We start from the raw sequence: 42,352 nt of genomic DNA on the forward strand, positions 1-42,352 counted from the left end.
AGGGCATTGGTGAGGTCTTCGGCTTGCTCGGTCAGTCCTTCCGAAAGGAGTTTGACCCGCACGCGTTCCTGTAATTCAGCGGCTGCTTTTTTGGTAAAGGTAGTGGCGATGATGCCTCCTGCGCGCACGCCTTCGCGCATCAGGCGAACCATTTCCTGGGTAAGGCGGTAGGTTTTGCCGGAACCGGCACCGGCAGAGATGATTTTGATGTTCATGGAGTTGGAAAAGTGGCTAGCCCTGTGCAAATTCGGCAATCATTTCCCGACGATGGGGCGCATGAAAAGCCAAAACGATGTCTGATTTATCGATGCCTTTTTCAATGAGCATCAAAGCGATTTTTTGATCGGTACCATCGTGTTGTATCCATACCTTTCCATCAGGTTTTACATCCAAATGGATAAAAGTGTTGAGTTCTCGGTAGGTATCATTTAGCCATCCCACTGCGGCGAGGATATAGTGTCCTCTGGTGTCATCTTCGATGAGTTGGGTTTCGATTTGTTCGTCAGCAGGTATCATGGCATAGATTTCCTCGACAACTTGTTTGACGATCGATTTATGTTGATTTATCTTTTCCATTCGTTGATGGTTTGAGATTTTTCATCAAAAATAAGCATTTTTAGGTCGTAGAGTTGAGCGATGAGTAATTTTCCAACCTTCTTCCTCTAAAATTTTTCTGACGATTGCATGGTATTTATCTCTTGCCATGGTCAACTATTCTTTCCTTCAAAGTTAGCCTTTTTTGGCACAAAAATACAATCTCTATTCAATCCACAAACAAATACTTTTTTCAGCAATCAGCGATCAGCCTTCAGCTAACCACTGATTTGCTGAAGGCTGACTGCTGATTGCTGACCGCTGATACCCGACTACTTCATCAAACTTACCGTTTCCATCAAGCGAATCATTTCGGCGCGGTAGCCTTCGTTGTCTTTGCCACGGGCTTCGGCGGCCAGTTTTTTGCACAGCTCGTAGGTAGCTTCGCCTTTGAATTCGGAGTTGCGCAGCAGCATGCCAAAGGAAGCGACTGCAGCAGACCAACGGAAATTGTCGCTGGATTTGGCAATGCTTACATTTTTATCCATCACCACCTCTTCCATGAGCTGGCTATTGTCTGCGTCGGGCGCTTTGTAGCGGAATTTAACGGTCAGCAATTCATTGGAGCGGGTGGCATTGGGTTTGAGATCCCGTTCCTGGTACTTCAGTTCCTTGTCGGCCACCAGGAATTTGCTGTCTATTCCAACCGGGATGATTTCGTACAATGCGGTGACCGTATGGCCTGCGCCCAATTCGCCGGCATCTTTTTTATCGTCGTCGAAGTCTTCGTTGTTCAATACCCGGTTTTCGTAACCGATCAGGCGATAGCCTTGTACTACGGCGGGATTGAATTCCAGTTGCAGCTTTACATCTTTGGCAATGGTGTACATGGTGCCCCCAAATTCGCTCACCAGTACCCGACGCGCTTCGTCCAGGTTATCGATGTAGGCATGGTTACCGTTGCCGGAATCGGCCATTTTCTGCATCTTGTTGTCTTTGTAGTTGCCCATGCCGTAGCCCAATACGGTGAGGTATACCCCACTTTTGCGTTCTTCCTCCACAATCTGTACCATCTCGGCATCGCTGCTGACGCCGACGTTAAAGTCGCCATCGGTAGCCAGAATGACCCGGTTGTTGCCTCCTTTGATGAAGTGTTCTTTGGCGGTTTTGTAGGCCAGGCGAATGCCTTCACCTCCGGCGGTTGAGCCGCCAGCTTCCAGTTTGTCAATGGCTTCCTTGATCTTGGTTTTGTTGTTGCCGGTGGTTGGCTCCAGCACCAATCCGGCGGCTCCGGCGTAAACTACAATGGCTACCCGATCTTGTGGGCGCAGTTGATCAGCCAATAGTTTGAAGGAAGACTGTACCAATGGCAATTTGTTGGCCACATTCATGCTCCCAGATACGTCAACCAAAAAGACAAGGTTTGCCGCAGGCAGGTTTTCAGTGGGTGTATGCTTGCCTTGCAGGCCAATGTGTACCAGGCGGTGCTTGGATTCCCAGGGACAATCGCTGACCTCGGTAGTGATCGAGAAAGGATGTTTTCCTGTTGGTTCGGGATAATCGTAATCAAAGTAATTAATCATTTCTTCGATGCGCACTGCATCTTCTGGCGGGCGTTGACCATTGTTGATGTGACGGCGCAAATTGGTGTAACTGGCGGCATCTACATCGATTGAAAAAGTAGATTGTGGTTCTTGAGTAGCCCGGTGAAAGCGGTTTTCCTGAATGCGGTCGTAGTCTTCGGTGTTGAAGTCGGGTTGGGGAGACATTATTTTGGCATTGCCCATATAACTCGGCGTAGCATTAATCATTTCATCATGCTTTGCCCGTGAATTTATACCACGAATTTTTATAGGAGAATTTTTTCTCCCAGAACTTGTGACTACTAATTCTGATAAAGCATGACTAGCCCCTAAAGTAACCTGAATTTCATTTCCAGCACAAGCAGGCTTCTCCGTAGTAGTGAAGCCTGTGTAGGATACAACCAGCACAACACAGGAATCCGATACCATTAAGTTGAATTTGCCGTCTACGTCACTTATCGATCCGTTGGGAGTGCCTTTGACCAAAATACTGGCTCCAATCAATGGAGAACCTGAATCATCGACAACTTTTCCTTTGATTTCGAATGGTTTGCCAGTTTCAGAGGCTGTTCCAAACGCAAAAAGAAAACTTGATAAAGCTAGGATAAAGATTTTGTTGATCATGTTGGATAGGTTTTTCACTATAGATGCAATTGAAGCGATGAAATGCATAAAAACTTTGAAAAAAATTTTCTTTGCCTAATTTTAACTTTTATCTCATTTAACCACACTTAGCAAGTCATGAAACCAAATTTTTTCACCCGATTTTCAATTTTTATGCTGTTGTTCAGCTTCTGCAGTGCACTAACCCTGCAAGCTCAAGATCCAGCACCCAAAAAAGACTCCATCAAAGTGGCGGTCAAAAAAGACTCCAAAAAGCCCTTGCCACTCGAACCTGGCCGCAAAGTCAAACTCCAGGTAAATGAAGGCACCTGGATGTCATTGGACGTCAGCCCGGATGGGCAAACCATTGCCTTCGACCTGATGGGCGACATTTACAGCATCCCGGTTGCAGGGGGCAAAGCCAAACAACTGACCAACGGGATGGCTTACGATACCCACCCCAAATGGAGCCCAGATGGCAAAAAACTTGCCTTCACCTCCGACAAAAGTGGCTCAGAAAACGTCTGGTACATTGATTTTGAAAAGCAAGACACCGTGCAAATCACCAAAGACAATGACCAGCACGTACAATCTGCCGAGTGGACACCCGATGGCAATTACCTGATCGTATCCAAAGGCGGGCGCAACCTCAAGCTGTTTATGTTTCACAAAGACGGCGGTGGCGGTTCCCAATTGATCAAAGCACCCGACAACCTCAAATGTGTAGAGCCAGCCTTCGGCAAAGACAGCCGCTACATCTGGTTTGCCCGTCGCAATGGTGCCTGGAACTACAACGCCATTTTGCCCCAGTATCAACTGGCCACTTACGATCGGGAAACCGGTCAGTTGGAAACCCGCAGCGATCGGGTGGGTTCTGCCTTTTCCCCTACCCTTTCTGCCGATGGCAAATGGCTGGTGTTTGGCTCCCGGTACAATGAACAAACCGGCCTGGTCAAGCGCAATTTGCAAACGGGAGAGGAAGCCTGGTTGGCTTATCCCGTACAACGCGATGAACAAGAGTCGATTGCGCCACTTGGCGTATATCCGGCCATGTCTTTTACGCCGGATAGTAAATTCTTGATCGCCTCTTATGGCGGTAAAATCTGGAAACTCCCCATCGATGGCGGAGCAGCTACCAATGTTCCTTTTGACGTTGATGTTGAATTGGAAATGGGGCCAGCGGTCAAGTTCGACTTCCCTATTTCGGATGAAAAAACCATGATTGCCAATCAAATCCGCGATCCAAAAATTTCTCCTGATGGCAGCAAATTGACCTTTACCGTACTCAACCGTTTGTACGTCATGGATTATCCGAATGGTACGGCCAATCGATTGACCAAAACCAATTATACCGAGGCCATGCCGGTATGGTCACCCGACGGCAAGAGCATTGCTTACGTAAGTTGGGAAGGCAAAGAGGGCAACATTTACAAAGTTAACCTGGGGACTGGAGCAACAACCAAACTGACCAAAACCGGGGCAACCTATTACGATCTGGGTTGGGATGCCAAAACCAATCGGATTGTGTTCAATTACAGTCCAGCTCAAGTGTTTGAAGATTCCTACAGCCCTGCTTTTTTCAGCAACAATGAAAGCCTGGCCTGGATCAGTGCAGATGGCGGCGATATCACCCGCATCGAGAAATCCAATGGCCGGGGCAATCCGCATTTTGTCAAAAGCGATGAGCGCATTTACCTTTTTAGCGGCGACAAAGGTTTGGTTTCAATCCGTTGGGACGGTACCGATGAAAAAATCCACCTCAAAGTAAGCGGCATTACCACGTTTCCTGCCGAATTGGGAGGAGACAATTGTATGCTGGTCAATAGCGAAACCGAGCCTACTCCTCAACCTTCCAAAGCAGAATTGATTACGATGGCTCCGGAAGGAGATCAGGCATTGGTGCAAATCAACAACGAGATTTATGTGGTAACCGTACCCAAAACGGGTGGCGAAGTGCCCAATATTTCGGTAGCCAAAGCGGAAAATGCACAGTTCCCTGCCCGCAAACTGACCACCATCGGCGGCCAATTTCCACATTGGACTACAGACGCCAAGCGAGTCAATTGGTCGATCGGCAACGCTTATTTCTCTTACGACATTGAGCAGGCTAAAGTGGTAGAAGAGCAACTGAAAGCCGAGAAAAAAGCCAAAGACAAAGAGAAAGCCAAAGCAGAGGCGGAAGGCAAAAAGCCTGAGGAGAAAAAAGACGAAAAGAAACCTGAAGAGAAGAAGGAAGAAGACAAAAATTACAAGGCTGGCGAGATCAGGGTCAAAGTAACCGTACCCCGCGACGTACCTACCGGAGTGGTCCTGTTGCGCAACGCCCGCATCATTACGATGAAAGGCGATGAAGTATTCGAAAAAGGTGACCTCCTCATCGAAAACAACCGCATCAAATCCGTAGGCAAAGCCGGATCAATCAAGGTTCCTACTGGCGCGAAAGTGATGGACATGACGGGCAAAACCATCGTGCCCGGTTTTGTGGATACCCACGCCCACATGTGGCCCTACTGGGGCTTGCACAAAAGCCAGGCCTGGATGTACAATGCCAACCTCGCTTACGGCGTAACCACCACCCGCGACCCTCAAACCGCAACCACAGATGTACTGACCTATGGCGACATGGTGGAAAGTGGCCAAATCCTCGGACCACGCATTTATTCGACTGGACCTGGGGTAGGTTTTTGGGCTTACCGCCTCGAAAGCCTGGAGCAAACCCGCAATGTGCTGAAGCAATACTCCGAGTACTACAACACCAAGACCATCAAAATGTACCTGACGGGCAACCGTCAGCACCGCCAATGGATCATCCAGGCGGCCAAGGAGCAAGGACTGATGCCGACTACTGAGGGTGGACTGGATTTCAAACTCAACATGACTCAGCTTTTAGATGGGTATTCCGGGCACGAACATGCATTCCCGATTTATCCGATTTACAAAGATGTGATCAAAGTAGTGGCCGAGTCAAAAATGTCGTATACCCCAACTTTGTTGGTGGCTTATGGCGGTCCCTGGGCTGAAAACTTTTACTACGCTACTGAAAATGTGGTGGGTGACGCCAAGCTGAACCACTTCACACCCAAGACGGAGTTGGACGAAAAAGCCCGCCGCAGACCAGGATGGTTTTTGCCAGAAGAGCACATCTTCCGCCGCCATGCCGAGTTTGCCAAAGCCTTGGTAGAAGCAGGAGGCATTGCAGGCGTTGGTTCTCATGGTCAATTGCAAGGGTTGGGATACCACTGGGAGTTGTGGGCAGTACAATCGGGTGGCATGAAAAACCACGATGCACTGAAGGTTGCTACCACATTAGGTGCACAAGCCATTGGCCTTAGCAAAGACCTAGGCTCTCTGGAGCCAGGCAAACTCGCCGATTTGCTGATTATGGATAAAAACCCGCTGGAAAACATCCGCAACACCAATTCCATCAAGTATGTGATGAAAAATGGCCGCATGTACGAAGGCGATTCGCTGAATGAAGTATATCCTCGGGTGCAAGCTGCTCCTGGCCCTGAATGGAAGGTAGATCGGCCTACCGGCGTTCCAGGGATGAAATAAGGGGTTTGGGGGTTTTGGGTTACCCACATTTTTGTTCCAAACATAAGTCAGGGTCAAAAAATGCGTGTGTAACCCAAAACCCTAATACTTTCTTTTCCCCAATCCCTCCAAGGTCATTTCCCACAAATCCTCAAAAGGAATGATTTCAATTTCATGGCCTTGAGGACTGATTTGCAAGGGGTTTTGGTGCAATAAATTCAGATACCGATCTGCCCGTTCAAGCACCGTTTTGGGGTGAAAATGGGCTTTGGGAATCTGTAGCAGCAAGCGGATGAACACATTGCTGCGGTAATTTTCATCGTGTTTCAGGTACCTGCTGCAATATCGATCAATGGCTTCCATGCGGCTGATCACCAAATCGTAGCGTTTTTGGGCGATGATGAACAAGATCTGAATGATCAAAATGGGGATATTCATTCCTCGCTTGTCTTTTGAGAAAGTGGGTACTTCGTTTAGGAATTTATTGATGCGGAATTTGCTGCTGCTGCCTTCTTGAGGAGGTGAAAGCTTTCCAATAAAAATCAGGAAGTGCAGCCAGGCTTCGTAAATTTTCCATTGCTCGTCTGGACGTTGACCCAATTGCTTGAAGGAAGGATGTTGACTGGCTTGCTGCCAAATACTAAAAGCTTCCTGATAATTGCGCGTATGCAGCGCCAACAATAGGCAGAGCTCCCGGTTTTTGTACCAGTTGTATGACCCCTCGCGTTCCAGCTCCAGTGCCCGCTCTACGACACAACGCCCGGCGGGGTAATCCTTTAGTTGAATGTGACAAACCAGTTTTTGGTATAAAAAAGTCAACAAAGCCTGCGGGGCCAAAAACTCCATCTCCCCCAATGCGGTAATTGCTTCTTCACAAGCTATCGCTGTTTCGATAAAATTGCCTTCGCTCATTAATGCAGCGATTTTGAGCAAATACACATGCCGTAAAAAATGGTAAGACCGTTGTTCGGCCATGAGTGGCTGTAACTGCTCGTAATATGCCTTGGCCATAGAAGGGCCTGGAGTAGCTTGATTTTTGTCAAATAAATGACTGTAAACCAATTTGATGTATAAATCTTCCGCCAGGTTTTCACTCTGCCAAAGTTTTACATAGGTCGCATGTAATTCGTCGTAGTATTTAAGTTTGCGGGCATCCGGTTGTCTAGTAGAATAATAAAGCCGGAGCATTTTGCTGATGTTGACCAGCAGCTCAGAAAACTGAAAGTGCTGGGCATGCTTGAAAATTTTGAGTGCCAGATCAATGGCAATTTTGCTCGCACCCCGATTGAGTAATATCTTTACCGCAGCCCACTCTTTGCAGCAGGTGATGTAGGCTCGATCCCAATCTGTGTACCCCGCCTGCTTGGTATCGATAAAAAATACTGCATTGATCAAACGGTTTTTGAGTCGGTTCTTGAGCTTACGGTAACCGTTGTCGGCGGGTGAAGCACCAAAATAATACTGCGCAGCCTCCTCATCAGACAAAAATTCCCCCGATGCAATTTTGAAATAGAGGCTATTGACCATCGAAATGCGTCCCTTTTCTGCTTGCCCTAATAGTTCAACAGATTTAAGTTTGTTGCGGCTGACCAGATCAACCAAATCGCGAATAATCTCCATACTTCCTTGGTATTGAATAAAATAAAGCCATGTCTACAGCAGGTAGATCACCAATGGAAATCATCTAAATGGTAAGCAAAAAGGTTGGAATGGTTTGCAATCAGGATTCAAAAATGCACATTTTTTTTTAAAAAAGAAATCATAGCAGTGGGGCAAAAATAAATGTTCATTTTTTTTGAGCCAAAGGATTAGATGAGTTACTTAAAATGAATCGTTTACTCATCTAATCCTTTGGCAAAATGAATATTTATTTTTATATCACCCCATAAAAAAGGCCCATCAAAGACGGGCCGGTACATTTACCTTACAAACTATAATTACACAACCTTTCTTGAATCAATAGATTTTCCGACAATTGGACCAAAAGTTGAAAGCAGGGGAGAGTGCAGCTCATTTGCTCCCCTCTCCCAGTCTTGCTAATCACCCTTTGTAAACAATGATCCTCTTTTATCAAAAATCATGATTCAAAAGTAGGGCTGCATGATGGGTGAGACACTACCATTAAAATTCGTTAAATTCCTCCTCAGTTTTTTCAATAAAATAAAAAAAACAGTCATAATTACCTGACATTGAATATTTTAATGTAACTCTATTTAGGAGCAGAGTACCATAAACACTCACTTTATGAAATACAAAAAGGGCTTCTGACCAATGATCGGAAGCCCTTTTTGTACCATATATTTAGAAGGTTACTCTGTGACGCGAGCGTAATTGTCGGCCAAAGTTGTAGAAGCATTACAGAACAACGAAAGTACTATCCAATACTGTTCGCGGGTTCCTTTGGAACGCAGTGCCAAATTGTCTTTGTCTTTCAGTTCCAGCAGCATCAAAGTGCGGTCTGCATCGGCCATGTCTTCCTTTTTTTCAACTGGAATTTCAATTCGACCGTTCTTGAAAGTACCAATATCCCGCATGGCACAGGATGGTTTGCCATTTTCAAGTGTGTTTCCGGTAATCTCCACTTTGACTTTGTCGCCAGCAATGTAGGAGATGGTTACTTTTTTCCAAATTCCCTTATCGGGATAATTGGAAGAGGCAAAAGTACCAAGCAATTCCTGGACTTGGGATGCTTTTTGATAAGCTTCCTCTTTGGGTACAACCGGCTGAACTGTTGTCTCAGCAGGCAGATCTTGTTGAGCAGCGTCTGTTGCCGTTTTGTCGTTTTTACAAGCCGTCAGAGCAGCCAATAGCAGCAGGCTAAATGCAAACTTTTTGATCATAGGATTATCAGTTTATTCGCCGGCAAAGGTAACAGAAATCCCTAAAAAAAGAAAAGCCACAATCCGAAGATTGCAGCTTCCGTAACCTACATCAGATCGCAAGCTCTTTTATATAGATTCTGGGGAAAAATGTACTGATCTGATGCCCCAAAGATAAAATCTATATGTGTACGCAATATTAATTATTTGCGAATTGTTTTGCTGTAAACCTTTTCTCCTACGGTCAGAGTCACAGTGTATTGACCAGCAGGCAATTTGCTCAGGTTGTAGCGTTTTTCAACTTTAACTACATTTTGAACTTCGTCATCGAATACCAGATTTCCATCTAGGTCTTCGATTTTAAGTGTCATTGAAGTTAAGTGGTTGTTTAGCAAGCTGACATCAACCAATTGTCCAGAAGCTTTGATCACTGGTGCAAAAAATTCTTTGCGGTCATTGATGTTCAAGCTCAGGCCTGTTCTGGTGATGGACAGAGGCTGTTCTGTTTCTCGAATTCCAGTAGTTACCACCAATTTGTAATTGCCAGCGGACAGTTCGTTCAAGTTAAATACCTTGGCATATTCTTCATTGGTGATTTCTTCCTCCAACAAAACTCCTTCCAGCGCGCTTTCCAAGCGAATTAAGGTAGGTGTCTTGAGGTTTTTCAGAACCAGACTCACTTTTTTCTCGGTACCAACTGAGTTGATAGAGATGAAAGGGATGTCGTCCATGGCTTGCGTAGCTTTAGGAAATACAAACAAAACCAAAAGCAGGGCAAGACGGGTGATTGTTTTCAAAAAATCCTTCATAACAACAGTTTTTGTGTTTACTAAATGTTTGGGTTAAATCAAGAATCTGTGTGTGGGTGCTTACATAGGCAAAATTACGCCACTTGAGGTCGCCGTGCTACGTCAAAATTGATCTATTCCGATGCTATATTACCCCGAATTATACCCCACTTGTATTTTATGGTTAATATTGGCGGAGTTTTGGAATTTAATTCTCCATTTTGCCCAATTTGGCTTCTATTATTCATTGAAAAGGGATAGAAGCAACAAAAATTTTCTTTGGCTTAGTTTAAAATTTAAAAGAAGGTAGAAAAATGCCTGTTTTGGCAATAAATCGCAGAGCTATATCCGTTCTAAAACTGCATAACTAATAATTTAGGACAAAAAAGGTGAAAGCAGGCCATTGCCATACTTTCACCTTTTTCTTTTTTAGCTTCACTGCAGCAAAGCACACCTTAAGTGCTGGATCCAATTACTCCGATTTCAACGATTCAACTGGCTCCATTCGTGCACTTTTGACGCTTTGGAAAACAACGGTCAATAAGGCAACCAAAATAGCCAATAGCCCTGCACTCAAAAATCCCCACCAGGGAACCGGAATGCGGTAGGCAAAATTGTGCAACCACTGGTTTGCGCCCCACCACGCCAATGGTGTCGCAATGGCAAAAGCAAGGATGACCAGGCGAAGAATTTCTTTGGACAGCATTGCAATGATGCTTTGAGTGGTAGCGCCCAATATCTTGCGGATTCCGATTTCTTTGGTGCGGCGCTCGGCGGTAAATGCAGCAAGCCCAAGCAACCCAAGACAAGCAACCATTAAACTCAAGATGGTGAAAATCGAAAAAATACTGCCAATCCGAATCTCGGCCCGGTACATTTCATCAAAGCCATCATCCATGAATTTCCAGGAAAAAGGCGTGGCCGGAGCCATTTTTTTCCATTCCTGCTCGATGCGTTGCAAGGCAGCAGGCAAATCTGTGCTGGATAATTTGATTGAGAGATTGCCCGCATTGCGTTTCAAAATCAAACAAAGTCCATCAATGTTTTGTCTCAGCGATTCGAAGTGAAAATCTTTTACTACGCCTATTACGGTCAGCCTTTTGTGATTGAGTTTCCCTTCCGCGTTCATGTCTGTTTGCACGTAGATTGACTTGCCCAAAGGATCTTCTTGGCCAAAGAAACCTTTGGCTGCTTTTTCATTGAGCACAACATTGCTTGAATCTCCCGGCATATCTTTTGAAAAGTTTCGGCCAGCGGTGATCTCCATGCCCAGGGTAGGAACATAATCTTCGTCAACATTCCATTGCTGGATAATTTGACAACTTTCTTCTCTGATGTTGGGTGTAGAGCAAACCGAGCCATCAGAGCGGTTGGAGGCAATAGGAAGGTATCCACTGATGGTCGCATTTTCAACGAAAGGCAGGTTTTTGAGGTTTTTTTTAAAAGCACCCAAATTTTGCTCCAGGCCATAGGCATCGTTGATGATCAAAACCTGGCCGCGGTCAAAACCGAGTTTTTTGTGCTGGATAAAATTCAATTGCCCCCGTATAACCATCGATGCAGAGATCAAAAAGATAGCGATCAAAAACTGGAAAACAATCAACCCTGAGCGCAATCCGCGCCCTTTGACGGAATCGAGAAATTTGCCTTTCAATACACTGAGCGGTTGAAATCCAGACAGGAAAAAAGCGGGATAAGAACCGGCCAACAGCCCCACAAAAAAACCACCTGCTAAAATTGAGCTCCAAAATACGCCACTGTCCCAGGGGAAAAGCAATTTTTTTCCCGCAACCTGACTAAAATAGGGCAAAGCCACCCAGCTAAACAACAAGGCTAAAAACAGCGCAAAAGCCGTCAATACCATCGATTCACTCAAAAACTGCCCTATCAAGGCTGAACGTTGCGAGCCCATTACCTTGCGAACCCCAACCTCACGCGCCCGCAAGGCCGAACGGGCAGTAGACAAATTCATAAAATTGACCACCGCAATCAACAGCACGAACAAAGCGGCCAAACCAAAGATCCACACGTACTGGATGCTGCCATTGGGCGCCAATTCCACATCCAAATCTGATTTGAGGTGAATGTCTCGCAATGGTTGGATGTGGTACTTCAGCAAGGTGCCACTCTTCTCCAATTCGGCGTAGCTTTTCCCCATCATTTGTAACAGTTGAGGGTCGAGGTACTTTTTGAGCAAATGTGGAAACAGTTTTGCCTCAAATGCCGCTGGATTCGCATCCTTGCGCAACACATAATAGGTATGAAAATTAAAACTGAGCCAAATCTGTTGCCGGGATTCTTCCAGGGTACTCATCGAACAAAAGAAGTCAAAATTAAAATGGGAATTGTGGGGCATGTCTGCAATGACCCCGGTTACATTGTACCGCTTATCGTTGTCAAAGGTGAGCACTTTCCCCAGGGGATTTCCGTTGGGAAAGTATTTTTTAGCCATGGATTGGCTGATCACAATCGTTTGAGGTGCACGCAAGGCTTCGGAGGGATTGCCTTGAATCATTTTCAAGCTAAAGACCTTGAAAAGAGTAGAATCTGCAAAAACGACCCGATTTTCCTTGAAATTTTGAACGCCACTTTTGATCAGAAAAGTACCCTGATCCCGGAAACGAACCGCAGTTTCAATTTCTGGAAAATCATTGATCAAAGCAGAAGCAAGCGGAGATGGTGCCACCGCAAAAGTATTGTGGATTCCACCAAACTTTACTTCTCCAGCAACGCGGTAGGTGCGGTCAAAATTTTCATTCCAGCGGTCATAGCTCAATTCATCTACCACCCACAGTAAAATCAGCAAGCAGGTTGAAATGCCAATGGCAAGCCCCATGATGTTGATGAAACTGAAAGTTTTGTGTTTGCGCAAGTTGCGTAGGGCAATCGTCAGGTAGTTTTGAAGCATGGCAATGGGTTTGAAGGCGAAAAGATAATGCATTGTAGATGAAGTAAGACGAGTCTTGCCCCTATCGGGGTTACAAAATAGTGTAGAGAATAGTTTGTGATTTTAAAATGAATTGTTTATTTTTGTTTGCACTTTTAAATTATTATCGGTATGCGCTGGATTTTATTGGGATTGCTATGTTGCTCTCTTTTCCCTCAAATAAATGGTCAGAATATTTCCAGGCAAAAATTGGGACATAGACTCGATTCCACGCTACAGGCCCGCATCAAACCCAATGAACCCGGAGGAAGTTTTTTCATCCAGCAAGGTAAAAAGGTGCTTTATGCAAAATCGTTTGGCCTGGCCAATCTTAAAACCGGAGAAAAATTTGGCCCTGAAACCCTGGCCAATCTTGGCTCTATTTCCAAAACTTTCGTCGCATACGGCATTTTAATGCTTGAAAAAGAAGGCAAGCTTTCACTTGATGATCCCTTGCTCCAATATTTTCCCGATTTTGAGTATCCTGAAGTAGTCAAAAACATCACTATCCGCCATCTGCTGACTCATTCATCCGGGCTTCCGGATATTCGGAATGTAGATCAAGACAGTGTTTTCTACCTCACCGCAAAAGATGCAGAAAATTTCGCTCCTTTAAAAAAAGCGCAATCGCTCCGCTTCGAACCGGGCAGCAAGTTTGAATACTCCAATCCTGCATTCAACGGGCTTGCCTTGATTATCGAGCAAGTGAGTGGCCAAAAATGGCAGCAATTCATCACCACCCGCATCTTCAAACCTGCTGGAATGCAGCACAGCGTTATTACGGATGGCGCTTTTCCAGAAAACGGGGTGTCGCATGGCTACCGTTTTTACCAGGGAAAATTTGAAGAATACGATTATGGGGAGTATCCCACTTTTTGTGCAGCAGGAAATGGTGGGGTTTGGTCATCGGTCAATGAGTTGAGAAAATACCTGAACGCGCTTCAACACTGCTTGTTTGCAGATTGTGCGCTCATCCAAAAATCCCAAACCGTTTGGAAGCCCGGCAACTGGAGCAATACAAACTCTCCTTTCCTGGGGTATTCCTGGTTCATTGAAACTAAACCCAATGAGCCTACCAATAAAAGCATTGGACATACGGGCAGCCAGGGCGGTTTCATGGCGCACCTGATCTGGTTTCCGGAGCGAGACTTGAGCATCATCTGGATCGCCAATGATGATGAGTTTTACAGCACGGATATTCTGAATGCTTTGGGGTTAATCAAAGGGGTACATCGTCCCTGAAAACCTAAAACGGAAAACCTAAAACGGAAACATATGTCATTTCTAGGATTGCGCACCTGCATTTACAAAGTAACAAATCTTGAACAGGGCAAGGCCTGGTACACCGAAGTACTGGGTTATGGGCCTTACTTTGACCAGCCTTTTTATGTTGGATTCAATGTTCAGGGCTATGAGTTGGGTCTAATACCTGAGGAAGGAGAGGCCACTATTTCTGGAGAAGGGGTACAAACGTACTGGGGCGTCGACGATGTCCATGCGATGTATTCGCGCTTACTCGAACTCGGCGCAATTGACTATGAGGCACCAAATGATGTGGGTGATGGCATCATTGTTGCCACCGTAAAAGACCCTTGGGGTAATTTGCTGTGCGTGATTTGCAATCCACATTTTAAATTGCCCTGATTGCCTGGCTAATTTGAACAAATAGCTCCAAGGCACTACAAAGGGCAGTAAGAATATCCAGGCAAAAAAATGGGGTAAACAATTTATGCTTACCCCATTTTTTTACTTGCTCATGCCGAAAGCATCCATCCATTGCAACATGCCCCCTTCCAGATTGCGAACGTTGTTGAAGCCCGCTTCTTTCAGTTGGTGTTGAACACTTGCACTCCGACGCCCTGAGCGGCAATAGACCACAACCTCGTCGTCTTTGTGACTAACCAAAGTAGGGATCACCATAGGGAAGTTTCCCATGGGAATGAGGTTTCCTCCTACATTAAATTCTTCGTGTTCGTATGGCTCACGCACGTCGATGAGTACAAAATCATCCTGTCGTGCTAGCTTCTCTTTCAACTCCTGTACGCTGATGTCCATGATTATTCTAGTTTTTGTGATTCTTTCCCGTTTGGCAAACAAACTTAACATGGCACAGAATTAATGGTGAAATATTGTTCCAAAAATTGCGCCGCAAATGTATTCATTTTTAAAGATTTAAAATAAAATCTTCGATTATTGGTTCTCAAATTCACTTTCTGGTACCGGATTCTCCGTTGGGCAGTCCGCAGGCCTTTTGCGGGTAAGGTACAATTTGAGTTCACCGCCCGATTTCATCGTCGAATCGGGATAAAAAACAGGCTCCTGTTTCCAGACGAAATATCCAACAGGTCGACTCGCGGGATTGTTGTCGTCGGTCTCTAAGATCAGCTTAACCCCACTATTACCCACTATGAATTCAGCCTGGTCAAAAGATTTGCAAAGTACATCCGGGATGGGTACGTCACCGGTATTGCGCACGGATACGACCAAGGTAATTTTTGAGGCTTTGGGCACTTTAACGCCGCGCTTCAATTCGGCATCAGAAATTGTACGGCCATTGTATTTCAAAAACATCACCGTATTTTCTTCCAATATCCGGTCAAACTGATACTCTATTTTGGCTACTTTCAAACCTTTGCGATTGAGTGCCTTGATGTATACAGACACCTCATCTCTGCCCACCAAATCAGGCAGATCTACCGGAGGGGCAGTTCCACTGGTAATTTCCACGTAGATATTGCGGCTGTTTTTTACGCGGGCAGGTGGCTTGGGGTCTTGATCCAGAATAATGCCCGGTGCTTTGTCGGGATCAAACTGAGTAGAATTGACCACAATGCGAAAACTGGCTGCCCGGGCTTTGGCTTTGGCCTCCTCGAGGCTCATGCCTCTAAAGTCGCGCAATTCGAGCGATTCCCCGTGATGGGTGTACAATTTCATACCCGTAGTGATGGCAAAAAAGGTCAAAAAGAGGAATGCCCCTATTGCCAACAGGTTTTTGATAAATAGTTGGGACACAAAAAATCCGATTGTATCGTTGAGAAATTCTTTAAATCGTGCTTCTACACCATAGCTTGGTATCTCTGGAAGCACCGATTTTCCAGTTTCTGGAATGACCACCGTTGGCGCAACCACCACCGGGGCATCCACGGGGTCAGTCGGTATACTCGCAATAGGTATGGTAACCTTTGGCGCCGTAACCACTTCGGCCAGTAATTTAGGCATCAATTCGGCATATAGCCTGCTTTCGGACAGCAATTGATCAAGTTGTGCATAAGGAGTAATGCCCATAAAGCCACTTTGCTGCATCACTCCACGGCCATAGTGCAAGGGAGGAAGCGTATTGGCCTCCAAAAGGATAATTTCAGGATTGGCATTTTCATAAATGCGCACAAAACCATCTATCGTGGCCAATCCCATAATGTCTAGTATCCGTATGGCTTTTTCAAAATCGGCTTTGACCTGGGAGGTGAGAAAAGTCTGCTCTTGCGGATTTCTGGAAAATTGGGCAGGGATGGCAGACAGTGGTTTACCAGGTAAAACTTCAGCCAGGTCAAAAATTTGATACTTCATGCTGCCTTCCATCGTAGGCGATGCCAAAACGGTGGCCGTTATTTCCATGAAATGTCGCGCTCCTTCAGGCCCAATTAAAGATTCCAGCAAAGCCTCTTCGGCAAAAGGGAATTCAGCTTTGGGTTTTAGCTTGAGTATTTTCCGATATTCTGCCCCATCTGCACCTACTGGTCGAAACATCATGCGCAGATAGGCATCCAAATCCGTGCGGTTGCGGATTACTTTTACGGCTATACCGCCGTTTTGGTCAATGGGTTTGGCAACAAAGGGGTAACTCAGTCGGCTTTCGATTTTTTGATACGCTTCTTCTGCACTCAAATCGTAAGCCCTTTTGCTCACCACCAATTGGTTAGGGCCCAAGAAACCATTGCGCCGCCAAACGTCCAGGGTCTGGACTTTGTTGACAGCAATGTGGGAAGTTTTGGGACCAGACCCATTGTAGGGAATTTTGTGGATGTCTAACTCGTGCTGGAGTTGCCCATCCTCGCCAGGTCGACCTTGCAAAGCAATAAATGCCTGATCCATCATTCTGGTCAAATCATCCAGGCTGCGCTTTTGAGCAATTGCATTTGCGTTTCCGCTGGCGTATTTGACCAAAATATCCGCGCTGCGATTGCGCAGTGTTTCCACCTCTTCCATGGCTGCTGGAGCTTTCTGCAATGCCTTCACGATGCTATCCACATCGGGCAAGAAAAGCATCGCTCCGGGAGTTTGGTAGTATTCCCACTGTTGGGCAGTGCCAGTCAGCAACACCGGAATAGGGTCATATTCTTCAGAACCAGAAAGCACCTCATAAACGTGGCGCGCGGTTTGGAGGGTCAAATTGCGCTCAATGCCATAACCGCCATAAAACAGGCCAACCTTGACTTTTTTCTCTTCCACAGGCCTCCAATTGCGCACCAAATTATCAAGGTAACTCAGAAGGCTGCGGTAGCTCGCATCTTCGGGATGTTCGTTTGCCCGGGCTTGCAGAGAAGACCGAACCATATAAGTCAACAATTGCGACGGGCTCAATCCGATTGCAGCTCCGGCATGCAAGATTTGTGTGGGCAAATAAGGCTCAGGGTTGGGCAAAACCTGATCGATGTACACCGTAGCCTGCTCATCAATGTATCCCCGAATGCCTGCATATGCTTGAAGCCCCAGCGAGGAAAACAATTGCTCACAAACCTTACGGATAGAAGCCGATTGCACCTGGGTAAACGGCTGCGGAGCCACATTCTGCTCGTCGTCAGGTTCTGGCAACAATGTTACCGGGCTGCCATCTTCTTTGGCCAATACCAGACAAGAAAATTTAGGCCAGGTCGGGTTTTCCAGTATGCTGATGTTGGGGGTACTTTGACCTCCTTCCAAAACCATGAAGGCATTTTCTTCCAAAATTTCGGAAGCCAATCGATTCATGCTTTTGAGCAACTCATCGGGATGAAAAATAGAATATTGTTGCCCATTGGCGGCCACCTTGATTGGGAAGCCCAGCCCGTCGTTGGCATTGATCAATAGGCGAATGTGGTCAACACGATCGTATTCGCTGTGCGACAACCAATCGCCTACCCGAATGATTTCGCGACCAAAAATGCCATCTACCGCCTCGCGAAAAGAATCTGCATTATCGTTTGCGCGAACTTCGATTTGATGCTCAATTGCACTCTGCGCGGTAGAACGGATATTTACAGGGAAACCAACCTGGTTGTGGACCCTGGTTAAGAATTCATTGGCGTCTCCTCCCAGCCAATCTTGTCTGCTCAGGGTCAGTTGACGGAGGGTGTTGAAGCCCTTTTCTTTCAACAGCGCAACCACCTGGGTTTGGTCGGTAAGTTTTCCGCACAAGGTGCTGTTGCTTCCGGTATAGGGAATCCGCAATTCTTCCAGGCGCATTTGCAATGCCCCAAATTCGCCAGGCATCACCACAAATGCAAAATTGATCAACTCTGGAAGTTCGGAGGCTTTGATGGCTTTCCCCATTTTTTGAAAATGGCGATTAAGTTCCTCCGGCGGGAGATTGCCCAGACTTTCAATGTAAACCCGAAATTGGTGGATTGAAGGGGGGCAAAGTTCTGGAGCTGGGCAAAAATCCCGGATATTGGGCTGATAAACGCTCTGCCAATTCAGGAGAATAATGTTCTCCAGGCTGTCCACAAAGATGGGAACAGGCTCAAAACAACTGCGGTTCAGGTAATTGTAAGCAGTTCGTCCTACATCGAAGGAGCGTTCCTTCACTCTGGATGTACCGCCAAAAAAAATGCCGACTCTTATTTTCATAGGTATGTTGCACAGATTTCGGCGATAAAATACGAATAAAAGTTGAAGAGTTTAAACGTTGAAGGGTTTATAGATTGATCGCCGGACAAAACCGGAGCATCCATCTATAAACCCCTCCGTTTTTCAATACTATTTCACCACTTCAAATTGTCTTCTTAAACTGCCTTTGTTTGAATGCAGGTGCAACAAGTAGGTTCCTGTTGGCCACTTTTGGGCATCAATTATTTGATTCTTAGTCCCTTGGGCAAGTGACCGTTGATACAGCAATTGTCCCTGGAAATTAAAGATTCGCAAAATCCCGTCTGCGGGAAGGCTTTGTTCAAGATCCATTTGAATCCAATCTCTGGTAGGGTTGGGAAACAATTTCACTGCAAAAGGCAAAGGCACTTCGCCCAAACCCGTAGACTGGTCTATTTCAATATTGAATCGAGTAATGGGCAAAAACCCACCTTTGCCATCCTGCACAACGAAGGAGAAAAAATCTGTAGCAGCGGTACCGCCATTGTGGGTGTATTTCAGGCGCAACGCATCGATATCTGCCTGGGTAAATTGATCCCCAATTTCCAGGATTTTATCGGTCAGGCGTAAATTGCCGTTTAAAGACACACGGGTAAGCGTATAGAGCAACTGAGCCGGGGTAGCGTCCACATCCTGTGCTTTTAGATCACTATTGGCAATGCCCTTGTTGCCATTGCGGGTTACCTTGATGCTGCGATTGGTAAGCAGCGTAGGATTGCTGGCATTTAGTACGGAGCAGAATTCAATAATCCATGAATTGAGTGCACCAACGGTACCTGCTTCTGATCTGATGACCTGTACCCGCAAGATCCAGGTGCCCTGAATGCTTTCTCCCTGCAAAATCTTAAGCGCCTCTTTCGGTTTGAATACAATCCCGTCATCAGGTGGGCAGGTACCCGTACCCGCAATGATGACCCCAGGTGCCTCATCGTCAAAACCCACTTTCATGATGCCTGTGCGCCCGGTACAAGCCTGATCATACAATACCACTACAGTACCTTTGGGACTCACCAAACTTACCTTGATCAAATTGACCGTTTGGTAATCGATGTCGATATTGGGAATATTGATGTCTACAATGTTGCCACTATCCGTGATGTTGATGCGCGATTCAATAGTTGGGTTATTGCGGGATGGAATATTCACTGCTGCCGTGGAAGACTGTCGTTTGCATTCGGTTACACTGGTGTGAAACACAAAGGGTTCGGTGTATTCTCCCGGGCCACATTCATTCTCAGGACGTACCCGCCAAAAATGCAGGGTATTGTCTTTCAGTATTTTATTTGGATTAAACGTATCCACGGCTACTCCTGTAGCCGAAGCAAGATTGGTGGTTCCAAACTTTGGACTTTCTGATAATTCTACTGAATAAGTCCTGGCTGCATCGCTTTTTTTCCATCGTAAGATCGTGGACAATTGGATACCAGTTTGACCATTGGTGGGGTTTTTCAGTGCCAAAGCTGTAAAATCGTTGGAAATGGTAATCAGAGACAAGGTTCTCAAAACCGTATCTGCCCCTTGGGCAATCGCCCGCAATTTAAACGCTATGGTGTCCCTGAGTACATTTTGAAGATTCAAGCGAAGCGTACTGGTTTCATTGCCTTTCAGGTTGTTGGCGCTGAAAGTGGCAGTTACTCCAGCAGGCAAAGTGCCAGGTACGATGTCCAGTTTAACTGGATTGTTGAATCCACCCAATGTTAAATTGCTGATTTTGTATTCAATTGCCGCAGGCTGACAATTGAGAGGCAAACTATATGGGCTAACGGCCAAAGCAAATGTAGATGTAGGATTGGTCATTATTTTGAAGCTCTGATTTGACATGTCAAAAAAGACATTGTCAACTGCTTCAATCTTGATGCGGGCTTCATTGGAAGACATATTGGGCAAAGTAACCTGCTCAGATCCATCATTCACGGCATTTTCAGCCAGTAAAAAGGGAAAAGAAAAGCCCCCATCTACGGAAAGCCGAATGTTGACAAAACGACAATTGACTGGAGCAAGGTGGGTATTGGCAACATCCCAGGTGATGGGTACATCATCGCCAGCTTTCCATACCTCTTGTCCGGTGTTGGGGCTTTTCACCAAAAATGGACCTGCTTTGTCGGTAACTTGCATCTTCAGGGTTTCCCATGCTACTGCTCCGCCTGCAGGGTTGTTGTCGCGTACGGTACAACGAAACGTCAGTTGGCGGGCGTAAGTAGGCAGTACTTCTGTATTGCGGCTCATGTTGTTGATAACATCTGAAAGTTGGGGCAGGGTACGGCTACCAGATGCCACTGGTGGGAAAGATCGAAAAATGGGGCTATTGCCTTTGGGCTGACCTAGTGTAGTATCCGCTCCCAGATCAAACTGCTCCCAGCAATACGTAATGGCGTCGCCATCAGGGTCTTTACCTATGGCGTTCAGTTGCATAGGTGTTTTCATCGGAACCACAATATTGGAACGGTAATTCAGCTTGACACTTGGTGCATTGTTAGGAGTTGGTACTTGGGTAGCACAACCGTTGCCTTCTCTTTCCCGACTAAAAGAAATGAATTCCTCCAATGAACGGGTTGCGTAATAATCATCTGACTTGTCGGTGACATCGTTGCTGGAGCAAGACCCCGCATAGGAAAGTATCGTACTTCCGCTACCAGGTTCATAAGCACTTTCAGCGGTTCGTTGATCCTGAAAATCTGGGCAATTGTTCCAACTGTGCTTGCAAGAGAACTGGTGCCCAATCTCATGCGCCATTACAGAAACTGCAATGTAGTTGATGTCAGTTCGATAAAAACAGGTTACACCTCGCCCCTTGGTATCCAGACAAACAGTAGCTGGTGCGGCAATGCCCCCAATGTTGTTGGTACAACCCCTGGTAAAAACATGACCAATATCGTAGCCTTTCAGACCAATACGGGCATTAAGGACGCCTGGATTTACACCCAGCAAGGTTGGGGCGCTCGCTGGTTCACTATAAGGATCAGTGGCAGCGTCTAAAAAAATCAAAGTATCGTTTTTATCAATAAGCATCAACTTTACAGCTGTTTCCCGAATAAAGATCTGATTTACCCGATTCAAGGCCGTATTCATGGATGCCAAAACTTTCACTACCGTTCCGCCATTGGCCTGGGCATATTCGCCAGTACAAGCCAATGCCAATCGATAAGTTCGCAAAGGCTGAGTTGCCGCACCCCGCAGTTGCAAGGCAGGAGTGAGGTTTTTTGACTCCCGGCTAGGTGGTTCCATTGCCAACTCGGTTGTATTGATCCCGCAGCTTAAAGAAGCCACTTCTGTTTGACGCAGATCCAGGTCTTTGGTGAAATAGGAAAAATAATGGCCTGTTGCCACGTTGGAATAAGGATCGATGTAAACCGTACCTTCAAACGTATGGATCGCAGCATGCAGTACTCCCGCACCCAGGTCAAACCGAACGCTCAGGGCCTGATTGTCCAAGCTTTTGCCACAATAGCTTTTTATCCCAGGATATTTGGCAGCCAATCCAGGCATCATCACTGGAGATTCTTCTACAGAAAACTTGGCATATTTGCCATCGGGCAAAGGGAGCGCAATCAAAACGGATGCTCCTTTAACACCTTCCAGTGGCGCATTGCGCAATAGTTGCTGCAAGGCAGCCAAATCCAGGCTGAGGGTACGGTATTTGTTGGTAGCCAAGCCTACTTGAGCCGTTGAAGGCAATTGGATAGAGGCCGCATCTATATCACGCCAGTATTGCGGAACAGATTGAGCCATCAACAAACCACACCACAAAAACAGGCTCAATAGAAGGGAAAAATATTTCATACTCAATTCGGTTTAAGTAACGCAGAAAAATTAACTTCCCGATTTTGGGTTTTGAATAGGAAGTCGAACGGTTCATTTTAAGTGAGCTTCCTATTCAAAAGACTCTCAAAAAATCGGGAAGTAATTTTTTACGTCAAACTAAGACGTATTTCACGATTTAGCGTAAAAATACATGCTTACCCGAATTGTAGCATGATGGGATGCGATTTTCGTCGTGAAAAGTACCGTTATTCTTCTTCGCTGCCCATTTGATTTTCGGCGCGCAGGCGGCCAAACAGTTGATCGATGCGGAACATTTCGTCCAGGGTATCGTCCAGATAGAAATCGATGTCGGGTATGCGGCGCACCAATTTGCGCAAGCGGTATCCCAAGGCCTGTTTGAGGCGATTTTTTTCTTCTTCCATTTCCAACAATACCTCTTGCTTGTTTTCGGTATTGTATACGCTGAGGTAAATTTTGGCCTGCCCGAGATCGGGCGTAACTTTTACATTGGTCACTGTCACCAAGGGTTTTGCCCCGTAGATATTGGTTCCTTCGTCTTGTAGCACTACACTAAAATTCCGCTTCACCAATTCTGATATCTGTTTTTGCTTTATGGTATCCATTTCGCTGTACTTTTTTTAGGAGTTTATGTTTTATTTCAAGAAACAAAACAAAATTTAGCACAAAAATCAACAAAAAAGAATGCAAATTTCGCAATTCGTGTTTAATTTGCAAATTACTTTTATAATCAGCAACACATATGCTGGATATTCTTGATAGTCCAATCGAATACCTCAAGGGCGTTGGCCCCAAAAAAGGTGAATTATTGCGCAAAGAGCTGGGTATTGCTACTTTCGCAGATTTGCTATTTGCGTACCCGAGCCGCTACATCGACAAAACCCAATTTCACCGCATTGCAGACCTTACCGAAGAAAGTGGCGCCGTTCAGCTCAAAGGCATCCTGCGTCGCTTTAGTACAGAAGGGGAAGGGCGCAAGACCCGTTTAAGTGGTCAATTTCGCGATGAAAGTGGAGCCATCTCCCTGGTGTGGTTTACAGGTGTATCCTGGTTGCAAAAACAATTGGTCATCGGTCAAGAATACGTCATTTATGGCAGAGTCAATGCATTTAAAGACGGGTTTTCGATTGCCCACCCCGAAATGGAGGTGGTTTCTGCCGAAAACACCCAAACAGCCAGTTCTTTTGCGCCTGTATATCCCAGCACCGAAAAACTGAATGTACAAGGGCTGGACGCCAAAAGTCGCCGCCGTTTGGTCAAAATTTTATTGGAAAAGATTGAACCCGCACATTTGCCAGAGACATTACCTTCATATGTTGTCCAAAAGTTCCATTTCCCCAGTAAATATGAATCCATTCTATTGATTCATTTTCCACGCAGCGAAGAAGAACTCAAAGCCACCACCAATCGACTGAAGTTTGAAGAGCTTTTTTACATGCAATTGCGCTTGCTGCAAATCAAACGCCGCCGTAAAGACGAAATCAAAGGCTATGTTTTTGAAAAAATCGGGGAGTTTTTTAACAATTTTTACCAAAACAAGTTGCCATTTGAGCTTACCAATGCTCAAAAGCGGGTACTCAAAGAAATTCGCCGCGATTTGGCCGAAGGCGTACAAATGAACCGGCTGGTACAGGGTGATGTGGGCAGTGGCAAAACGATGGTAGCCCTGTTGTCTATGCTGATGGCTCTCGACAATGGTTTTCAAACCTGTATGATGGCGCCTACGGAGATCTTGGCACAGCAGCATTTTATCTCCATCAGCAATTATTTGCAGGATTCGCCAGTAGAGGTCGCTTTTTTGTCGGGCAGCATCAAAGGCAAGGCCCGCAACAAAATCCTGGAGCGCCTGGCGGCTGGAGAAATCCACATCCTGATTGGTACCCACGCCCTGATCGAAGATTGGGTAGTATTCAAAAACCTGGGACTGGCCATTACCGATGAGCAGCACCGCTTTGGGGTTGCCCAGCGCGCCGCATTGTGGAAAAAGAACAAACCTCTACCGCCCCACGTGCTGGTGATGACGGCCACGCCGATCCCCCGCACCCTGGCCATGACCCTTTACGGGGATCTGGACATTTCTGTAATCGATGAATTGCCGCCTGGCCGCAAAGACATCGTGACCTTACACCGCACCGAAAACCACCGCTTGCGGGTATTCGGATTCATCCGGGAACAAATCGAACTGGGCCGACAAGTGTACATCGTATACCCGATGATCGAAGAATCGGAAAAACTGGATTTGCAAAACCTGATGGCGGGTTACGAAGCCATTTCAAGAGAATTTCCTCCACCAGAATTTCAAATCAGTATCCTGCACGGCAAAATGAAAGCGGCTGAAAAGGATTTTGAAATGCAGCGGTTCGTAAAGGGCGAAACCCAAATCATGGTGGCAACTACCGTAATTGAAGTGGGTGTCAATGTCCCCAATTCGAGTGTAATGTTGATTGAAAATACCGAACGTTTTGGCCTTTCCCAATTGCACCAATTGCGGGGCCGGGTGGGCCGAGGGGCTGAACAGTCTTATTGCTTGCTGATGTCGAGCTTCAAATTGAGCAAAGACAGCAAAGAACGCATCCAAACCATGGTGCGCACCAACAACGGTTTTGAAATTGCCGAAGCAGACTTAAAATTGCGCGGCCCTGGAGATATAGAGGGCACCCAACAAAGTGGCATTGTAAACCTCCGCCTGGCTGATTTGTCCAAGGATGGCAAAATATTGCAGGCCGCTCGCGAGGTAGCCGCCCGGATTCTGGACGATGATCCTTACCTCAAGCGCCCCGAACATGAGGTCTTGGCTTTGCAATTGGCCAAGGAAGGAAAGGCCAGAAAAGCTTGGAGTCGGATCAGTTGAATCAATTGACTGGGGTTTAGTAACGCAGAAAAATCAACTTCCCGATTTTGGGTTATTGACCAGGCCAATGCTATTCATCGGGATTCTCAATTATTTTGTATTTTCCCGCCTACAAACCTTGTTCAGATGCAAACTGCAAACCGCCTATTGTCCCTCGATGTCATGCGTGGACTTACCATTGCTGGCATGATTTTGGTCAACAACCCCGGAGATTGGGGCAACCTTTACGCCCCACTCGAACACGCCGAGTGGCATGGCTGTACGCCTACCGACTGGGTGTTTCCTTTTTTCCTGTTTATGGTTGGGGTGGCCATTCCATTGGCATTGGGCAAACGCAAAGAACGAGGCGATGATCAAGGGCAGATTTCGCGCAAAATAGTGAGCAGGTCATTGATCATCATTGGCTTGGGTTTGTTTCTTGCGGCACATCCGATGTTTTATTTCAGGGATAAAACCAGTCCCTGGTTTCTGGTGCATTTGGTCATAATGTCCATCGCTATGCTGGCGATATTCACCCGCGAAGTGTTGAATCAAAGTCAATTCCAGACTGTAGTTTGGCAGCAGCGGCGCAAATGGGTGTCTTATCTGGCCTGGGCGATGATTGCAGGGATGGTGGTACTAGGCTTTTTCTACTACGATTTCAGCCACATGCGTTTCCCTGGCGTATTGCAGCGCATTGGCCTGGTGTATTTGGCCTGTGGTTTCTTGTTTCTCAAAACCACGCCAAAGGTGCAGTTGATTACGGGCATAGGGCTGCTGTTGTTGTACTGGGCGTTGATGACTTTGGTGCCCGTACCCGATGGATATGCACCCAACCTGGACATGGAAACCAACCTTGCGGCCTGGTTTGATCGCACTATTTTGACCACCAATCATCTTTGGGCTGCCGCCAAAACCTGGGATCCTGAAGGCTTGTTGAGTACGCTCCCGGCCATTGCAACAGGCATTGCGGGCATGCTTACTGGAGAATGGCTGCGCAGCAACAGAACCGATTATGAAAAAGTAAGCGGAATATTGGCGGTTGGGGCGCTGTTGTTTGCGTTGGGGTTGATTTGGAATGAAGTTTTCCCGCTCAACAAAAAAATCTGGACCAGTTCATATGTCGTGTACATGGCCGGAATCTCCCTGCTGTTTTTGGGTACCATCTATTGGTTGGTAGACATTAAAGGCTGGAAAGGCTGGATCAAACCCTTTCAGGTATATGGCGTCAACGCCCTGTTTGCCTTTTTGCTCTCTGGAATTGTTGGCCGCTTGCTGGGGGTCATCAAGGTAGCCGGGGCAGATGGTGAGCCAATTGGAATTGGATCGTGGATGTATCAGCACAGTTTTGTGGGCATCCTCTCTCCCATCAATGCGTCATTGGCCTGGGCCATTTGTATGGTGGTCTTTATTTGGGGTGCTTGCTGGATTTTGTACCGCAACCGCATTTACATCAAAGTTTAAATCAATCTTATCCCTGTTTAGGAACTTCTTTTTTTGACCATCAATCCCAGCCAAACTGAGCGAGAAATGCGGAAAAGATAAACATAGAACAAGGCAGAAATGAGAATCAGGATCAGAAATGAAAAATTGATGCTCAGTTTGAAAACCCAATGCAAAAGCATGATAAATCCAATCGAGAAAAACCCTGAAACGATGTAGGAAATGAACATAGCACCATAATAGAAACCCGGTTCAGGGAAAAACGATTGTCCGCAGATGGGGCAATGTTCCGGCATTTCCAATGGCCTTTTGAAGGAAAAAGTGGGGGTGTAAAACATATCCCCTTCTCCGCAATTGGGACACTTCATCCCCAGAATTTTGCTCAATCGTGAGCTGTTGTTAGCCGTACTCATAAAACTTTAGACACTAGATGTATGTGGATCAGATGTTGCACTGGCAATTGTCGAGGCATTCCAAAATCAAAGAGACATCTCGTTCTTTGAGGGAATACAGCATGCTTCTGCCTTCACGTTTTACCGAGATCAGTCCACGGAGGCGCATGTTTTGTAGGTGGTGAGAAGTTAGGGATTGCTCGCTGCCCAACATGTCGCAAATTTCGGTTACCGAGAGTTTGGGGTGTTGTTCCAGCAAGTGAATGATGCCCAAGCGCATCGGGTGGGCAACCGTTTTGAGGATTGCTGCAATGCGTTCCAGTTTTTCCGCTTCCTTGTTTTCTGCGTTGGAACCATCTTTGTTGTACAAGATACCACTTTGTGTTTCCATAAAGGATTTGCGCTTTAGGGGTCAATCGGCCCTTGGTGAACTTTTCTTTAACTGTAATGATAAGGAATATTCAGGATATACGTTTGAATCGGCCATTAAGTTTTATGGAAGTACGATTTGGAAGGAAAAAAGTAGGAAAGGCCCTAAAACAAAAAAACTACAGAAAGCAACAGGGCTTCTGTAGTTTTTGCCTAATAAAGCGGTGCCCAGAACAGGACTCGAACCTGCACACCTTGCGGAACTACCACCTCAAAGTAGCGTGTCTACCAATTTCACCATCTGGGCAAGGTATAAATGACCACTTTGGTCAACTATTTTGAATAAAGAGCTGCAAAACTATAGTCCTTCTGGAACATATGCAAGAGCCCTTGTTAATTTTTTGAAACAATTTACCCTTCTTGCGAGCGTTCCAGCGCCGTTGAACGCAAGCGTTGTAAAAACGGAGAGGCAAAAATGAATTGCTGTAAGGTCTGATTGGTACTTTCCAGTACCTCGCTGTTGTCGCCGCGCCATGCCAATAGGCCATCGTGGATCAGGACAATGTTGTCGCCAATTTCCATCACCGAGTTCATATCATGGGTATTGATCACGGTGGTGATGTTTTTGTCGATGGTGATGCTGCGGATCAGTTCATCGATTACTATTGATGTTTTGGGGTCAAGCCCAGAGTTGGGTTCATCACAGAAGAGGTATTCTGGATCGAGCACGATGGCCCGGGCAATACCCACCCGCTTTTGCATCCCTCCACTTATTTCTGAAGGGTATTTTTTGTGTACTTTACCAAGGTTCACGCGCTCCAGGCAACTGTCAACTTGCAGGGCTTTTTCTTTCCAGGTCATGCTGGTAAACATGTCCAAAGGAAAGCGAATGTTTTCCTCCACCGTCATGGAATCAAAAAGCGCCGACCCCTGGAAAAGCATGCCCACTTTCATGCGAATGGCGCGCATCTCCTTTTTGTTCAACTGGCTAAAATTCACGTCTCCGTAAAAGATATCGCCGCTGGTGGGCGCAACCAGGCCTACCAGGATTTTAAGTAAAACCGTTTTGCCAGCACCACTTCGACCAATGATTAAGTTGGTTTTTCCGGGAAAAAACTCGGTTGTGATTCCCTTGAGAACCTCTTGATCGTTGAAGGATTTATGGATATCGATGATGCGAATCATACAGGATTAGGTTAAAATAGATGCAATCAAGTAGTCGGACAAAAGAATCAGGATGTCACTGAAAACCACCGCATTGGTACTTGCTTTACCCAGCTCGATGCTGCCACCCTTGACATAATACCCTTGGTAACAGGAAACAGAAGTCAGGATAAAAGCAAAAACGATGGCTTTGACAAACATCATGGTAACGTTGCCATCTTTGAAGAAGGAGCGCACCCCCATGATGTAATCGTTGTTGGACATACTGCCAGTGAACACCATCGCCATGTAGCCTCCAACCACGCTGACAAAGGCTGCAATGGCCACCAACATCGGAATCACCACCAACGCAGCAATGATTTTGGGCAACACCAAATAACCAGCCGTATTGACTCCCATGATTTCCATGGCATCAATGTGCTCTTTTTGGCGCATGCCACCAATTTCAGATGACATATTGGAACCAACCTTGCCCGCTAAAACCAGGCAGGTAATGGTGGGTGCCAACTCAATAATCGTACTGTCGCGCACAATGTAACCAATGTAATACAGCGGAACCAGGGTGCCATCCAACTGATAAGAAAATTGAACAGCGGTAACCGCACCAATAAACAGTGCAATCAGGATTACAATGACCAGAGATCCAACGCCGATGTCGTTCATCTGGCGAGTGGTCTCTCGGTAGTACATGTAAGTCCGCTCGGGACGAGCCAGCGCCGTACCCATCATCATAAGATAGCGGCCAAAATGGTATAACTGTCTGGAAATCATCACTTCAGATAACAGGATTCAAAACAAAGGCACAAAATACAGGTTTTGAACCGATTTGTAGGGAATAATTTGAGGATTTGATAGATTTGTGCAGTCCGTTTTTCAACCGAAGACACAATACCACCTAACGACATGGAGAACAATATTGAAATCAAAGCAGTTCAATCCAACGAACTGCCTATTTTGATCCAAATGGCGCGCGATACTTTTATCCACAATTACGCGCACCTCAATGATCCCGTTTACTTTCAACAATACCTCGACCGGTCATTTGAACTGCCACAGTTTCAAGCTGAATGGGCAGATCCGCAAAACTTGTTCTATTGGGCAATGGTGGACGGCTTACATGCGGGTTATTGCAAACTCAGCATCGAAGCCGCAGTCGAAGGCTTGGAAGAAGCAGGCACACAGTTGCTGGAAATAAAAAGAATCTACGTGCTGGATGCCCACCAAAAACTGGGTCTGGGCAAGCGCATGCTCGAAAAAGCGATTGAAATTGCCCATAAGAAAGGCTACTCCTGGATTTGGTTGGGGGTATGGAAAGACAACCCCAAGGCAATCGCCTGGTACCAATCTCAGGGTTTTGAGGCTTTTGGTGAACATATTTTTTGGATGGGGGAGGACCCGCAAACGGATTGGTTGATGCGGAAAAAGGTCTAAGCGACTGAGCAGAACTCAATCGCCTAAACCAATCAATTTGACCCAAAATGAACAAAAACACTCGCTCTTAATTTGTTGTTGTAAAACTCACCTCTAGGATCGTAAAAGGTCTCCCAGCCTTGGGTCGTGGTATAATGTAAGCCCATTCCCCAACGCATTCCGGCAATTTTGGTGGGGAAAAAGCCACGCAATCCAAATTCAAGGGTGCTGCCAAAACCAGCATCGCGGCCGTCCATCAATTCGTTTTCCCATTCGCTTACTCGCCGCCCGTCCGGGGTTTCGCGGTCTTCACCAAAGAGGTAAAACCCACCGCCAACGGTACCAAACATAATGGGAATGTCAAAGCTGACATTTTTGATGTTGAAGGAAGGTGCCAATAGTAAGCCAAAAGCACCATGATCAGCACGCAGCGTGAGTTGGTTTTTTCCCTTGTAAACCATATCGTTGAAAGCAGGAGTGGTAAAAGTTGCCCCATTGATCGGGCCACTGCGGCCATAACTCAGGATACCTACTTTGAGGTGATTTTTAAACAGTTGGACGCCAAAAGAAGCACCAACCGTTTTGCCTACATGCCCGTCCAGAAACATGGCACCTACTTCGGGGGTAATGAACCAACCAATTTTGGGTTGGGGATTGTCTTGGGCTTTGGCTAAAAATTGGGTTAAGATCAACAGCGTGATCAGCAAAATATTTTTCATGGTCATTGAATTTAAAGGTTGAGTAATTGGGTAGATTAATAAGAAGGTTCCATCAACAGCGGGTTGCCCTTGCTGGAGCTGCCAAACTTAAGCCGCAGACCCATCTGGGCCGACCAGACAAACTTTTGTGAGTCGCCACTGGCACCTACTGCTGGACCGATCAGTGTTTTGGCAAATAGTACCGATCGTTTCGATACCTCGTAGGCTAGGTTGGCGTGAATCGTGGTGCTGTTGTTTTCAAAAATGGCGGATGGGCGCACCTGAAAAAACGTGGGAAAACTAACTCCACTTTGGAAATGTAGCCGCTCACTTGCTTTTACATTGACAATTAGACCTGGATCCAGCATGATTGCGGTACTGCTGAGGATTTCATCGCGCACATCGTTGTTGTCGGGATCGATGATACCCTGAAAGCGCACTCCGGGGCGAAAAAAGAAATGCAAGTCAATCTTTTCATTTTGGTGAAGTTGCCAGGTAATGGGTAGGCTGAAAGTGCTGGCATAACCTTCGCGGATGGGTTTGGCGTCGATAAAGCGATACTGCGGGGCCGCCAGTTGTAGCTCTGCACCTATACGAAGCCGAGGATTCATTTGTAAGCGGTAGGCCAGGTTGGTAAACACCTGGTCCTGAATCGAAGTGCCGACTGACAAGTCGAGCAAGCCCTGAGCGAAGAGCGTGTTGAACCCCAACAGCAGCGTAAGTAGGGCCAAAAGCCCCGCATTTTTTCTTTGTTTCATCTTGATCAAATTGTGGTGTTGAATGATGAAACAAAGATGCAGGTGGAGCCCCCTTTAAGTCATTGATCTGTGTTTAGAAAGTAAATTAAGTCATTGATGTAGATCAATAGACTTTAATGACAGAATTTATCCGGCAATTTCTTTGCGGATTCTACTGAGTGCTTCAGGCGTGATGCCCAGATAGGAAGCAATCATGTACTGTGGTACCCTTTGAAAAACGTGAGGCTTTTCTTTTAACAATTTAAGGTACCGGGCTTTGCCATCCATGCTGGTCAATTCGTTGTTGCGTTCTACCACAGTGGCCAAAGCGTATTCTGCAAATCGGCGACCAAGTGTAGCCAGCTGGACAGAACGGGAAAACAAAACTTCGGCATCGTTGCGATGCATGATGAATGCTTTGGTCGCTTCGATGGCATCGATGTTGAAGAGGGAAGGTTTTTTTAAATAATAACTGCCACTTTCGTTAAACATGCTGTTTTCCAGGAAAATATTGCGGATGGATTCTTTGTTGCCATTGAAGTTGTAGATGCGGAGTGCACCTGCGATTACAAAAATACTATGGTGGTGTACTTCACCTTCCCGCAAGATGAGTTCTCCTTTTTTGTATTCTACGTATTTGAACAAAGGCAGACCAAATGCCCAATCGGCATCACTGAGTGGAGCAATCCGGTTGAAGGTCTGTTTGAGTGCATCATACATGCAGGATGATTTTCTGATTGTGCATTTGCTCCAATGGGCGACAAAAAAATAAGTGTTCATTTTGTCACAGAACCACATAGATAAACGATTCATTTTAAACGCCCTATCTAATCCTCTGGTTCAGTGAAAATGAACACTTATTTTTGCCCCACTGCTAATGTAACTTTATTTCGTTTTCTGTTCCTACCGCATTGGTGGACGCTTGCGCTTGCCGCCAGCACCGCCTCGAGACATCATTTGCCCACGCATGGCTCCCATGCGATTGGCCGCATTGAGTTGGCCTTTATTTTGTTTCAGGGCTTTGTCAAATTCCTCGATTTGGTTTTTGATCATGCTTTCGGTCACTTTCAGTTGCTTCAGGTTGCGCAGGTGTGCTTCGGCCTCTTTGATTTTGCCTTTATTCGCTTTGATGCTGGCCAATTGTAGTTCTATCATGGCCTTTTCGTTGTCGGTTGGCAGCTTCAAAGCTTGGGCTTTGTTGAGGTAAATTTCTCCTTCATCCGTTCTTTTATCAGACATTGCCATTGTACCCTTCAACATAAAGTAATATGCCCGGTTGGTCACGTAAAGCCATTCAGGTTTCAGGGTCAGGTTGAGGCGTTTGGTTGCCGCCGCCATATCTCCAGTCTGCATGATCTCCGCAGCGGACTGTACGGTACCCAATAAAACATACCCTACAGTGAGTGCTACTCCAAACAGGATGAAGGGAAAACCGTACCAAAATCCAAAAGCCGCAGAAAGTGCAATGCCCCCCAAAGTCAGAATCCCCATCAACGCAAAACGCAAATGAATATTGATTGTAAACATGTTTGCTGTTATTTTAAACCCAAAGGTAGCCAGTACCCACCATACTTCAAAAAGGTACTTGTTATTTATCTATTCAGTTCCTTCAATCAAGAGGGCTAAGCCCAACACAACTTATGTGTTAAAAACCTGTCTATCAAATTTTTAAAACAATAAACTCTTGACAATGCCAAAATCTAGGTGGGTAACTGTAGTCAAAATCTGGTAGTACTTCATCCTGCGCTGGTGCTTATTTTTGCATCATTACGTCTGTACAGGGTATTGCATTAGGATGATCGGGTTTAGAAACGCCACCATGAAAACCCTCATAATCATGGAGCAAATTTACCCTTTACACCAACACCGCTTCTTCGGCGCTGATCTTAAAAAATACAGCGTCCAGGCGGCCTTCTTCATCGTAATAACCGATGACACTCATTTGGGCCGATAAAAGGAAGCATGACCGGGCAAATTTGTCCGGTCTTTTTTTATTTTTTTTGCATCTTTGCCTTAGAAACATACCACCCATGTCTATCAAATCCTTATCCCTGTTTTTTTCCATTTTTGTATTGGTTTGGGGCAACACCTTGCACAGCCAAAAAAGTGACACCGCCAAAACCATTTTTGAATTCATGGCTTTTGGCGATGTACTCGAAATGGAACTCAGTACTGATCTTAGCTTGCTAAAAGATCAAAAAAAAACCAATGAGTACCAGCCTGCTACCATTTCCTTTGCTGATGCAGGTGGAGCAATTCAAAAATGGGAAATCAAACTGCGCTCCAGGGGTAAATTTCGCCGACGGATTTGTGTACTTCCACCACTCAAGTTAAATTTCAACAAAGGCGATCTCCAAAAAGCAGGTCTGGCCAAAGATGACGAATTAAAGCTAGTTACCCATTGCATCGAGGGGTTTGATGGCAAAGAGTTTCTCTTGAAAGAGTACCTTGCTTACAAACTGTACCAGTTGATCAGCCCATATGCGCTGAAAGTACACCTGGTAGAAGTCAAATACCGCGATACCCAAACCAAGGCTAAATCCAGCGGCTGGGGTATTTTAATGGAAGATGAAGGCAGTATGGCCAAGCGGCACGGAGGCAAACTTTGTGATGATTGCTATTCTACGCCCAAAGACAGCCTGGATATGGAGCAGGTCAATGCCTCCTGCTTGTTTGAGTACATGATCGGGAATACCGACTGGTCGATCCCTATGGTGCGCAACGTAAAAATGATCAAGTTCAAAGATGGCCGCAAAGCGGCAATCGTTCCTTACGATTTCGATTTTTCTGGCCTCGTAAATGCGAGCTATGCATTGGCAAATCAAGACTATAAATTGAAAAGCTTGCGCGAAAGGGTTTTTCTGAGTATGACTCAAAGTGACGACGAAATAGCCCGCACCAAAGCCCTTTTTGAATCCAAACGCAAGGAAATGACCGCCCTTGTCAAAGGGTTTAAGCACCTCAGTTCTGCCGGACGGATAGATGCACTTAATTACCTGGATGAGTTTTTTGAATCGTTGAAAAAGCCCTTGAAGCGTCCTTAATTCAACTTTGACTTATCGTTGACCAAAACCCAATTGGATTCCACTTCGATGTAGGTGGCATTGGGAAATACCTTTCTGAATACTTGTGAATAAAATTGATCCGCTTTGCGTCGATCCGCACTGCGTAGCGAGAGTACATTGTACAACAACAATCCTCCGAGCTCCAGACGATCCTGCAATTGTTCCAAAAATTCGATTTGTTGGAAGGGCCCGGGGATTTGATCATCCAGAAAAACATCCATACAAATCAGGTCAAAATGCTGGTAAGTACTGGCCACAAAGATCTCGGCATCGGTGCAAATCAGGTCGATGGGGGATTTTAGGTCTGCCAAGGTATAGCGGTAGGCTAAATCAATGATCACTTCATCAATTTCCACTGCGGTGATGTGAAAATTGAGTTTCATTTTTTTTTCCAATAAAAAGGGAATGCTGCCCAAACCCAACCCGAGCACCAATGCTTCATTGTTGGGCAATTCGGAAAGCTTACATTGCTCGAAGGCACGGGCAAAATTGATGTAATAATCCTCAAAAGAATAGACCGCATGAGCGGTACTCAATTGGAAACGCCCCATGCGCATGCTTACGTAAAGATGTGGATTGTACTCACTCGATGCACTTTCGAGGTGGATTTCAACTAGGTAACTCAGGAAACGTTTCCAGGCAGGAATGTGCATACTGCTTATTTACTTTTCCCAGTTTCGGTACCTGGAAGTGTCTTCAAAAGCCCGCAACAAAATCAAACGCTCAGAAATATCAAAAGCTTTACCCCGGCGCCCCATCATCGCTTCGGCGGTTTCAAAGGCTTTATCCAACTGGAAGGTAGTGAATCCGGCAGCACCACCCCATGCAAAAGATGGGATGAAAGCCCTGGGAAATCCAGCACCAAAAACGTTGGCGCCCACCCCAATTACCGTTCCAGTGTTGAGCATGGTATTGATGCCAACCTTGACGTGATCACCCATGATGACGCCACAAAATTGAACTCCCGATGGCAAAAACTGCCCTGCCGGGTAATTCCATATTTTTACTTGTTCGTAAGTATTTTTTAGGTTGGAGGTATTGGTATCCGCTCCGATGTTGCACCATTCACCAATCACGGAATTTCCCAAAAAGCCCTCGTGGGCTTTATTGGAATAACCTTGCATTACGGCATTGCTCACCTCGCCACCGATGCGGCACCACGGGCCAAAAGAATTGCTGCCATAGAGTCGGGCGCCCATTTTTACCTGAGCCGATTCACCAAGCGCCAATCCACCCCGGATTAGGCTGCCTTCCATGATTTCGGCATTTTTTCCAACGTAGATGGGGCCGTCCACTACATTCAGGCTGGCGCCTTCTACTTTGGCCCCTTCCTCCAAAAAAATACGTCCGGAATCCCCAATGACCCGGTTACTGTCTGACAGAGGCTGAGATTCGCGGCCTTGGGTCAGCAATTGAAAATCTTCTTCCAAAGCAGGAGCGTTGAGCATAAAAATATCCCAGGGATTGTCAATCTTCAAAAAAGGGGTGTCTTCGATATCGTAAACATGGAGTTGCTCGATGTCTTCGTCGTGGATGAGGTTTTCCAACTGCTCCCGATCCAGTTTGGCCACAATGAGCTCTTCTCCTTTCAGGTAAGCTTCATTGAATTCCATTTGTCGAATCAGTCTGATCAAGCGGTCGGAGGGCATTACCGAGCCATTGATAACGATGTTTTCATCGCCGTATTCAATCGGGAACTTGCTTGCGAGGTAGTCTTGGGTAATGAAAGAGACTTTCGCGTTAAGCCACTTTTCCCATTTTTCCCGAATAGTGAGTGCACCTACTCGTAGGTCACCTACTGGTCGGGTAAAAGTAAGAGGAAGCAGTTGCTCGCGAACTTCGCTGTCAAATAAAATCACGTGCCACATAGGACGTATAGAAGTTTGCCCGAAAATTAAAAAAAAAGTCCCAACCAAACCTGATTGGGACTTTTTTTACCGTAATCACTTTGCAGCGTGATTTACGACTTCTGAGCGAATTTGGCAAATTTCTTATTGAACTTGTCAATACGGCCCGCTGTATCCACAAACTTCATTCTTCCAGTAAAGAAAGGATGAGATGCGCTGGAAATTTCCAGTTTGATCAACGGATATTCATTGCCATCTTCCCAAACGATGCTATCGCGGCTAGGGGCACAAGAACGCCCCATCCAAGCTTCGTCGCAAGAGAAGTCCTTGAATACCACTGTGCGGTAAGTTTTCGGATGGATTTCTTTCTTCATGGCAAATTCTTTTTTCTTTTTGTAAATTCAGGGTACAAAGATAAAATGCTTTGTGCAATAAATCAAAGGTGTTGTGCAAAAAAAACTGGATTTTTTCTAGAAGTTATTTCTTGCGTATCTTTAGCAGAATCTAAAAATAAAATGTCTATGTCTTTTCCACTTGGTCTTAAGCGTTCTTGTTCTATGGTCATTTTGCGCCACCAGCAGCATTTTCTGTTGCTGAAGCGCATCAAGCCTCCTTATGTAGGCAGTTATTTGCCAGTAGGAGGCAAACTTGAGCCTTTCGAAGATCCGCGTACTGCCGCGATCCGGGAGACGAAGGAAGAAACGGGTTTGGACATCACGGCCCTGAAGTTTGGAGGCACCTTGATGGAAAGTTCGCCGATTGACTACAACTGGCAATGCAACATCTACATTGCGGATATTGATTTCATCACTCCCCCACCCTGCCCGGAAGGTGATCTGGAGTGGATTGCATTTGCAGATGTGCCCAATGTACCTACTCCACCCACGGATTTCACAGTTTACCAATATTTGATGCAGGAAAAGCCCTTCGCTTTCAATGCGGCATACGACGGGGAGATGAATTTGATTTTTATGGACGAGGAGATTGAGGGGGTCAGGATTTTGGAGAAGCCATTTTTGCTTTGAGTAGAATCCAATCAATAAAATCGTTATTTTTCTCTAATAAAAGCTACCCTATATGAATTTAAGGCCAGCTAAAATTGAAAATTATAGCGGATACTATTTCAACTGGCATGGTAAGCTACCTCCATTGCGTAAAAACAATTACATTATCATTGAGGATAAATCAGTGGGTGGTGATGCACCAAAGGACTTTATTAAAGTGTATGAGTATGGCTCCGGTCTAAGGAGCCGCCCAAACACCTGGCCTGCTTACATTGCTAAAGTTGGCCATAAATGGTATCCGATGGAAAGTATCACCGAATACTTGTTGAATCGCATCGGAGAAGTACTGGGGCTAGAAATGGCCTTTTCCCGTCTGATGGTTGCGGGGGAACAAATCCGTTTTCTTAGTCGTTATTTTTTGACTGAGCATGAACAGCTGGTACATGGTGCTCAGGTTTTCTCTGGTTACTTGGAAGATGAAGAAATGGTAGAACAGATTGAGCGCGAGCAAATGTCAAGAGATTTGTTTACTTTTCAGTTTGTTGAAGCATCATTTAGACATCAATTTCCTGAATATGCATCATCGTTACTTAATAGTTTTGTCAAACTTTTGGTTTTTGATGCAATCATCGGCAACAATGATCGACATTTTTACAATTGGGGAATAATTACAGACATTACTGGTAAAATTCCCCCTCGGTTCTCCCCAATCTATGATACTGCAAGAGGCCTTTTTTGGAATGTTGCTGAACATCAGATCAATGAACGCCTCAAAAAACCAAAAGAAATGAATGATTTTTTAAAGAAATATTTAAACAGATCCTTACCAAAGACTGGGTGGGAGGAGGCAAAAAACATTAACCACTTCGACTTAATTGAATTGCTTTTCAAAAAGGATCGGAGATATTGTGACGTTTGTTCTGAATTACTGAACTTTGAAAAACTGAATGCTGTTATTGATCTGCTCAATAAGGAATTTTCAACTTTGATGAGCATTGAAAGACGTCAAATAATTGAACAGTGTTTGACGTTGAGGTATGAGCAATTAAATGCGGTTTGTAATGCATGAGATGAGTGAGACAATAATTGGTGTTGTAAAAAAATGGCTCTGGAAGACCGAAGACCAACAGGAAATTGTTGTCCCCATAGACATAGAGTTTAATTTCACTCTAAGCTTTCGTTCGCTTGAGATAGGTACGTTACGTTTAAGTAACGGGAAATGGACATTTGTATATTCTGATTCTTTCAAAGCACAAGAGGAAATCAAACCACTTCCCGATTTCCCCAAATTGGATAAAGTCTACACGTCTGAAGAACTCTATCCTTTTTTTGTACAACGTATTCCTGGTTTAGGGCAACCTAAAGTAAAAGAAATTCTTGAAAAAGAACACATTGATGAGCACAATGAAGCACAGTTGCTCATCCGCTTCGGGCGATTTACCATTTCAAATCCTTTCGAATTAAAAGTGGTTTGATGCGCTTTAATCTTTATTCGCCGTTCTAACCGTCCTGCAATCTTAAAATCAGCCAGCTTATTTCACCACACTTCCATTGCTCACTCCTGGATTTGGACTCACCAAACGCAATTTCCCATCCAGGTCTTCCGCACTCAGAATCATGCCGTTGGATTCAATGCCGCGCAGTTTGCGCGGAGCCAGGTTGGCCACTACGACGACCTGTTTGCCAGGAAGTTCTTCGGGACTGAAATGCTCGGCGATACCAGATACGATGGTGCGTTCTTCAAAGCCGAGGTCGATTTGCAATTTGAGCAATTTATCTGCTTTGGGTACGCGATCTGCCGACAAAATGGTGCCGACCCGCAGGTCGATTTTGGCAAAATCTTCGTATTGTATTTCTTCCTTCACCGCAGGAATTTCATTGCTGGTTAAAGTAGGTGTTGACGCGGTCATTTCAGGAGCATGTTTAAGTTTCTCTGCCTCGATGGCCAAAATAGCGGCCAATTTTTCTTTTTGCCGATTGACGATGTCCAGTCTGCTGGGATCACGGCGATCGTTGATTTTTGGGAACAGCACTTCGGGTTCACCAATGGGGTGGCCACTGGGCAACAAAGCTTCGCCATTTTCGAGTTTTTGCAGCAGCTCCGTCCAATCACCGTTTTGCACCGGAGGCAATCCGATCAGTTTGCGCAAACGAGGCGAAATAAAGGGGATAAACGGATGTGCCATCAGGCTCAACAAAGCTACAATTTGCAGGCAAATGTACATGCACTCCCGAATAACCGGGCTATCCGGGTTTTCCTTGTAGATGTTCCAGGGAGAAACATCCTGCAAATAGGTGTTGCCATAGGAAGATATTTCCATGAAAGTTTGGCTCGCCGCTTTAAAGCTATAGCTGTCCATTTCTTCACAAAAGCGCTGGGTCAGCGCAGTGACATCGGCCAGTTTTTCAGCAAGATCAAAGTCAACTTGGGGAACATTTCCATTGAAGTACTTTTGACTTAACGAAATGACCCGGTTGATAAAATTGCCAAGGTTGTCTGCCAGTTCTTTATCGTGGTAATCGATAAAATCGTCCCACTTGAAATCGGCATCCCGGTTTTCGGGCAAATTGCGCAGCAACGCGTAGCGGAGAGCGTCTTCTTTATTCGGGAAATCGGCAAATTCTTCAAGGTAACTGTGCTGCTCGATGCCCCAACCACGCGATTTTGAAAACTTTTGGCCTTCAAAATTCAGGAATTGGTTGGCAGGTACATTTTTGGGCAGAGCAAATTCGCCATGCGCCTTGAGCATGGCCGGAAAAATGATGCAGTGAAAAACGATGTTGTCTTTGCCAATGAAATGAACCAGCTCTACATCGTCGCCTTTCCAATAGTCTTCCCAGTTTTTGCCATGATCCAGTGCCCATTGCTTGGTGGCAGAAATGTAGCCAATTGGCGCGTCGAACCAGACGTACAAGACCTTGCCCTTGCCTTCAGGAAGCGGAACGGGGATGCCCCAATCGAGGTCACGCGTGATGGATCGGGGGTGCAAACCGCCTTCCAACCAAGACAAGCACTGACCCAAGACGTGGTTTTTCCAGGTTTTGGGATCGTGGTGCTGTTTTCCATCTAGCACACCGGTTTCAACCCAGTTCTTGAGCCATTCGGTATGTTTGTCCAGTTTGAAGTACCAGTGTTTGGTTTTTTTCAGAATGGGAGCTTTGCCACTCAAGGTCGAACGCGGATTGATCAATTCGAGTGGAGAGAGGTCTGAGCCGCAGTTTTCACACTGATCTCCGTACGCTTCTGGGTTGCCGCATTTTGGGCAAGTTCCAATGATGTAGCGATCCGCTAAAAATTGATTGTAATCTTCGTCATAATATTGCTCTATGAAATTTTCTTCAAACTCCCCTCCTTTTTCGTAAAGGTTCAAGAAAAAATCCTGAGAGGTTTTATGGTGGATGGCAGCACTGGTGCGGTGGTAAATGTCGAAAGAAATGCCCAACTGCTCAAACGTGGACTTGTTAAGAGTATGGTACTTGTCGATGATTTCCTGAGGCGTGATGCCATCTTTTTTAGCGCGAATGGTAATGGCTGCACCGTGTTCGTCCGAACCACAAACCCAAACCACATCTTTGCCTGACATTCGCAGGTAACGCACATAAATATCGGCAGGCAGGTAAGCTCCGGCCAAATGGCCTAAATGCAAGGCGCCGTTGGCATAGGGCAGCGCAGAAGTGATCAGGTATTTTTTAGACATGGTACAGCAATTGATAGGGGCTGAAAGTTTTCAAAAAAGAATTTGGCGCGAATATAAGCTTTTGTCAAACGCTGAAAGCGTTTAAATGGTTCCTAAATGAAGAAAACCCGTTTGAAATAAAACCAGATTTTTACAATTGTGATACATCAACATAATTGATTCGTTGTATATTTGTACCTTATATTTTTGGTTTCTAGTTTGAGCACGGCTCTTGGTTTACTTTCCAGTATTATTTTCAGCCTTCTACACTATCTAGCCTACACATTTATTGTTTTTTTGATCTTGTCTTTGCACCTGTTGAAGACTAAGAGATGTTGCGATTCTAGATAAACCAATTATATGGCAGCCCCCTCCCTTCGGGGGTTGCCCTTGTTCTGAACCTTTTTTATTTTTTCGCTTTTTTGTTACCTTGCCTGCAAGTATACAATTTATGCGAATCAACCCTTTCCAGGCACTTTTGCCGACTTTAGAAAAAATTGGAGCAACGGATGCTTTTTTTGCCGCAGTAAAAGAAGATTTCCCTCAATTTGTTCAAGAGGGTTTGTTTGAATCAAGAGCTGCTTCAGCCCTTTATGTTTGCGCCATTCACACTTCTACTCACCTTGCTTTGGGCATTGTTGCCTGCGCTTCGGTGCATGATTACTTGAATGGGGTCATTGTACGCCACGAAAATACCATACCCGCCAAAGAGGCAATCCAAATTCGTTTGTGGAAAGAACAGCGAGCTATGTTAAAGCCAGTTTTGCTGACTTATCCTTTGGTTCCAGCAATCGATGCCTGGGCAAAACGGATAAGCGAAGACGAGTCGCCTTTTTTAAACATTGTGTTTTCAGAAGAAAACCAGACTTATCAAATTTGGGAAGTCAACGATCCAAAAGAAATACAGTACGTTCAGGAATTATTTGCAGCTTTTGTACCACGGGCCTACATTGCCGATGGGCACCACCGCACCTCTTCGGCGGCAGTATTGTTCGAGCAAGCGCTGCCAGAGCAGCGCATTGATCCCAATTTTTTGGTTGCTTTTTTTCCGTCCAATCAATTGAGCATTCAGGCTTTTCACCGCTTATTGGATGGGGTAGACTGGCCGCTTGAAGTACTTTTGAAAAAGCTATCTGTCTACTTTTTGATCGAGCCTTTAAATGAAGCCGCCGCACCACAGCGAAAATTTGAAATCTGCTTTTTAGCAGAAAATCAAGCTTTTCGCCTAATTTGGCGGCCAGAATTTTTGGCCCATTACCATTGGGAGAAAGCCCTCTTGGACGCGCAATTGTTCAACGAAGTGAT

35 protein-coding genes and 1 tRNA gene are annotated in these 42,352 nt (G+C 45.6%); 11 read left to right on the plus strand and 25 right to left on the minus strand.

All coding sequences use genetic code 11. The features are described from left to right. The 3 genes from ABW391_RS02320 to ABW391_RS02330 form a co-directional block, all read right to left on the minus strand. The coding region (locus tag ABW391_RS02320) for a UvrD-helicase domain-containing protein (RefSeq protein ID WP_353480205.1) at positions 1-215 on the minus strand (215 nt) is incomplete at its 3' end. Between the two features lie 16 nt (positions 216-231). Further along, on the minus strand, positions 232-576 hold the full coding sequence (locus tag ABW391_RS02325; RefSeq protein WP_353480206.1) for a XisI protein: 345 nt from the start codon (positions 574-576) through the stop codon (positions 232-234). A gap of 290 nt (positions 577-866) precedes the next feature. After that, positions 867-2,741: a vWA domain-containing protein gene (locus ABW391_RS02330; protein ID WP_353480207.1), complete on the minus strand. Its 1,875-nt coding sequence runs from the start codon at positions 2,739-2,741 to the stop codon at positions 867-869. 117 nt (positions 2,742-2,858) lie between these two features. Between ABW391_RS02330 and ABW391_RS02335 the strand changes: the two genes are divergently transcribed. Further along, a complete protein-coding gene (locus tag ABW391_RS02335; RefSeq protein WP_353480208.1) occupies positions 2,859-6,275 on the plus strand; it encodes an amidohydrolase family protein in 3,417 nt (1,138 codons plus the stop codon). A gap of 81 nt (positions 6,276-6,356) precedes the next feature. Here the strand turns inward: ABW391_RS02335 and ABW391_RS02340 are convergent, their stop codons facing one another. The 4 genes from ABW391_RS02340 to ABW391_RS02355 all read right to left on the minus strand — a co-directional run bounded on the left by ABW391_RS02340 (position 6,357) and on the right by ABW391_RS02355 (position 12,769). Continuing rightward, the gene (locus ABW391_RS02340) at positions 6,357-7,874 is read right to left on the minus strand and encodes a hypothetical protein (RefSeq protein ID WP_353480209.1); all 1,518 of its coding nucleotides are present in this window, start codon (positions 7,872-7,874) and stop codon (positions 6,357-6,359) included. A 689-nt stretch (positions 7,875-8,563) separates the two neighbouring features. Continuing rightward, positions 8,564-9,094: a hypothetical protein gene (locus tag ABW391_RS02345; protein WP_353480210.1), complete on the minus strand. Its 531-nt coding sequence runs from the start codon at positions 9,092-9,094 to the stop codon at positions 8,564-8,566. A 182-nt stretch (positions 9,095-9,276) separates the two neighbouring features. Beyond that, complete coding sequence (locus ABW391_RS02350; protein WP_353480211.1) at positions 9,277-9,882, minus strand: T9SS type A sorting domain-containing protein; 606 nt, start codon at positions 9,880-9,882, stop codon at positions 9,277-9,279. A gap of 451 nt (positions 9,883-10,333) precedes the next feature. Continuing rightward, complete coding sequence (locus ABW391_RS02355) at positions 10,334-12,769, minus strand: ABC transporter permease (protein WP_353480212.1); 2,436 nt, start codon at positions 12,767-12,769, stop codon at positions 10,334-10,336. A 150-nt stretch (positions 12,770-12,919) separates the two neighbouring features. On the opposite strand from ABW391_RS02355, the gene ABW391_RS02360 reads away from it, so the two are divergent. After that, complete coding sequence (locus ABW391_RS02360) at positions 12,920-14,029, plus strand: serine hydrolase domain-containing protein (RefSeq protein WP_353480213.1); 1,110 nt, start codon at positions 12,920-12,922, stop codon at positions 14,027-14,029. A 33-nt stretch (positions 14,030-14,062) separates the two neighbouring features. Beyond that, a complete protein-coding gene (locus ABW391_RS02365; RefSeq protein WP_353480214.1) occupies positions 14,063-14,431 on the plus strand; it encodes a VOC family protein in 369 nt (122 codons plus the stop codon). A gap of 102 nt (positions 14,432-14,533) precedes the next feature. Here the strand turns inward: ABW391_RS02365 and ABW391_RS02370 are convergent, their stop codons facing one another. The 4 genes from ABW391_RS02370 to rbfA form a co-directional block, all read right to left on the minus strand. Next, on the minus strand, positions 14,534-14,842 hold the full coding sequence (locus ABW391_RS02370; RefSeq protein WP_353480215.1) for a rhodanese-like domain-containing protein: 309 nt from the start codon (positions 14,840-14,842) through the stop codon (positions 14,534-14,536). 135 nt (positions 14,843-14,977) lie between these two features. Then, positions 14,978-18,613, minus strand: coding sequence for a PASTA domain-containing protein (locus ABW391_RS02375; RefSeq protein WP_353480216.1), 3,636 nt, complete (start codon positions 18,611-18,613; stop codon positions 14,978-14,980). A gap of 129 nt (positions 18,614-18,742) precedes the next feature. After that, positions 18,743-22,411 carry a reprolysin-like metallopeptidase gene (locus ABW391_RS02380; RefSeq protein ID WP_353480217.1) on the minus strand — a complete coding sequence of 1,223 codons (3,669 nt, stop codon included), beginning with the start codon at positions 22,409-22,411 and terminating at the stop codon, positions 18,743-18,745. Positions 22,412-22,638: 227 nt separating this feature from the next. Beyond that, a complete protein-coding gene (rbfA, locus tag ABW391_RS02385) occupies positions 22,639-23,016 on the minus strand; it encodes a 30S ribosome-binding factor RbfA (RefSeq protein ID WP_353480218.1) in 378 nt (125 codons plus the stop codon). A gap of 137 nt (positions 23,017-23,153) precedes the next feature. Between rbfA and recG the strand changes: the two genes are divergently transcribed. Beyond that, positions 23,154-25,262 (plus strand): ATP-dependent DNA helicase RecG, encoded by a 2,109-nt coding sequence (recG, locus tag ABW391_RS02390; RefSeq protein WP_353480219.1) that lies wholly within the window; start codon positions 23,154-23,156, stop codon positions 25,260-25,262. A gap of 126 nt (positions 25,263-25,388) precedes the next feature. After that, positions 25,389-26,705 carry an acyltransferase family protein gene (locus ABW391_RS02395; RefSeq protein ID WP_353480220.1) on the plus strand — a complete coding sequence of 439 codons (1,317 nt, stop codon included), beginning with the start codon at positions 25,389-25,391 and terminating at the stop codon, positions 26,703-26,705. A gap of 17 nt (positions 26,706-26,722) precedes the next feature. On the opposite strand, the gene ABW391_RS02400 is transcribed toward ABW391_RS02395, so the two are convergent. The 5 genes from ABW391_RS02400 to ABW391_RS02420 all read right to left on the minus strand — a co-directional run bounded on the left by ABW391_RS02400 (position 26,723) and on the right by ABW391_RS02420 (position 29,380). Beyond that, positions 26,723-27,052 (minus strand): DUF983 domain-containing protein, encoded by a 330-nt coding sequence (locus tag ABW391_RS02400; RefSeq protein ID WP_353480221.1) that lies wholly within the window; start codon positions 27,050-27,052, stop codon positions 26,723-26,725. 73 nt (positions 27,053-27,125) lie between these two features. Next, on the minus strand, positions 27,126-27,467 hold the full coding sequence (locus ABW391_RS02405) for an ArsR/SmtB family transcription factor (RefSeq protein WP_353480222.1): 342 nt from the start codon (positions 27,465-27,467) through the stop codon (positions 27,126-27,128). Positions 27,468-27,670: 203 nt separating this feature from the next. Beyond that, a tRNA-Leu gene (locus tag ABW391_RS02410) sits at positions 27,671-27,752 on the minus strand. A gap of 104 nt (positions 27,753-27,856) precedes the next feature. Continuing rightward, positions 27,857-28,630 carry an ABC transporter ATP-binding protein gene (locus ABW391_RS02415; protein ID WP_353480223.1) on the minus strand — a complete coding sequence of 258 codons (774 nt, stop codon included), beginning with the start codon at positions 28,628-28,630 and terminating at the stop codon, positions 27,857-27,859. Between the two features lie 6 nt (positions 28,631-28,636). Further along, positions 28,637-29,380: an MlaE family ABC transporter permease gene (locus ABW391_RS02420; RefSeq protein ID WP_353480224.1), complete on the minus strand. Its 744-nt coding sequence runs from the start codon at positions 29,378-29,380 to the stop codon at positions 28,637-28,639. A gap of 132 nt (positions 29,381-29,512) precedes the next feature. Between ABW391_RS02420 and ABW391_RS02425 the strand changes: the two genes are divergently transcribed. Further along, complete coding sequence (locus tag ABW391_RS02425) at positions 29,513-30,040, plus strand: GNAT family N-acetyltransferase (protein WP_353480225.1); 528 nt, start codon at positions 29,513-29,515, stop codon at positions 30,038-30,040. A gap of 32 nt (positions 30,041-30,072) precedes the next feature. Here ABW391_RS02425 and ABW391_RS02430 read toward each other — a convergent pair whose 3' ends face one another. The 5 genes from ABW391_RS02430 to ABW391_RS02450 all read right to left on the minus strand — a co-directional run bounded on the left by ABW391_RS02430 (position 30,073) and on the right by ABW391_RS02450 (position 33,519). Then, positions 30,073-30,738, minus strand: coding sequence for a hypothetical protein (locus ABW391_RS02430; protein WP_353480226.1), 666 nt, complete (start codon positions 30,736-30,738; stop codon positions 30,073-30,075). Positions 30,739-30,773: 35 nt separating this feature from the next. Further along, positions 30,774-31,475: a hypothetical protein gene (locus ABW391_RS02435; protein ID WP_353480227.1), complete on the minus strand. Its 702-nt coding sequence runs from the start codon at positions 31,473-31,475 to the stop codon at positions 30,774-30,776. Between the two features lie 126 nt (positions 31,476-31,601). Beyond that, positions 31,602-32,174 (minus strand): Crp/Fnr family transcriptional regulator, encoded by a 573-nt coding sequence (locus ABW391_RS02440; protein WP_353480228.1) that lies wholly within the window; start codon positions 32,172-32,174, stop codon positions 31,602-31,604. A gap of 183 nt (positions 32,175-32,357) precedes the next feature. Then, entirely contained in the window at positions 32,358-32,981 is a 624-nt protein-coding gene (locus tag ABW391_RS02445; RefSeq protein WP_353480229.1) for a hypothetical protein, read from the minus strand. A gap of 328 nt (positions 32,982-33,309) precedes the next feature. Beyond that, positions 33,310-33,519 (minus strand): hypothetical protein, encoded by a 210-nt coding sequence (locus tag ABW391_RS02450; protein WP_353480230.1) that lies wholly within the window; start codon positions 33,517-33,519, stop codon positions 33,310-33,312. Between ABW391_RS02450 and ABW391_RS02455 the strand changes: the two genes are divergently transcribed. Further along, positions 33,485-34,498 (plus strand): hypothetical protein, encoded by a 1,014-nt coding sequence (locus ABW391_RS02455; protein WP_353480231.1) that lies wholly within the window; start codon positions 33,485-33,487, stop codon positions 34,496-34,498. The genes ABW391_RS02450 and ABW391_RS02455 overlap by 35 nt on opposite strands. Here the strand turns inward: ABW391_RS02455 and ABW391_RS02460 are convergent. The 3 genes from ABW391_RS02460 to ABW391_RS02470 all read right to left on the minus strand — a co-directional run bounded on the left by ABW391_RS02460 (position 34,495) and on the right by ABW391_RS02470 (position 36,740). After that, complete coding sequence (locus tag ABW391_RS02460) at positions 34,495-35,172, minus strand: spermidine synthase (RefSeq protein ID WP_353480232.1); 678 nt, start codon at positions 35,170-35,172, stop codon at positions 34,495-34,497. The two genes, ABW391_RS02455 and ABW391_RS02460, sit on opposite strands and share 4 nt — an antisense overlap. A 9-nt stretch (positions 35,173-35,181) precedes the next feature. Then, positions 35,182-36,387, minus strand: coding sequence for a GlmU family protein (locus tag ABW391_RS02465; protein ID WP_353480233.1), 1,206 nt, complete (start codon positions 36,385-36,387; stop codon positions 35,182-35,184). Between the two features lie 92 nt (positions 36,388-36,479). Continuing rightward, the gene (locus tag ABW391_RS02470; protein ID WP_353480234.1) at positions 36,480-36,740 is read right to left on the minus strand and encodes a type B 50S ribosomal protein L31; all 261 of its coding nucleotides are present in this window, start codon (positions 36,738-36,740) and stop codon (positions 36,480-36,482) included. Between the two features lie 147 nt (positions 36,741-36,887). Between ABW391_RS02470 and ABW391_RS02475 the strand changes: the two genes are divergently transcribed. The 3 genes from ABW391_RS02475 to ABW391_RS02485 are packed head-to-tail and all read left to right on the plus strand — an operon-like array spanning position 36,888 to position 38,845. Next, positions 36,888-37,391, plus strand: a complete 504-nt coding sequence (locus ABW391_RS02475; RefSeq protein ID WP_353480235.1) for an NUDIX hydrolase — start codon at positions 36,888-36,890, stop codon at positions 37,389-37,391. A gap of 52 nt (positions 37,392-37,443) precedes the next feature. Beyond that, the gene (locus ABW391_RS02480) at positions 37,444-38,439 is read left to right on the plus strand and encodes a HipA domain-containing protein (RefSeq protein WP_353480236.1); all 996 of its coding nucleotides are present in this window, start codon (positions 37,444-37,446) and stop codon (positions 38,437-38,439) included. Beyond that, positions 38,432-38,845, plus strand: coding sequence for a HipA N-terminal domain-containing protein (locus tag ABW391_RS02485; protein ID WP_353480237.1), 414 nt, complete (start codon positions 38,432-38,434; stop codon positions 38,843-38,845). Before ABW391_RS02480 ends, ABW391_RS02485 begins: the two co-directional genes overlap by 8 nt. Before the next feature lie 57 nt (positions 38,846-38,902). Here the strand turns inward: ABW391_RS02485 and metG are convergent, their stop codons facing one another. Further along, a complete protein-coding gene (gene metG, locus ABW391_RS02490; RefSeq protein ID WP_353480238.1) occupies positions 38,903-41,068 on the minus strand; it encodes a methionine--tRNA ligase in 2,166 nt (721 codons plus the stop codon). Between the two features lie 430 nt (positions 41,069-41,498). Between metG and ABW391_RS02495 the strand changes: the two genes are divergently transcribed. Next, positions 41,499-42,352 (plus strand): DUF1015 family protein (locus ABW391_RS02495; protein WP_353480239.1); only part of this gene is annotated, 854 nt, incomplete at its 3' end.

Source organism: Haliscomenobacter sp., from assembly GCF_040403615.1.
In the GTDB taxonomy this organism is placed as follows: Bacteria; Bacteroidota; Bacteroidia; order Chitinophagales; family Saprospiraceae; genus Haliscomenobacter.

Bases quoted from the DNA above. Each gene is read 5' to 3' on its own strand.
- ABW391_RS02325 (WP_353480206.1), bottom strand. From the start codon at position 576: ATGGAAAAGATAAATCAACATAAATCGATCGTCAAACAAGTTGTCGAG.
- ABW391_RS02330 (WP_353480207.1), bottom strand. From the start codon at position 2,741: ATGATCAACAAAATCTTTATCCTAGCTTTATCAAGTTTTCTTTTTGCG.
- ABW391_RS02335 (WP_353480208.1), top strand. From the start codon at position 2,859: ATGAAACCAAATTTTTTCACCCGATTTTCAATTTTTATGCTGTTGTTC.
- ABW391_RS02340 (WP_353480209.1), bottom strand. From the start codon at position 7,874: ATGGAGATTATTCGCGATTTGGTTGATCTGGTCAGCCGCAACAAACTT.
- ABW391_RS02345 (WP_353480210.1), bottom strand. From the start codon at position 9,094: ATGATCAAAAAGTTTGCATTTAGCCTGCTGCTATTGGCTGCTCTGACG.
- ABW391_RS02350 (WP_353480211.1), bottom strand. From the start codon at position 9,882: ATGAAGGATTTTTTGAAAACAATCACCCGTCTTGCCCTGCTTTTGGTT.
- ABW391_RS02355 (WP_353480212.1), bottom strand. From the start codon at position 12,769: ATGCTTCAAAACTACCTGACGATTGCCCTACGCAACTTGCGCAAACAC.
- ABW391_RS02360 (WP_353480213.1), top strand. From the start codon at position 12,920: ATGCGCTGGATTTTATTGGGATTGCTATGTTGCTCTCTTTTCCCTCAA.
- ABW391_RS02365 (WP_353480214.1), top strand. From the start codon at position 14,063: ATGTCATTTCTAGGATTGCGCACCTGCATTTACAAAGTAACAAATCTT.
- ABW391_RS02370 (WP_353480215.1), bottom strand. From the start codon at position 14,842: ATGGACATCAGCGTACAGGAGTTGAAAGAGAAGCTAGCACGACAGGAT.
- ABW391_RS02375 (WP_353480216.1), bottom strand. From the start codon at position 18,613: ATGAAAATAAGAGTCGGCATTTTTTTTGGCGGTACATCCAGAGTGAAG.
- ABW391_RS02380 (WP_353480217.1), bottom strand. From the start codon at position 22,411: ATGAAATATTTTTCCCTTCTATTGAGCCTGTTTTTGTGGTGTGGTTTG.
- rbfA (WP_353480218.1), bottom strand. From the start codon at position 23,016: ATGGATACCATAAAGCAAAAACAGATATCAGAATTGGTGAAGCGGAAT.
- recG (WP_353480219.1), top strand. From the start codon at position 23,154: ATGCTGGATATTCTTGATAGTCCAATCGAATACCTCAAGGGCGTTGGC.
- ABW391_RS02395 (WP_353480220.1), top strand. From the start codon at position 25,389: ATGCAAACTGCAAACCGCCTATTGTCCCTCGATGTCATGCGTGGACTT.
- ABW391_RS02400 (WP_353480221.1), bottom strand. From the start codon at position 27,052: ATGAAGTGTCCCAATTGCGGAGAAGGGGATATGTTTTACACCCCCACT.
- ABW391_RS02405 (WP_353480222.1), bottom strand. From the start codon at position 27,467: ATGGAAACACAAAGTGGTATCTTGTACAACAAAGATGGTTCCAACGCA.
- ABW391_RS02415 (WP_353480223.1), bottom strand. From the start codon at position 28,630: ATGATTCGCATCATCGATATCCATAAATCCTTCAACGATCAAGAGGTT.
- ABW391_RS02420 (WP_353480224.1), bottom strand. From the start codon at position 29,380: ATGATTTCCAGACAGTTATACCATTTTGGCCGCTATCTTATGATGATG.
- ABW391_RS02425 (WP_353480225.1), top strand. From the start codon at position 29,513: ATGGAGAACAATATTGAAATCAAAGCAGTTCAATCCAACGAACTGCCT.
- ABW391_RS02430 (WP_353480226.1), bottom strand. From the start codon at position 30,738: ATGAAAAATATTTTGCTGATCACGCTGTTGATCTTAACCCAATTTTTA.
- ABW391_RS02435 (WP_353480227.1), bottom strand. From the start codon at position 31,475: ATGAAACAAAGAAAAAATGCGGGGCTTTTGGCCCTACTTACGCTGCTG.
- ABW391_RS02440 (WP_353480228.1), bottom strand. From the start codon at position 32,174: ATGTATGATGCACTCAAACAGACCTTCAACCGGATTGCTCCACTCAGT.
- ABW391_RS02445 (WP_353480229.1), bottom strand. From the start codon at position 32,981: ATGTTTACAATCAATATTCATTTGCGTTTTGCGTTGATGGGGATTCTG.
- ABW391_RS02455 (WP_353480231.1), top strand. From the start codon at position 33,485: ATGTCTATCAAATCCTTATCCCTGTTTTTTTCCATTTTTGTATTGGTT.
- ABW391_RS02450 (WP_353480230.1), bottom strand. From the start codon at position 33,519: ATGGAAAAAAACAGGGATAAGGATTTGATAGACATGGGTGGTATGTTT.
- ABW391_RS02460 (WP_353480232.1), bottom strand. From the start codon at position 35,172: ATGCACATTCCTGCCTGGAAACGTTTCCTGAGTTACCTAGTTGAAATC.
- ABW391_RS02465 (WP_353480233.1), bottom strand. From the start codon at position 36,387: ATGTGGCACGTGATTTTATTTGACAGCGAAGTTCGCGAGCAACTGCTT.
- ABW391_RS02470 (WP_353480234.1), bottom strand. From the start codon at position 36,740: ATGAAGAAAGAAATCCATCCGAAAACTTACCGCACAGTGGTATTCAAG.
- ABW391_RS02475 (WP_353480235.1), top strand. From the start codon at position 36,888: ATGTCTTTTCCACTTGGTCTTAAGCGTTCTTGTTCTATGGTCATTTTG.
- ABW391_RS02480 (WP_353480236.1), top strand. From the start codon at position 37,444: ATGAATTTAAGGCCAGCTAAAATTGAAAATTATAGCGGATACTATTTC.
- ABW391_RS02485 (WP_353480237.1), top strand. From the start codon at position 38,432: ATGCATGAGATGAGTGAGACAATAATTGGTGTTGTAAAAAAATGGCTC.
- metG (WP_353480238.1), bottom strand. From the start codon at position 41,068: ATGTCTAAAAAATACCTGATCACTTCTGCGCTGCCCTATGCCAACGGC.